We start from the raw sequence: 55,945 nt of genomic DNA on the forward strand, positions 1-55,945 counted from the left end.
CCCTTGTGGCGCACGAGGGCCTTGCCTGGGACGACATCGCCCGCGTGCGCTGCGAGGTCACCTCGCATATCGCCGCGAACCTGGCCTTTCCCCGGCCGCGGAGCGTCACGCAGGCGCAATTCTCGATGCCCTTCGCGCTCGCCTGCCTGCTGGTGCACGGCCGCTTCGCGGCGGACATGCTGACCGATGCGCGCCTTGCCGAGCCTGAACTCTCCGCGGCCATGGATCGCGTGGACATGGTCCCCGCCGACCTCTTCGCCGATGAGGCCGACGCGCGCGCCTATCCCGAGGCGACCCGCGTGGTGGTGACGCTGAGGGATGGGCGCAGCTTCACCCGCCAGCAGGACGCCTCCACCGGCAAGCCGGCCAATCCCGCCTCCTACGCCTTGCTGGACGCCAAATTCCTGCGCAACACTTCACCCACCCTCGGCACCGAGGGCGCGCAGCGCTTGCGGGATGTTCTGCGCGCTATCGACGCGTGGGACGACGTGCGAACCCTGCTCGCACGGGGGGCGCGGCCATGAAGGTCGCCATCCTCGGCTCCGGCGCCATCGGCCTTGCCAGTGCCGCCTTGCTTTCGGCCAACGGGCATTCCCCTTGCCTCTGGTCGCCGTCCGGCGCCGGTACGGCTTCTCTCGGGCCGGTCGCGACGGTGACCTCGACCGGCGCCCATGCGGGCACGTTCGAGGTGACCACTGCGCGGCGCATCGAAGAAGCGCTCGAGGGGGCCGAGGCCGTGCTGGTCGCCGTGGATGCCGGCGGCCATGGGGCGGTGATGGAGGCGGCCGCCCCAGTCCTTCAGTCCCACCAAGTGGTGATTGTCGGCGCCGCCCATGCCATGAGCGCGGTCCACCTGTCCGAGCTCCTTGCGGCACGGGGCGTAAGCCTGCCCATCGTGTCCTGGAACACAACCGCCGCCACCGCTCACAAGACCGGTCTGGCGGCCGTGGACATCCGCACGGTGCGCCCCCGCATCGAGGCATCGGTGATGCCGGCCGCGCTTGCGGCGCGTGGGCTTGCCCTCTGCCGGGCGCTGCTGCCGGCCCATTTCGAGGCGCGTGCGGACGCGTTGGCCATTGCGCTGTTGTCGAACTCCAATCCGGTGTTCCATGTGCCGGTGTGCCTGTTCAACATCACCCGCATCGCCCTGGCCGAGACCTGGGCTCCCTATGCGCAGACCACCGCGGAAGTGGGCGCGATGATGGAGGCGCTCGACGCCGAGCGTCTGGCCACAGCAGCCGCCTATGGCCATTCCATCCACAGCGTGAACGCCCATTTCCATCGCTCCTTCCGCATCCCGGAAGGTCCCATGAGCCAGATGTGCGGAGCGCTGGCGGCGGCGGGGCGCGGGCCGAAGGGGCCGACGCGGCTCGACCACCGCTATTTCACGCAGGACATTCCCTACGGCCTCTCCTTCACCGAGACGCTCGCCCGGCAAGCCGGCCTTGCCACGCCTGTCCACCGGGCGATGATCGACCTTGCTGATGTCGCGCTCCGGCGCGACCACCGGGCGGACAATGTTCTCACCGTGCGGATGGGCCTTCATGCGCTCGACCCCGCACAGATCCTCATCCTCGCCCGCGACGGCCATTTCGGTCCGCAGGATGCGGCAGATCCCAAGACCACGAGGACGGCATGACACCGCGGCAACGCATCCTGGCCTATCTGGAAAGCAACACCCGCAGCGCGTCACTGGTGCGCGTTTCGGTCTCCGTCCTGTTCGTGCTGCTGGTCTGGCAGGTTCTGACCACCACTATCGTCACCAACCGCCTCCTCCTTGTGCCCCCGGCGGAGGTGTTCGCGGCCCTGCTGGTACAGGTGCGCACCGGTGCCGTGTGGACAAATGGGTGGGCCACATGCCTGGCCGTCGGCACCTCCTTCCCCATCGCCGTGCTGATCGGGGTCGCAGGTGGCCTTGCCCTGTCCTCCAGCCGTCTTCTGTCGCTCATGACGGGGCCGATGCTGACCGCGCTCTATTCGGTGCCGATCGTGGCCCTGGCGCCGCTTTTCGTGGCGTGGCTCGGCCTTGGCTTTGCCTCCAAGTTCGTGCTGGTGGTGCTGATCGCGGTGTTCCCGGTGCTTGTGACCACCGAGGTGGGCCTTCGCTCCACCGACAAGAACCTGGTGGACGCCGCCCGCTCCTTCGATGCCAGCCCATGGCAGATCTTCACAACCGTGACCTTCCCCTTCGCCCTGCCCTTCATCGTCAGCGGCATCCGCGTGGCATGGGCCCGCGCCTTGGTGGGCATCGTGGTGGCGGAATTCTTCGGCTCGTTCGCGGGCTTCGGCTACGCGATCCTCGCCGCAGGCCAGACATTCGATACGGCGACCCTGCTCGCCTATGTGATGCTGCTCGGCATCATGGGGCTGATTGGCAGCCTGTTCTTCGAGGCGGTGGAGCGCCGCCTTGCCCCCTGGCGTCAGGAGTGAGGACCGCGCCATGCCCCCACTCAACGCCACTCTCCAGGGAGCCAGCGCCATGGCACAGGATGTCAGCCTTTCCATCGAGGGCATCAACAAGACCTTCCATCGGTCCGGCAAGCCGAGCGTGGAAGCACTGCGCGGCATCGACCTTCAGGTGAAGGAGGGGGAGTTCGTCTCCATCGTAGGCGCCAGCGGCAGCGGCAAGTCCACCTTGCTGCGCATCATCGACGGACTGATGCCGGCCAGTTCCGGCACGGTTAAGGTGGAGGGCACGGCGGTGACACGGCCGGGCCGCGACCGCGCCATGGTGTTCCAGCAGGATTCGCTCCTGCCTTGGAAGACCGTCATCGATAACGTGGCCTACGGCCTTTCCATTGCCGGCATGAAGCGGCGGGAGCGGGAGGAGATCGCCCAGCGCTTCATCGACCTTGCCGGGCTGAAGGGGTTCGAACACCATTTTCCCCACCAGCTCTCCGGCGGCATGCGCCAACGGGTGAATGTGGCCCGGGCCTTGGCGGTCAGCCCCAAGCTTCTGCTTCTGGACGAGCCCTTCGCGGCACTGGATGCGCAGACACGCGAAGTCATGCAGTCCGAACTCCTGAAGATCTGGAGCGCGCAGAAAAAGACGGTGGTGCTCATCACCCACCAGATCGACGAGGCCGTGTTCCTGTCCGACCGGGTGATCGTGTTCAGCGCTCGCCCGGGTCAGATCCGCGCGCAGATCCCCATCGACCTGCCCCGCCCCCGCGACCTGGAGGTGAAGCGCTCTCTGGCCTTCGTCAATCTGGTGGACGAGATCTGGCGGCTGATCGAGCACGAGGTGCGGCTGGGCATGACCCTTGCGGAGAGCTGACGCGCCGCCGGCCGCCGGTCAATGGGGGTCAGTGATGGCGGGCCCCGGTTCATTGTTGCCTCCACTGTGTCGGCGCGCGAAATCGACGAACGCCTTGAACGCGGCCGTCGGATTGCGCCGGCTCGGATAGTAGAGGCACAAGGGCGCCAGAGTGGGCGTCCAATCTTCGAGCACGGGCACAAGGCGGCCGGCCGCGATGTCGTCTCGCACGTCAGATTCCATCGCGAGGGTCAGGCCGAAAGAGGCCAGGGCCGCGGTGCGTGCGAGGCTCGCTTCGTCGAGGGTGATGGCGCCTTCAACCTCCATCTGGACCGACTGGCCATCCTTCTCGAACGGCCACCGGTAGATCGCGCCATCGGGAAGCCGGACACGCAGACACGCGTGCCCGGCGAGATCCTGGGGGATTACGGGCGTGCCGCGCGCTTTCAGATAGCCCGGCGAGGCCACCACGACATTTCGCCGAGCCACCCCGAGGGGGAGCGCGATCATGTCCACTGGAACAAGGTCACAGCGTCGAACGCCGAGGTCGAAGCCGCCCGCGACGATGTCCACAAGCCTGCCTTCCGTGACGATGTCGATGCGAACCTCAGGGTACCTTCGGAGGAATGGGAGAACGAGCCAGGGAAAAATCTCCCGGGCAGCCGTGGGAAAAGCGTTGATGCGCAGTGTTCCCGAAGGTGTGGCCTGTTGGGAGCGCGCATCCTCCATCGCCTCGTGAATGTCCCGCACCGCGGGGGCGACTTTCGCAATGAACCTCTGGCCTGCCTCGGTCAATGAGACGCTTCGTGTGGTCCGGTTGAAAAGCCGTACACCGAGGGCGCGCTCCAGCTTTCCAACCGCATTGCTGAGGGCCGTCGTTGAAATCCCGAGCTCAACCGCTGCCGAGCGGAACTTGCCCCGGCGGGCGACCATGAGAACGGCATCCAACTCCGTTAGGCCATTCTGCACCATTGTCCCCATTTTCGTGATGAATCATCCCGAATTGTCCTGATTAACGTGCCGGTCGTCCAGACCTAACTTGCCTGGCAAGCGCACTTGCAGCCGCCACGGCTGCCATCGCAGCAAGCAGGACGAGAACAATGCCGCTCGAGCTTCCAACCCCTATCGCCGCATATGTGGCTGCGAACATGCGCCTGGACCTTCAGGGCATGCTCTCAACCTTCGCAGCCCATGCTGTCCTGCGTGACAACGACGCCGTCATTCGGGGACACGCGGAGCTCAGGCACTTCTTCGACGAAGCCGTCATCGCGGCGAGGGCGATCTTCACGCCGGACACCGTGTGGCATGAGGGGGGCCAGGTGGTCATCGAGGGCCTCGCCCATGGGGACTTCAAGGGCAGTCCGATCCGCTTCACCTACCGCTTCACGCTCGAAAATGAAGCCATTACGGCCCTGGAGATCACGGCATGACCATCAAGACCGATCCGACCGAGTTCGCGGGAAAGCGCGTGCTCATCAGCGGCGGCACCAAGGGTCTCGGCCGCGCGACTGTCGACCGCTTCCTGGCCGGCGGGGCGCGTGTGATCACATCGGCCCGCGGAATGCTGGAGCCCATCGATGGCGTCACCTTCATCCAGGCGGACCTGACGACGGCCGAAGGCGGGGAAGCCCTGTCCAAGGCGGCGTTTGAGCACCTGGGCGGCGTCGACATTCTGGCCCATGTGCTCGGCGGCTCGTCCACGCCCGGCGGTGGCTTCGCCGCCCTGACCGATGATCACTGGCTGTCCGAACTGAACCTGAACCTGCTGGCGACGGTGCGTCTCGATCGCCTCCTCATTCCGCAAATGATCGAGCGAGGCGCCGGGGCGGTGGTGCACGTCACCTCCATCCAGTCGGTCCTGCCCCTGCCCGAGGCGACCACAGCCTACGCCGCTGCCAAGGCTGCGCTGCGGACCTACAGCAAGTCCATCTCCAAGGAACTGGGGACCAAAGGCGTGCGCGTCAATGTGGTGTCCCCCGGCTGGATCATGACCGAGGGGACCGATGTCTTTCTCCAGCGCATCCAAGCCGCCCGCGGTGGCACCATCGAGGATGCGCGCCAACTCGTGCTGGCCGGCCTTGGCGGCATTTCCATAGGTCGCGGCGCTGAACCCCACGAGGTTGCCGACCTCATCGCCTATCTGGCCTCCGATCGCGCCGCCTCGATCCATGGCGCCGAGTTTGTGATCGATGGCGGCACGGTCCCAACCGTCTGACGGCGGCGCGGGGGGCCACGGTTGGCCGAGGGGCCAGACGTGGACAGGACCGTGCCTATCGCCCGATGCTCTCGTTGGCGACGTTTCACCCACGATCGACCATCCGCTCCTCATGCGATTCAGGCGGTACCGCTGATGCCCTCGACGGCCCGCAGGCGGGTGATGGCAAAATCCGTGAAGGCTCGGATCACCGGCCGCATATAGCGGACCGATGGATAGGCCATGAACGCTTCAGTTGACCGGATGCTGTAGTCGGGCAGCACCCGGACCAGACGTCCCGCTGCGAGAGCATCGGCCACAAGAGGATATTGGACCGGCCCGACGCCGCGTCCCTCACACAAGGAGGCGACCAGGACCTGCGCATTGTTCGTCCGCAGGATCGGGCTCACGGTCACGCTGAGTTCGCCGTCCGCGTGCTGGAGGCTGAGACTATTTGAAGGCGCGGGAATGGCGCTCGCGATGACCACATTCACCTCGGCGAGCCGTCGGGGATCGTCCAGTCCTCCGATCTTGTCCAAATAGGAGGGAGCAGCCACGAGAAAGCGTCGAATGAAGCCAATCCGACGCACGATGATATTCCGCGCCTCAGGCCGCCCATAGCGCGCGGCCAGATCGAAGTCCTCATGCACCAGGTCGATCACCCGATCCTCCAGCACGAGTTCCATGCTGACCCCGGGATGGCTGGCCTGAAAGTCGTTCACGATGGGGTGGATGTGCTTTGAACCGATGCAACTTGGAACATGCAGGCGAACGCGCCCCTCAATGGTTCCGGCCTCCCGGCGCGAATCCTCCAGTGCGGCATCGATCGCGCCGAGTGCAGGCTGTGCGACCTCATAGAGCCTCTGGCCCTGCGGCGTGGTCCGAACGAGCCGAGCCGAGCGTTCCAGCAGCCGCTGGCCCATATGCGCTTCCAGATTGCGCAAATGCTTGCTGACGGCGGGCTGGGACACTGCGAGATCGCGCGCCGCGGCGGTCATGGACCCGCGTTCCACTGTGCGGACAAAGGCCCGAAGAGCCAGCGTGAGGTCCATCTATTCCACTCGGTTATGCCTGATATCACCTCATAGCCAATAGACGAGGCGAATGCGAGGCGCTTGTTTCCGCGGGTCCAATCCCGAACAGGTTCGCTTCCATGCCTCTGACCCGTCGCGCCGTTCTCATCGCAGCTCCGGCCCTCCTGTCCGGCTGCGTCACCCGGCCAGCGGTCGAGGAGACCATGCCCTCTCCCATGGTCGATGCCACGCACAGGGCTATGTATGCGGCTCTCGAGGGCGAGCCATTTCCCGTTCCGGCCGTCGACCTGACCGAGCTGGACCCGCGCTTCCTGCGGCAGATCGTGGTGTATCCAACTGAACACCTGCCCGGAACGGTCGTTGTCGATCCAGTGCAACGCTATGCATATCTTGTTGGCGAGAACGGGCGCGCCCTGCGCTACGGCGTTGGAGTCGGCAAGCAAGAAGCCTTCAATTTCCGGGGCGCGGCGCTGGTGGGGCGCAAGGCGCAGTGGCCGCGCTGGACACCCACGGCGAACATGATCAACCGCGAGCCGGACCGCTACGGGCGCTTCGCCGGGGGCCTTCCGGGCGGACCAGAGAACCCATTGGGCCCGCGAGCGCTCTATCTGTATCGGGACGGGGCCGACACGCTCTACCGGCTGCATGGAACCATAGAGCCCTGGACGATTGGCACCATGGTCTCCTCCGGCTGCGTCAGGCTGATCAACCAGGATATCGTTGACCTCTATCGCCGCGTCCCGATGGGCTCCAGGGTCGTGGTGCTCCCGGCATGAGCTGGCCGCTCAGCCGGGTTGGGGACAAAACTGTGTCTGTGTCGCCGATCTCCTTGGCCTGCTGTTCATCCACCGACCTTGAGAGCATGTGCCAGGTATCCGCGCCAATGCCCAACCTTCAGCCGCGCCGCGTCCGCCGCCAGGCAGCTGGCGTCACGCCGGCAAACCGGCGGAACACGCGGGTGAAATGGGCTTGGTCGGCAAAGCCGGCCGCAACCGCAATCTCCGGCAAGGTAAGGTCGGTATCCGCCATCATGGCCTCCACCCGCCGCATCCGCGCCCGCATGTGCCATTGATAGGGCGGCACCCCCGTCGCCGCCTTGAAGGCATGGCTGAAATAGGACTGGGACAGATCGGTCAAGGCCGCCAATTCCTGGAGCCTTATGTTGCGCAGGCAGTTTTCCTCGATATAGCCGGTGACCCGCCGGACCTGCCGGGCCGAGAGGGCCGAGCGGCGCACCGGCTCCTCAGTGCGGGCAAGCTTCATCAGGTCGATGAACAGCGCCAGCACCAGCCCGTCGCCATAAAGGTCATGATGAGCCTCAGGCGCGAGGCATTCCTCGGCGATGAGGCGCGCGATCGCATAAAGCCGCTCATCCATGAAGGCGAGCCGTGGGGTCGCCAGACGCTCGGCATCGAGCCGTGTGCCAAGGCGCTCGGAGAGTGTGTCGACATCGAAGTGCAGGTCCAGATGGCGCAGCTTTCCATCGGCCTCGATCCGCGACCAGAGCGGCATCTCCGCCGGCACATAGCTCATATGGAGCGGCGTCCGCGCGCCCTCCACGGCGCCCGACCGCGTCGAGAGCTGGACACCGGCATGTCCCTGCCCGCCCTCCAGCACGACAAACAGGCGGGCATCCTGCGAAACGTAATAGCCACCTCCGCCCCGTGCGCAGTCCACATGCCAGACATCCGCCACCACACCGTTCCACTGGCGCCAGCGCAGGTCATCCAGCACGCGGATGCCTTCGGTCGCCGATACCATGCGGGGGTGGAAGGTCATGGGCTGCGCAGTCTCTCCTTGCCCCTGAGCCGAAAGTGGCAAGCAGCAAGTTTTGAATCATTTTGAAGTGTAGCGAGAATGCGGATTCGCCGATGCACTTCTGCTATGCCGGGCATTATCGCGACAAAATTCGTCAAAGTGCAACAGGAAGGGACAATCCGAGCGTAGAGCGCGTTGCTAAGAGACGCATAAGCGTGAGTTTCCAAACGGAACACTCAGTTTTGAATTGTTCTTAACTGGCATATTCGGCATCGGGGTTCAGGAATGACTGGAATATCTGGCATGCGACTTCACACTTTGCTATTGGGCGGTGTGGCGGCTGGAACGGTCCTCTCCACAGCAGGCGCCCATGCCCAGCAGGCGAACGCAATCAATCTCGAGCAGATCAACGTGGAAACCGCCGCCGAGTCGCCCACCGGTCCCGTGGAGGGCTATGTGGCGCGCCAGACGCTGACCGGCACCAAGACCGACACGCCTATCATTGAGGTGCCGCAATCCATTTCCGTGGTGACGCGCGACCAGATGGATGCCCGCGCGGTGCAAAATGTGGGACAGGCGCTGGAATATACCCCCGGCGTGCTCGGCCAGCCTTTTGGCGTCGATCCGCGCTTCGACTCGCCGATCATCCGCGGCTTCTCGGCCGCCAACAGCCAGTATCTCAACGGCCTGAAGCTCACCCGCGACCAGGGCTCGGTTTCCATCGAACAATATGGCCTGGAGCGCATCGATGTGCTGCGCGGGCCGGCCTCGGTGCTCTACGGACAGGGCAATCCGGGCGGCCTCATCGACATGATCAGCAAGCGGCCAACCTTCACCACGTTCGGCGAAGTCCAGGGCGAGATCGGCACCTTCGAGCGCTATAGCGGCGCCTTTGATTTGGGTGGCATGTGGGGCCAGGATTTCGCCTACCGCTTCACCGGCCTCGCGCGCCAGTCGGGCACGCAGACCGATTATGTGGACGACAACCGCCTGTTCTTCGCGCCGGCCATCACCTGGAAGCCCACCGACGACACTTCCTTCACGGTGCTCGCCAATGTCCAGTACGACCAGTCGGGAACGCCTGTCGGCCTGCCTGTGCAGTACACCGTCACGCCGATCAAGAACCTGCTGTCGACCAGCCTGTTTCTGGGCGATCCCTCCTATGACAGCTCGAACCGGACCATGGCCAGCATCGGCTACGAGTTCCAGCACAAGCTCAACAGCAACTGGCAGGTGCGCCAGAACGCCCGGTACCTCTGGCTCAATTGGGATTACAACAGCCTCTATTATAGCGGCCTTGATACCTCCAATCCGGCTGTCGCCCAGCGCGGCTCCTCGCTCAACGAGGAGAACCAGAACACCATCACCATCGACACCCAGGTCCAGGGCCATTTCCAGACCGGCCCGCTCGGCCACAAGGTTCTGTTCGGCCTCGATTACCGGCGCTATCACGAGAACGACTTCACCGAGTTCGGCCTCGCGCCCTCCATCAACCTGCTCTATCCCGTCTACAACCAATATGTCTCGGCCACGCCTTGGTACCTGTCCCAGGTCAATGGCACCGTCAGCCAGACCGGGCTCTATGCGCAGGACCAGGTCAGCCTCGGCAATTGGCGCCTGACCGCCGGAATTCGGCACGATTGGGCGACCACCGTCTCCACGACCACCACCAATTACGGCTTCACCGATCAGGACCAGGACGATTCCGCCACCACCGGGCGCATCGGCCTGACCTATCTGTTCGACAATGGCATCGCGCCTTATGTCAGCTACTCGACCTCGTTCGAGCCGGTCATCGGCAACATGCCGGCCAACCTTGGCGGCGGTGCGTTCCAGCCTTCCACCGGCGAGCAGGTTGAACTTGGCGTGAAGTACCAGCCCTTGGGTTGGAACGGCTTCATCACGGCCGCCATCTACGATCTCAAGCAGAAGAACGTGCTGTCGTCCGAACTGATCGACGGCGTCAGCTACGAGACGCAGCTGGGCGAAGTGGAGGTCAAAGGCCTTGAACTCTCCGCCACCGCCACGCTGGCTGAAGGCCTCAACCTGATCGCAAGCTATACGTACATGAATGCCGAGATCACTCAGGGCGAATATGCCGGGAACCGGCCCGCCAATGTGCCGGAGAACATGGCTAACCTCTGGCTGGACTACACGTTCAGGACCGGCGCTTGGACCGGCTTCGGCTTTGGCGGCGGCGTGCGTTATGTGGGCTCGCGCTTCGCACTGGACGACAATTCCATCGCGCTGGACGCCAACACCTTGTTCGATGCCGCGATCCACTACCAAAAGGGGCCGTTCAAGGCCCAGATCAACATCAACAACATCGCCAACGAGACCTATGTGGCGAGCTGCGGGTTCTTCGGCTGCTATTATGGCGACGGCCGGACCGTGGTGGCGCAGATCACCTACAAATGGTAGCCGCACCACCCCATAGCCCCCTCTGGGAGGCCGCCGGACTCGCCTTCCGGGCCGGCGGACGGGACATTCTCCACCCGCTGGACCTCAGCCTGGCGGCGGGGCAAGTGCATGGGCTGCTCGGCCCCAACGGCTCGGGTAAGAGCACGCTGATGAAACTGCTGGCCCGCCAGCAGGTGGCCAGCGCAGGCGAGGTGCGCTTCGAGGGGCGCCCGCTGTCCGCCTGGAGCGGGCGGGCTTTTGCCCGCAAGGTGGCCTACATGCCGCAATTCACTCCGGCGGCGGAAGGCATGTCCGTGCGTGAGCTGGTCGCGCTCGGCCGCTATCCCTGGCACGGCGCGCTGGGCCGGTTCGGGGCCGGAGATGCTGCGGCGGTGGAGGCGGCGCTGCGGCGCACCGATCTTCTCCCTTTCTCGGATCGCCTGGTGGACAGCCTCTCCGGCGGGGAGCGGCAGCGGGCGTGGCTCGCCCTCATGCTGGCGCAGGGCACGCGCTGCCTGCTGCTGGACGAGCCGACCTCCGCGCTCGACATCGCCCACCAGATCGAGGTGCTCGCCATCGTCCGCGATCTCGCGCGGTCGGGGACCGACATGTCGGTTGTGGTGGTCCTGCACGATATCAACCTTGCGGTGCGGACCTGCGACACGCTGGTGGCCTTGAAGGGCGGACGGCTGATCGCCAAGGGCTCCCCCCGGGACATCATGGAGCCCGAGACGCTGCGGGACATTTATGGCCTGCCGATTGGCGTCATGCCCCATCCCGTCACCGGCGAACCGCTGGGATACGTGCTGTGAGCGCACTGACCCGCCGCGCGCTGCTCGCTGGCGTCCTTGCGGCGGCGGCCCGGCCTGCCCGCGCCGCCGCGCCGCGCTTCGCCGCCCTCGACTGGGCGCTGCTGGAGACCCTCCTGGCCATGGGCATCGTTCCGGTGGCGGCGGCGGAACTGGTCCTGTTCCGCGCCGTGGCCGTGGAGCCACCGGTGCCGGACGTCGTGCGGGACATCGGTCTGCGGGGGCTGCCGAGCTTCGAGGCGCTGCGGCTCGCCGATCCCGATCTCATCTTCAGCTCCGCCTTCTATGCCCTGTCGGAGCCGCAGCTGCGCCTGATCGCGCCGGTGGAGACCATCACCATCTATGAGCGCGGCGGCGCGCCGCTGGCACGGGCGCGGCAGGCGGCGCTCCGCCTCGCCGAGGCGTGCGGACGGCCCGCGGCGGGGTCCGGCCTTGTGGCCCGCACGGAAGAGGGTCTGGACGCCTGCCGGCGCGCGGTGGCGCCCCATGCGGGGCGCCCCCTGCTCGTCATCAACCTGGGCGATGCCCGCCATTTCCGCGTCTTCGGCCGCGACAGCATCTTCGGCGAGGTGCTGCACCGCCTCGGCCTTGCCAATGCCTGGACGGGCAACACGTCCTACTCGGCCTCCGCGCCGGTGGGACTGGAGGCGCTGGTGGCCTATCCGGAAGCGGGTTTGGTCGTCCTCCCCCCGGTCCCGCCCGACGCGCGGCGCGTGCTGCCCCAAAGCGCGCTCTGGCGGGCTTTGCCGAGCGTCCGGGACCGGCAGGTGCGGGTGTTGGCGCCGGTCAATCCGTTTGGCGGCCTGCCAACAGCGGATCGCTTCGCCCGCCTGCTGGCGGCCAACCTTGCCGCGCCAGAGGGAGCGGGCCTTGGTTGACATGAGCCTTCCGGTCGCGCGCTCGCCGCGCCATGGTGCGCCCGTCTGGGCGGGCCTGTGCGCTCTGGCGCTGGGTCTCTTCCTCACCACCCTCTTTCACCGTCCCGACTTGCCGGGGGACGCCGAAACGGCGCGCCGTCTCGCGGATGTTCTGCTCTGGCACAGCCTGCTTCCCCGTGCCGCGACCGCGCTGCTGGCGGGTGCGGCGCTGGGCCTGTCGGGCGCGCTGCTCCAGCGGGTGCTCCGCAACCCCATCGCCGACCCCTCCACCCTCGGCATCGCTTCCGGTGCCCAGCTTGCCCTCACCTTGTCCCTCGGCTTCGCGCCCGGCCTGCTGGGTTGGTCGCGGGAAGGCGTCGCCTTTGCCGGTGGGATGGTCGCCGTCTCGCTGGTGCTCGCCATGAGCCTGATGCGGCGGCTCGATCCCGTCACCGTGGTCATTTCCGGCATGACGGTTTCGCTGATGGCGGCGGCCGCCGCCTCGGCCATCGTCCTGGCACGCGGCGAATATGTCCTTTCGGTCTTCATCTGGGGCGCGGGGTCGCTGCATCAGCAAAACTGGTCAGGCGCCATCTCCATCGGCACCAGCCTCCTGGCGGGGTGCGCCCTGGCCGCCCTATTGGCGCGGCCGCTCGCCGTGCTCAGCCTCGACGATGCGGGGGCGCGCAGCCTTGGCGTCGCGCTGCTCGCCGTGCGGGTTTCGGTGATCGCGGTCGCCGTGTGGCTTGCTGGAATCGTGATCTCCCAGGTGGGGATCATCGGCTTCGTGGGCCTCGCCGCCCCCGCCTTCGCGCGGATCTCGGGCGCGCGCACGCCGGCTCAGATGCTGCTACGCGCGCCGTCGATCGGGGCCCTGCTACTCTCCATCGCGGATGGGCTGGTGCAGGTACTGGGCGGCGCGTCGGGCGACGCCATCCCCACTGGCGCGGCGGTGGGGCTCATCGGTGGTCCAGTCCTGCTCTGGCTGCTGCCGCGCGTGACGGCCACCACGCCGCCCGCCCCGACATATGGCACGGGTCAGCGCCGCCTCGCCCGTCCCGGCCCCGCTTTGCTCCTCCTCGTTGCGGGCACAGCGGGGCTCGGGGGTCTATCCCTCGCTTTCGGCAGCGACGGGCACGGCTGGTTTCTCGCCACCGGCGCCCTGTTCGGTGACCTGTTCCCCTTCCGTGCGCCGCGCATCGTCGCCGCCACAATGGCGGGCGGTCTGCTGGGCGCCGCCGGCGCGCTCCTTCAGCGTCTGACCGGCAATCCCCTGGCCGGCCCGGAAGTGCTGGGCGTGAGCGCGGGCGGTGGCGCGGGCATGGCGCTCGCGCTGCTGCTTCTGGATGCCCCCGGCATCGGCCTGCTCATGGCGGCGAACGCGGCGGGAGCGCTTGCGGCACTCCTGTTCATCCTCGCCCTCGCGGCCTGGACCGGATTTGGACCGGAGCGGATGCTGCTCGCCGGGGTGGCGCTCGGCTGCATGTGCCTTGCCTTCCTTTCGGCCGTGTTCGCCAGCGGCGGCTGGAGCACATTCGTGCTCCTCGCCTGGCTTGCCGGCAGCACGGACCGGGTGGGCATGACCGAGGCGATCATCCTGACGCTCGGTGGCATGGCGCTGCTGGCGCCGCTGCCGCTGCTGGCCCGGTGGCTGGACATCCTGCCGCTGGGCGGACCGACCAGCCGCGCCTTGGGCGTGCCGCTCACCGCGAGCCGGCTCGTGCTGTCGCTGCTCGCGGCGTTGATGACCGCGCTTGCCAGCTTCTTCGTCGGCCCGCTCAGCCTTGCGGGCCTGCTGGCGCCGCATCTGGCGCGGCTTCTGGGTTTCGTGCGGCCGCTCCCGTTTCTGGGGGCCTCGGTGCTGCTCGGCGCGATCCTGCTCATCCTCGCCGACTGGCTGGGGCGCAACGTCGCCTTTCCCTACCAGATCCCGGTGGGCTTTTTTGCCGCCCTGATCGGCGGGCCGTATCTCATCTTCCTTCTCCAGCGCGGAGGCACACGCCATGGGTAAGTCCCTGATGGCCAGCGCGCAGGTGCCCCTGCCCGATCCGCTCGCCACCATCCGCGCCCTCCAGTTCCATTTTGCGGCCCACGCGACCGTGCGAACCATGGGTGAAGGGGCGGTGGTGGAGGCGCCCCAGTTCGGCCGACTCACGCTGCGCGCGCAGGGCTCGAATTTCGTCGCGGAGTGCGAGAGCCCGGACGCCGCCGCGCTCGCCTTTCTCAAGATGGTGACGGCAGAGGGCTTCGTCCGAACCGCTCCGCGCGGCTGTGCCACCCTGGCGTGGAGCGGCGACGGCGCCGATGGGAGGTTGCCCTTCTTCCGAGCCATGGAGGTTGTGGCGAGCCATTCCGTGACGCCGCGCATGCGTCGCGTGATCCTGCGGGGCGATGCGGCGCACTTCTCAGGGCCGGGCCTGCATGTGCGCGTCCTGATCCCGCCGCGCGGGCGCATTCCGGTCTGGCCGCACGCAGGGGCGGACGGTCGCATGGTCTTTCCGGAGGGCGCGGACGCGTTGGTGCCGCGCGTGTATACGGTGCGGGCTGTGGACGCGGCGGCGGGTACCATCGCCATCGACGCCGTGCTCCACGAGGGCGACTGCCCCGGCGCCACCTGGGCACGGGAGGCGGCACCGGGCGATGCGGTTGGCCTGCTCGGCCCCGGTGGCGCCCGGCCCGAACCGGGGGCCTGGAACCTGTTCGCCGGCGATGAGACCGCCTTGCCGGCCATCTCCCGCTTGCTGGAAACCCTGCCGGCGCAGAGCGTGGCGGTGGTGCGCCTTGAGGTTACGGACGCAAGCGAGCAGCAGCCGCTCGCCACGCCTGCCCGGCTCGACCTGCGCTATCTCACCCGTGACGGCCGCCCGGCGGGGCACGCGGGCCTGCTGCCGGTGGCCGTTCGTGGCCTTGCCTTTCCGGCGGACCTGACCACCGCCCGCGCCTTTGTCGGCTGCGAGCAGGCCGAGGCCCGGGAGATCCGCCGCTTCCTCACCAAGGAGGCCGGCTTCGACAAGGCGCACCGCATGGTCGCCGCCTATTGGCGCCTCGGCCATGTGGGCGTGGACATCGGGGACTGAGACAGCGTAGCAACAGACATGACCATCCTGAAGCAGTTCGCCGCCTATTACGCGCCGTACCGGGGCCTGTTCCTGCTGGATTTTTCCTGCGCCATCCTCTCAGGCCTGCTCGAGCTGGGCTTTCCCATGGCAGTCGCGCTCTTCGTCGACCACCTTCTGCCCGCGCAGGACTGGGGGCTTATCGTTGCCGCCGCCATCGGCCTGCTCGCCATCTACCTGCTCAATACCGGGTTGATGGCCATCGTTACCTATTGGGGGCACATGCTCGGCATCAACATCGAGACCGAGATGCGCCGGCGCGCCTTCGACCATGTGCAGAAGCTGTCCTTCTCGTTCTTTGACAACCACAAGACCGGTCACCTGGTCGCCAAACTGACGAAAAATCTCGAAGAGGTGGGCGAGGTCGCCCATCACGGGCCGGAGGATGTGTTCCTGGCGGTGATGACCTTCATCGGCGCCTTCGCTTTGATGCTGACGGTCAATGTGCACCTGGCTCTGGTCACCGGCGCCATCGTGCCAATCGTGGCGTGGGCCACCACCCATTATGGGCGGGAGATGACGGACAATTTCCGCACCCTGTTCGGCCGGGTCGGCGCCTTCAATGCGCGGATCGAGGAGAATGTGGGCGGCATCCGCGTGGTGCAGGCTTTCGCCAACGAGGACCATGAGCGCCAGTTGTTCGCCGCCGATAACGGCCTCTACCGCACCACCAAGCTCGCCGCCTACAAGCTCATGGCCGGCAATCTGGCGCTGAGCTATCTGGGCATGCGCCTCACCCAGGTGGTCGTGATGCTGGCGGGCACCTGGTTCGTTATCCGGGGTGATCTCAGCAATGGCGGCTTTGTCAGCTTCCTGCTGCTGGTGGGCGTATTCTTCCGCCCCCTGGAGAAGATCGCCGCCGTGGTGGAGATCTACCCCAAGGGCATAGCGGGCTTTCGCTCCTATCTGGATTTCCTCGCCACCCGCCCTGACGTGGCGGACCGGCCCGGCGCGCGCCCGCTGGGTCCGGTGCGGGGCGAAATCCGCTACGAGGATGTGAGCTTCGGCTACACGCCCGGAAAGAGCGTCCTGAACCATCTCAGCGTCCACATCCAAGCGGGAGAGACGGTTGCTTTCGTCGGCCCCTCGGGCGCGGGCAAGACCACGCTCTGCTCGCTGCTGCCGCGCTTTTACGAGCCCACCTCCGGGCGCATCACAATCGATGGCGCCGACGTGCGCGACGTGACCCTCGCCTCGCTCCGCCGCAGCATCGGCATCGTGCAGCAGGATGTGTTCCTGTTCGCCGGCACCATTCGCGAGAACATCGCCTACGGCCGGCTCGACGCCGACGAGGCGGACATTCGCGAGGCCGCCCGCAAGGCGCGGCTGGACGAGATGATCGCAAGCCTCCCCGCCGGGCTCGACACAATCATCGGCGAGCGGGGTGTGAAGCTGTCCGGCGGCCAGAAGCAGCGCCTCGCCATTGCCCGCATGTTCCTGAAGGATCCCCCCATCCTGATCCTCGACGAGGCCACCTCCGCTCTCGACAGCGAGACGGAGTTCGAGATCCAGAAGGCGCTGGCCGCGCTCTCCGAAGGGCGTACCACGCTGGTGATCGCCCACCGCCTCTCCACGGTGCGCAATGCCGACCGCATCATCGTCGTGACGCGAGAGGGCGTCGCCGAACAGGGCGCCCACCGCGAGTTGATAGCGGCGGGCGGCCTCTATTCCCGGCTTGTGCAGACGCAGTTCGCGGTCTGAACGCGGCCAGCAGGCACGAGCGAGCAGTCCGAGCGGATCCACGCGCAAGCGCCCAGCCATGGGTGGGGCAACGCCGAGTGGGTCGACAAGGCGCTGAACGTATCGCGGGCCTCTCCTGCGTGCCGCACGCGGACATGCAGGAGGACCACAGGCAGTGCAATGCTACGCCGCCTCTTCCCGCGCCTCCAGCCAGAGAGCGCGGTCCATTCCCCCTGGCACGAGGACCGGCGGTGCTTTGATCCTACCCAGACGGTTCGATGGGACGGCGCACCTCAGCTGACCGGATGCGCCGCCCTGGCCGGCGTTCAGGCGGCGGGGCGCGGCCCGATTGTCTCGCCGTGTGTCACGCGCTCGGGTGCGCCATGGACCATGGTGTAGGCATAATCGATGCCCATGCCATAGGCGCCGGAATGCTCCTTGGCGATGGCGACGACGGCGTCATAGGTGTCCTTCCGGGCCCAGTCGCGCTGCCATTCAAGCAGCACCTGCTGCCAGGTCACGGGCACGCAGCCCGCCTGCACCATCCGGTCCATCGCATATTTATGCGCATCCACAGAGGTGCCGCCGGAAGCGTCGGCGACCATGTAGATCTCATAGCCGCCTTCCAGCATCGCGCAGAGCGCGAAGGTGGTGTTGCAGACCTCCGTCCAGAGGCCGGCGACCACCACCTTCTTCCGACCATTGGCGGCGAGGGCGTCCCGCACGTTCTGGTCGTCCCAGGAGTTCATCGAGGTACGCTCGAGGATCTTGTTCTCCGGGAAGACGGCCAGGAGTTCGGGATAGGTGTGACCGGAAAAGCCCTTGGTTTCGACCGTCGTGATCGTGGTCGGGATGTTGAACACCTTCGCCGCCTTGGCGAGGCCGACCACGTTGTTCTTCAGCACCTGGCGATCGATCGACTGAACGCCGAAGGCCATTTGCGGCTGCTGGTCGATGAAGATGATCTGGCTGTTCTGGGGGGTCAGGACTTCAAGATGGGACATGCTGCTTTCCTCTTGGGTTTTAATGTGATCGCCGCCCGGCCTTTGGCGGTGGCGCCACCTGAGTCATGGGTGGCGCAGGCCCCGGCGGGTGAGATGCCGGTGGGTGAGATGCCCGGTCGGGCGAGAGCCCGCGCGGCAGACCTCGTGTCCGCCGATGCTCGGGACGGATTGCGGCGTCGGTGGGCGCAGCGCCTTGAGCCGATCGAACGGTCCTCTCACGGCACAGCCTCCTCTTCCCCGGCCCCCGCCGGCTTCGGTGGCTCGACATGAAGGAAATGACGCACCACCGGGCCTTCCGCGCCGATGTGAAAGCGCCGCACGCTGTCCTGAAGATCGGCATCGGCCTTGGAGACGCGGCGGTGCTGGCGCATATGCTCGGCCCAGGAGGACACCAGGAACCACTCGACCAATTTATCGGGGTCGGCGGCATCTTCGGTAACGCCCCAGGCATAAGCGCCGTCGCGCCGTCGCTCGGTCGAGAGCGCATGGATCGCCCGCAGGAATGCCCCGCGATCGGGCTGCGGCACGCGATACTCGATCAGGATCAGCACGGGGCCGCGGTCGTGCTCGATCTCGCTCGCCGTCAGGGGCTCGGGCCAATGGTTGGACGGTGCGAGGTCGGCCTCGCCCGCCGGCAGCTTGACGCGATGCATGACAAAGCCGGCAAGGAGCAAGGCGCCGGCGCTGATCAGCAGCGTGCCCCGCAGCCCCGCGGCCTCTGCGATGGCGCCCCAGCCGAGGCTGCCCGCCGTCATCGCGCCGTTGAAGACGGTGAGATAGACCGCCAAGGCCCGTCCGCGCACCCAATTGGGAAGAATGGCCTGGGCGACGCCATTGAGCGTGGTCAAGGCGACGATCCAGGCCGCGCCGAGGAACAGCAGGAAGAGGACCGCGACGGTTTGTGGCGGCGCCAAGGTCAAGGCCGCCATCACGGCCGCGGTCACCACCGCCGAGAGCAGCAGCAGCCCATCGGCATCAAGCCGGGCACGCAGTCGGGGCAGCAGCACCGCCCCGCCGATGGCGCCGGCGCCCACCGCGCCGAGGAGGATACCGTAGAAGCCCGCGCCGCCGCCCAAAAGGTTGCGCGCCACCAGCGGCAGCAGTGCCCAGACGGCGCTGGCACAGGCGAAGAAGATGGCAGCGCGCAACAGCACCACGTGCAACTCGCGGCTCGCCCGCGCATAGCGCAGTCCCGCGCGGAAGGCCCCGGCAAAGCGCTCGCTCAAGGCATCGTCCGCGCCCGCGGCGCGGCGCCACCAGAGCAGCGCCCCGATCACGACCACATAGCTCAGAACGTCGGCGCCGTAAGTGAGCCCGGCGCCCAAGCCGGCCAGGATGAGGCCACCCAGGGCCGGTCCAATGGCGCGCGCGATGTTGATGCCGAGCGAGTTGAGCGCGACCGCGTTCTTCAGGTCGGGCTTCTCGACCAGTTCAGGCACGATCGCCTGCCAGGTGGGTCCCATCAGGGCCCCGCCGATCCCCCCGAGAAAGGTCAACGCCACGAGCGCGCTCACGTTGAGCATCCCGGAAAGCGAAAGCGCCATCAAGCCGAGGCTGACGCAGCCGAGCAGGAGCTGGATCGCGATGAGGAACCGGCGCCGGTCGAGGATGTCGGCGAGCACGCCGGCGGGGATCGCCAGCAGGAAGACCGGCAGCGTCGCCGCCGCCTGCACCAGCGCCACGGCCGCCGGTGCCCCTGACAGGTCCGTCACCAGCCAGGCGCTGGCCACATCGCGCATGAAGGAGCCGATATTGCCGATGATGGTCGCCGCCCAGAGGACGGCGAAAACCTTCTGCCGGAGCGGGGCGAACCCCGATGCCGGAGCCGGCGGGATGCTGGTGCTCATCGCGAGGCCCTTTCCCTGCGGGCGCGATCATCCAGCGCCACGAGCAGGAAGCCGCCCGTCAGCCCGAGATGCTCGAAGAAGGCGTTGGCCGCCATGGTCCGGCCCTGTCCCGCCGGCATTTCCCAGAAGCGCAATGCGACGAAGGTCGCGGCGAGCGTGAAGGCCGCAAGCGCCAGCGCGGCGAGGCCCCGCCAGCGGCCGATCAGGATCAGCGCGCACATGGCAAGTTCGAAGACGATGACGCCGATGGCGAAAAGCGGCGCCGGCCTCAGGCCGAAATGCTCCATCTCGGCAAGGGCGCCGGGAAAATCGAGGAGCTTTGTGATCGGCCCCTGAATGTAGGCCGCGCAGAGCAGCAGCACCGCGCACCAGCGCAGCATGCCGATGCGCGAGACGGCATGAGCGGTCCCCGACATCTCAGACCGCCCAGCAGGCGCAGCCCAGCGCACCCCAGAAGCTCTTCAGATCCGAGATCGGCAGCTTGCGTGACCAGGCGCCGGCATGATCGTGACCATGGACATTGCAGGCGCTGGCGCACCCACATTGGGCCATCGCCATGCGGCGCAGGGAGTTCTTGCCGGCCCCGTCCGGCTCGCCCCAGGCGGCATAGCCCTTGAAGGTGCGGACCGGCGACCAGTCCGGCATGGCCGGCGGGGGGGCGCTCTCGTCAAGGCCGGCGAAGCCACCGGCGCCATAGACGATTTTCCCGCCCACGATCGTCATCTCTGCGGTGATGTGCGAGATCTCGTCCTCGGCGCAGGCGAAGAAGTCGCGGTCGGGCACGATCAGATCGGCGAGCTGGCCGGCGACGATGCGGCCCTTCTTGCCCTCCTCGTTGGAGAACCAGGTGACGTTCTCGGTCCACATCCTGAGCGCCGTCTCACGGTCGAGGCAGTTGCGCTGCGGCGTGATCCGCAGCCCTCCGACGGTCCGGCCCGTGATCAGCCAGGCGAGCGAGACCCAGGGATTGTAGGAGGCGACGCGTGTCGCATCCGTACCGGCCGAGGTCTTGATGCCCTTTTCGAGCATCCGCGCCACCGGCGGCGTCGCCTCGGCTGCACCAAGGCCGTAGCGTTCGACGAAGTACTCGCCTTGATAGGCCATGCGGTGCTGGACGGCGACGCCGCCGCCGAGGGCCGCGATGCGGTCGATGGACCGTTCCGAAATCGTCTCGGCATGGTCGAAGAACCAGTTCAGCCCCTTGAGCGGGATGTCCTGGTCGACCTTTTCGAACACGTCGAGCGCCCGCGAGATCGTCTCGTCATAGGTCGCGTGCAGGCGCCAGGGCCAGCGGTTCTCGGCCAGGATGCGCACGACGCCTTCCAGGTCGCCTTCCATCTCGGGGGGCATGTCGGGGCGCGGCTCGCGGAAATCCTCGAAATCGGCCGCCGAGAACACCAGCATCTCGCCGGCCCCGTTGTGGCGGAAGTAGTCGTCGCCCTGCTTGTACTTCGAGGTCTTCGTCCAGTTGAGGAAGTCGTCCTTCTCCTGCTTCGGTTTCTGCGTGAACAGGTTGTAGGCGAGGCGGATGGTCAGCAGATTTTCGTCGGCGAGCTTTTGGATGACGGCATAATCATCAGGATAGTTCTGGAAGCCGCCGCCGGCATCGATTGCACCGGTTACGCCGAGTCGATTGAGCTCGCGCATGAAATGCCGGGTCGAATTCAACTGGTAGTCGAAGGGCAGCTTCGGCCCCTTGGCCAAAGTGGCGTAGAGGATGCCAGCGTTCGGCCGCGCCAGCAGGAGGCCGGTCGGATTGCCATTGGCGTCGCGGGTGATCTCGCCGCCGGGCGGGTTTGGCGTATCCTTCGTATAGCCCACCGCCCGCAAGGCGGCACCGTTCAGGAGCGCCCGGTCGTAGAGATGCAGGATGAAGACCGGCGTGTCGGGCGCGACCGCGTTCAGCTCCTCGATCGTCGGCAGCCGCTTCTCGGCGAATTGGTGCTCCGTGAAGCCGCCGACGACGCGCACCCATTGCGGCGGCGGCGTCACCGCGACCTGGCGCTTCAGCATCGACATGGCGTCGGCGAGGGAGCGTACCCCGTCCCAACGCAGCTCCATGTTGAAGTTCAGACCGCCGCGAATGATGTGCAGATGGTTGTCGATGAGCCCGGGCAGCACGCGCTTGCCCTTCAGGTCGACGATTTTCGTGTCGGGGCCGGCATGTGCCATCACCTCGGCTTCGCGGCCGACGGCGAGAAAGCGCCCCGCGCGGATCGCAACAGCGCTGGCCGTGGGATTGGTGCGGTCGAGCGTGGTGATCAGCCCGCTGTGAAGGATCAGGTCGGCGGACATCGCGTTTCCTCCGGATGCCGAGAATTGGTTTGGTGACAAGGTCGGGGGTGGAAGCCGGGCGCGGCGAGCCCGCCCGGCCCGCTGCGTCGGGCCGGTATCAGCCTTTGTCGCCCTCGTCCGTGGCGGACCCCTGGTGCGTCCCGGCCGGAAGATGCCCGAAGACATGGGGCTTCACCTGGCGCTGCCAGGACTGCGAGGCCGGGGCCTTGGCCCATAGGCCCTTCACCAGCGGCGGCAATTGCTCGCCGACGAGAATGCCGAACAGTCCCACCAGAGCGATCACCGGCGGGGCCGGCGACCGGACATTGATGAGGCTATAGATCACGCCGACCAGCAGGCCGGCGCCGAGCGACATCAGGTAGATCTTCATGATACCACCGGATTGAGGGCCGAATTTGCACCGCCGGCGATGCTTGCGACCGCGTCCTTGATCACACCGGCCACGGCATCCGGCTGGGAAAGCAGAGCCATGTGGCTGGCAGAGAGCTCCGTCGTGCGGGCCGACATCCGCGCCGCCAAGGCGCGCTGGAGCGCTACATCGACCGCGCGATCATCGCGAGAAACCACATACCAGTTCGGACGGCTTTTCCATGCCGCGCTGGTGATCTTGTCGCCGAAGGTGGTCGCGCCCAAAGGCGGCGCTATTGCCGCCAGAACCCGTGCCTCATCGGCCGGCAGGTCCTGCGCCACGTTTTCGATCCAGCTTTCGACGCTCATGCGCAGGCGGCCCGTGCCATCGTCCGAGATGCCCGACAGCCCCGGAGGCGCCGGATATGCACCGACCTGATCCCCGGTCGACTGGCCGACATCGGGAGCGAAAGCTGCCACATAGACGAGGGCTGCAACTTTCGGGTCGTTTCCCGCCTCGGTGATGACCGTACCGCCCCAGCTATGGCCGACGAGAACCACCGGGCCGGCAACTCCGGCAAGCGTGGCGCGCGTGGCAGCGACATCGTCGGCAAGCGAACTGGTCGGATTCTGCACGGCGACGACGTCGATCCCATCCGCGATGAGACGCGCGATGACGCTCCGCCAGCTCGAGCCATCGGCCCACGCTCCATGGACGAACACGACGGTGACGGGGTGCGTGGATTGGGTCGTCATGGCCAAAGCCCCTCTTCCAACGATTCCGAGAGGAAGGCCGGTCCCGGATGAAGCGGGGCCGGCCCCTGCGTTTCGTTCAGCCCTGGATGAAGGCGAGAAGATCGGCGTTCAGGACGTCGGCATTCACGGTCAGCATGCCGTGGCTGAAGCCGGGATAGGTCTTGAGCGTGCCGTTGCGCAGCAGCTTGACCGAGGCGCGTGCCGACGCATCGATCGGCACGATCTGGTCATCCTCGCCGTGGAGCACGAGGGTGGGAACGCCGATGGACTTCAGGTCTTCCGTCTGGTCCGTCTCGGAGAAGGCCTTGATGCCCTCGTAATGGGCGACGGCGCTGCCCATCATGCCCTGCCGCCACCAGTTCTGCACGACGCCCGGAAAGGTCTTGGCGCCCTCGCGATTGAAGCCGTAGAAGGGCCCGGCCGGCACGTCGAGAAAGAACTGCGCGCGGTTGTCCGCCGTGGCCTTGCGGAAGCTGTCGAACACCTCCAGCGGCAAGCCGCCCGGATTGGCTTCGGTCTTCAGCATCAGGGGCGGCACGGCGCTGACGAGCACGGCCTTGGCGACCCGGCCGGCAGGCTCGCCATGCTTGGCCACATAGCGGGCGACCTCGCCGCCTCCGGTCGAATGGCCGATATGGACTGCATTGCGCAGGTCGAGCGCCTCGACCACGGCGAAGGCGTCGGCCGCGTAATGATCCATGTCGTGGCCCTGCCAGACATGGGCGGAGCGGCCATGGCCCCGGCGGTCATGCGCGACAACGCGATAGCCCTTGCCGAGGAAAAACAAGATCTGCGCGTCCCAGTCATCGGAGGACAATGGCCATCCGTGATGAAACATGATGGGCTGCGCGTCCTTCGCGCCGAAATCCTTGTAGAAAATCTCGACGCCGTCCACAGTCTTGACGAATGGCATGATGAGCCCTTCCATTCTGAAGCTTTTGGGATGCGAATTGAGTCGCCGGGAGGGATATCCGGGCGCTAGAATGGCTATTGACAGCACGCAAGCATGCTGAAACTCCGGCTATCGAAGTTCCTATTAGCTTCCAGAGCCCGTATGTGCTTGAAACAACGTGTCTCAGACATCTTAGCGAGCCCGCCATGCAGAAGCCATTAGTTACCTCGCAGATACCGGGCCCGGACGAGGGCGAGACCGAGGCTGTGCACCCCGGTGGCCCGGCCGCCTGCGCCGCTGACGGGTTCCTGAAATTTTTCGCGCAGGAATGGACGAGCCATATCGTCCTCGCGCTCGCGCGGCATGGCGCGTTGCGCTTTGGCGCCCTGCGCCGGCATCTGCCACCAGGTCTTTCGGCCCGGGTTCTGTCGGCGCGGCTTAAGGCGTTGGAAGCCGGAGGCTATGTGGAGCGCCGCGACCTCAGCGGGCGCGTGCTGCATGTGGAATACTCCCTGACGGCCTCGGGTCTGGCGGTCGACGCCGCTCTCACCAGAAGCGAGAGCCTGATGTCGGCCGGCCGCCCCCCAATTGGCCAAAAGGAGAAGTCCGGGTCTTGAACGATCGTCCCGGCCTTTTGCCTTATCGTACAGCCCCAGTTTGCCCCGGCCTCAGGCCCCGCGACGCCAGGCGCCGGGCGAAATCCCCGTCCGGGCAGAAAAAGCCCGGCTGAAATGGCTTTGATCGGCGAAGCCGCATCGCGCCCCGATTTCAGCCAGGGGCAGGTCGCTGCCTTCCAGGAGCTTCTTGGCGGTCTCGACGCGCAGCGAAGTCAGCCACTGCATGGGGGTGGTTCCGGTCGTCGCGCGGAAGCCGCGCATGAAGGCACTCCGGGACATGCCGCATGCCGCCGCGACGTCACCGACCAGGATATCCCCGTCGAGATGGCTGGCGAGCAGCTCCTTGGCGCGCGCCTCCTGCCTGTGTGACAGAAGCGGCTTATGGCGTGGCGGTGGAACGGTGCCGAAGCGGCCGACCAGATGGGCCTGCATGGCGAGCACCATCTGGTCCACGAACAGGGTCGAGACGAGGCTGGCCTCCGACAGGCTCGGCAGGAGCGCCGCCGCCAGATGGGGCAGCACCGGATCGGTCTCCGCCTGCAGGCGCGGCAGGGCAGAAAGCGTTCGCGCCTCCGGCCACTCGTCCACGGGATTGTCGTAGGGAATTTCGACGAGCAGAAAGTCGAAGGCTGTCTGCAGGTCCGCTTTGTAGGGCTCGCTGAAGTGGCGCAGATAGATCTGGCCCGGTTGGAAGGTGAAGAGTTTCTCGCGGCCATCCACAATGATCGCGCGCCGGTGATGCCCAGACAGGGAAACACCGATCAACGCCCCTTGCGCGCTCTCGGCCGTGGCGACCCGGCCAAGTGGCTGCTGGCACGTCTTGCGCATCACCACCGCTTGGCCGGCCTGAAGCCGTTCGTTGCGGGCAAGAACGGTCATGTCGCAGCCGAGGCTGTCGAGCGAGGCTTGGTGGCGCGGCACATCGCTTTGGGCGGACATGAACCTGATTTGCGCCGCAGCCCGGTCTGCTTGTCAATTGAATTTCACGGCACCGGCGTGAACAGCATCAGGTCCGCTGAAAGCGTCCACCGGACCATTTGCGCGAAAAAGCAGAACCGGTGTGCCGGTCAACAGCGACATGAAGCGCGTAAAAAGCAGCCGCCCTGGGATCAGACCATTCTCGATCCGTCGATAGGCTCACTGCCCGCCGCAAGCTCAGCTTCCCCGATATGTTGTGTAGGATCCCGGGGAGAGAAGCAGGGGCACGTGGAAGTGCTCCTCCGGGTTCCAGACGGTGAAGGCCACCTGCACCTTGCCCAGATAGCTTCGGGCCGGCGTGGAATAGCCGTGGCGGGCGAAGTAGGTGGACGTGTCGTAGCGCCATTCATAGGTGCCGGCGGCGAGGTGGCCGCCTTCCAGCAGGGTCCCGTCGCAAGCGCCGTTATCGTTGGTGACGAAGGACAGGATGCGAGTCATGTCCCCGTTGTTTTCCCTCCGCCACAGCTCCACGCCGAGGCCCCCCGCGGGGGCGGCCCGCACCGTGTCGAGCACGTGAGTCGACACGCCGCCGGTCGGTGCCGCCTGCACGCGGTCCAGCAGGCGCATCCAGGAAATGGCTGCCACCTCCGCCAGCGCCTCCGCGCGCTCCGCATCCGGGCTCGCGGCGAGGCGTCGTTCGAAGGTGGCAAACAATGTCGCCAGAGAGGCCTTTCGCACAGCCAGGATAAAGGGAAAGCCGAACCGCGCCTCATAGGCGCCGTTCAGCTTGTCGAGCTGCGCACTCAAGGCGTCGTCGAGGCCGTGAAGGCCGATGGCCGTCTGCTCGGCTGTAGATTCCGCCGTCGTGCCGCGCCGCAGGGTCTCGGCGGAAAGACGCGGGTGTCCGCTCAGGAAGCGGGCCAGACGGTCTGCCGACAGGGCGGCGATCTCCCCCATCATCACCTTGTGCAGCGCCGTGAGACTGGCAAAGGGCCGGTTTACCGCAGCCGCCGCGGCCACCCACGGCGCGTTCTCGAACACCGGGCCGAGGCATGCGCAGAACTCCCCCGCCGGCATGGCGTTCAGGGCGTCAAGGCTGATGAGGTCGCTCGGCACAGTCCTCTCCCGGATCATTTCATGAAGCGTGAAAAGCCGGCGAGCCGCTCCATCGCCACCATCAGCAGAACGGTCGCGATGATGATGACCCCGCAGGCGGACGCGGCGCGGCTGTCCAACTGGTTCTGGATGATGTCCCACAGATAGATGGGCAGGACCTGGGTGCGCGCATCCTGGAGGAAGAGCGAGACCGGCACATTGTCGAAGGACGCCATGAAGGCGATGAAGGCCCCGGAGGCCACCCCCCGGCTGATGAGGGGAAGTGTCACCGTGCGGAAGGTGTGAAGCCCGGACGCCCCGAGGCTGCGGGAGGCATCGATCAGCGCCGGGTCCAGTTGCATCAGGCTCGCCAGCGTGGTGCGCAGCACAAACGGCACGCACACGATGATGTGGCCGATGGCGAGCGTCAGGATGGAAGGCCGCATGCCCAGCATGGAAAACAGCATCAGGGCGGCAAATCCGAAGGCGAGCGCCGGCAGGATGAGCGGAGACATGAACACGGTCTCCAGCACCCGCGCCATGGCCCCGGTGCTGCGGACGATGGCCAAGGCCGCCGCCACCCCGAGAACGACGCAGACCGTCACGCTGATGGCCGCCACTTTCAGGCTGACCCACAGCGCCGCCTGCAACTCGTTGGCGGCCAGCAGGGCCACGTACCAGCGGAACGAATAGCTGGTGGGAGGAAAATGCAGCGCCTCCTCGCCCGTGAAGGACAGGATGAGGATAACCAGCGTCGGTCCCGCCAGAACGATGACGCAGATGAGGGCGATCAGACCGAACAGGGCGTTGAAGGAGAGGGTTTGCCAGTCGCGCACCATGATCGCCTCCTAGCCGTAGAGCCGGGCCGCACGGCTGCGCGAGAGCGCGACCAGCATGGCAACGATGAGAAGGACGGACGCCATGAAGATCACCGAGACGGCCGCGGCGAAGGGCCAGTTCTGCAGGTCCATGGCCTGCTGGAAGATCAACATGGGCATGTAGAGGAGCCGCGAGCCGCCAATGAGCGACTGGGTCACGAAGGCGGTGACGCAGGCCGTATAGGTCAGGATGGTGCCGGCGATGATCCCCGGCAAGGACAGGGGCAAGGTGACTTTGAAGAAAGTCCGCCAGGCGCCGGCTCCAAGCGCCTGCGAGGCGCTTTCAAGATTTGGGTCCATGCGCTGAAGCGTGGTGATGAGCGGGAGCACCATCAGCGGCATCTGCACCTGCGCCAGCACGATGACCACACCGGTCTCGCTGAACAGGAGGCGCAGCGGTTGGGCGGAAAGCCCGAGCGCCAGGATCGCCTCGTTGACGATGCCATGGCGCCCCAGGATCACGATCCAGGCAAAGGTGCGAACCACCACGCTGGTGACGATGGGCAGCACGATCAGGAAGATGAGCGCCGCCTGCCACCGGGCCGGCACCCGCGTGCATAGCCAGGCCAGCGGATAGCCGAAGACGAGGCAGAGCCCCGTCGCCTTCACGCCCACCAGAAGCGTGTCGCGCAGCACGGCAAGGTTCAGGCTGTCGCCCAGGAAGGCGGAATACTGCCCGATGCCCAGCGCACCGGTCATCTGCCGGTCCGCCTGGAAGCTGATGGAAACCAAGAGGCCGAGGGGGGCGATGAAGAACAGTGCGAACATGGCCGCCAGCGGCACCGCGAGCGCCCAGTCTCTGGAAGGGGAGAACGCGGTGCCGGACACGGTCAGACCCTGATGTCGCGGTTGAACTGCTGGGTCCACGCCGCGCGGTTCTGGTTCACCACTTTCCAGTCGAAGAACACCATCTTGTCGAGGTCCGCCGGGCTCTTCGCGATCTTCTCGGCCACCAGCCCTCCATAGGGCACCTTGCTGCTGGTGGGGATGACATTCCACGGAGACTTCTGCATCTCACTTTGCACTTCGGGCGAGATCTGGCTGTCCACATAGGCATAAGCGAGGTCCGGCTTCAGGGCTCCGGCGACCACGTGCATGGTGGTCTTCCAGGCTGGGGTGCCGGTATTGACGCGGACGAATTCGATCGGCACGCCTTTGGCTTTGAGTTCCTCGGCGAAGTTGAAGTTCTGCACGCCGATGTCGATCTCACCCTGCTGAAACAGTGCGCCATGGGCGCCGAAATTTGCGGAGACGGCGGCAAGGTTGGGCAGCAGCGTCTTCAGCTTCTTGAAACCCGGCTCCATGTTCGCCTCGGTGCCGCCGGCAAGGCGGTTGATGTCGAGCAGGAAGGCAAGGCCCAGGGTGGAGGCGAGCGAGGTGATACCGACGCGCCCCTTGAACTCCGGCTTCCACAGGTCGTCCCAGGAGGTGGGCGGCGTCTTCACCGTCTTGGGATTATAGGCGATGCCGATGGCCTGCATGGTGATGGCCGGGCCGTAGGCGCCCTGGAACTGCGGGTTCAGGGCGGCGAAGTTGGGCGACTTTGCCGGGTCGTACTTGGCGATCAGACCGGCATCGATCGCCTCCAGCGCCGGCCCCTCATCCAGCATCGCCACGTCGAAGGGGGGCTGGTTCCCCTTGGCTGCGGTGAGCTTGGCGATCTGCTCGGTGGCCAGCATGGGGGACTGCACCACGCTGGCGCCGGTGCGCTTGGTGAAATAAGGCGCGAGAATCTGCTTCTGCACATTGGCCCAGGTGCCGCCGAAGGTGGCTGCCACCAGTTCGTCTGCGGCAAAGGCGCCGCGCGGCAGCATGGCGAGCCCGGCTGCGGCGGAAGCGGAGGCGAGGAAGCCCCGGCGGGACATCTCGAAGGTCATGGTCAGTTCCCCTTTTTCTGGGTGTCGGCTGGAAGATCCGCAAACAGGCCGCTGATGCGGTTGGGCTTGAGATGGAGGAACACGGCGCCCGTGAGCGGACCCTCGTCGTCCCGCTCCTGAACCACCTTCACGGCGGTCCCATCCGCAAGTACCGCCTCGTAGATCAAGGAGGGCCCGATGGGCATGACGGCCGTGACGCGCGCGGCGAGCGCGCCATTCCCGCCTTGAGCACTCACGCGCAGCCCTTCCGGACGCAGCGCCACCAGGACGCGGGAGCCGACGGCAAGCTGCGTCGGACGGCCGGTTTCGATGAGGCTTCCCTCCGCCAGCCGCACCGCCGCGCCGTTGGGGCCGAGGGCAGCGATCTCCCCGGGAATGAGGTTGGCGGTGCCGACGAAGGTGTTGACGAACAGTGAGGCCGGGCGGTCATAGATATCGGAAGGGCTGGCGAACTGCTCCAGATTGCCGCGCGAGAGAACGGCGATCCGGTCGGACATGCCAAGCGCCTCCTCCTGGTCGTGGGTCACCATCACAGTGGTGATGCCGGACTGGCGCTGCAGGCGCTTGATCTCGATCTGCATGTCGAGGCGCAGATTCTTGTCGAGGGCGCTGAACGGTTCGTCCAGCAGGAGGATCTTGGGGCGGATGGCGAGGCAGCGGGCCAGCGCCACGCGCTGCTGCTGGCCGCCCGACAATTCACGGGGGAGCCGATCCCGGAAGGCGGCCATCTGAACCACGTCGAGCATCTCGGCAACGACGGCAGCCACTTCCGCCTTTGGCCATCCCGCCGCCACTGGGCCATAGGCGATGTTCTGCGCCACGCTCATGTGCGGGAAGAGCGCGTAGTTCTGGAAGACGATGCCGATGCGCCGTTGGTTGGTGGGCAGGTTTGAGATGGACACGCCATCCACCAGCACATCCCCGGCGGTCTGCCGAAGGAAGCCGGCGATGATCTTCAGCAGCGTGGTCTTGCCGCAACCGGAGGGGCCGAGCAGCGACACCAACTCGCCGGGTCGGATATCCAGATCGATGGCATTGGCCGCCACCACGGCGCCGAAGGCATGGGAAATGCCGCGAAGGGTCAAGGCATGCCCGGCGGATTGGCTCATAGTCCCGGCCTCGTGAGCGCCTGATTGAGGATCAGCCTCTGGATCAGTGATGGCGCGTATCCATTTCGCGCATCCGGAGTGTTATCCCCCGAGGCATTGCCGTCCATCGCAGATTTGATACTTTTCCATACGCAAAATGCGCATGGAGACGACAGTGCCGGCCTCCCTCGTTCCCGCCGCCCTGCGCTATGCCGAGCAGGTCGCCCGCTCCGGCTCCATCCAGCGCGCCGCGAAGGACCTGAACGTCGCCGCCTCTGCCATCAACCGGCAGGTGCTCCAGCTGGAGGAAACGCTGGGCGTTCCGCTGTTCGAGCGCGTGTCCAAGGGTATGCGCCTCACGCCGGCGGGGGATGCGATCGTGACCTTGGCGCGCCGGTGGATGGCCGATGAGCGCCGCGCCGCCGCCGAACTGCGCCAGCTCCAGGGCATCAATCAGGGCCATGTGCGGGTGGTGGCCATGGACAGCCACGTGAACGGCATCCTGCCTGCCCTGATCGCGCATCTGGACGTCCGCCATCCCCGCATTTCGCTCGACGTGGAAGTGGCCAGCACCGATGCCGCCGTGGCGGCCCTCACGGCGGGCGAAGCGGACATCGCCGCCGTCTTCAACCTGTCGCCGCGGCGCGACATTCACGTCATGTGGTCGGCCGAGCTGCCCTTCGGTTGCGTGATCGCGCCCGATCATCCCCTGGCGCGCCGACCGTCCCTCAGCCTCCAGGAGGTGGTGGCACACCCAATCGTGCTCCAGAGCCGCGCGCTGATGATCCGGCGCTATCTGGAGGCGCGCCACGGCTGGCTGTTCACGCAGGACCGAAAGACCGTGGAGACCAATTCGCTCCAGCTCGTGAAGATCCTGGCCCGCGAGAAGGGCTATGTGGCCTTCACCTCGGAATTGGACGCCGCCCCGGAGTTGATTGAAGGAACGCTGGTCTTCCGCCCCGTACGCGACAAGGGCGCGGAGCCCCAGATGGTGAGCATTGCCATGGACGGCCGCAAGCCCCTGACGCGAGTGGGGCGCATCGTGGCAGAGGCGCTGGAGACGCTGATCACCGGCGTGATCGCGGACGTGCGCTGCGCCGCCGCCGCATCAGCAAGCCTTGCGAACGAAAGACTGGTCAGGCCATCCGGCCCTTCCTCCCCCTGATCCATCGATCGCTGCACCGGCTCGCGTTCTTTGCGAGAGGCTGGCGCCGAAATCAGGTCGGCGGCCAGACGTCTCGCCGCAGCCTGGCTTTTCCGCCTGTGACCAGCATGGTTTGTTGTCGCCGCCATAGTGCATGCGTCCACCGTGATGATCGCGTATGCGGTCAACCTTCGCTGCAACCTTCCACGCTAGGCGGAACCTGTCACTGGCCCGCCACGCAAAAGTCGCTCAGCCGAACTCACCGCTCGATCGAAGCTTAGGCAACGTCAGGCGCCATTGCCCCAGCCGCAGCCTTAACGCTGACACCGAACCGGGATTGAAAGGATTTTCGCTGCGCTTTTGGAGACGCTCTGCGAAACAAAATCCAGGAATTTCAACACTTTTGGCAGGGTATGGAAAAGCCTGCAACAGGCAAATGGCGGGCCGCGTCCGATAGTGATGATCACTACGTTTTCGCTATAGCACTATGAAATCGCTCGCCGCCCCATGTTGCGCGCGAGATCGAACGAATTGCGCAGCGTGTGGCTTTGATTGTATGGGGACCACCTCAAGTCGGACGACGCGAAATTCAACATGACTTTCGTATTTTCGATATGGCATTTCGCGTTCGCGGTTGCTGGCGTGCGAGGGTACGTGCTTTCCCATGCAGCCATGACTTTTCAAACCGCGACGCAATGCATGTTCGGACGCAGCGCGGCTTCGGCGATCGCGGCCGCGTCAGCGGCATCATTCTTCTGCCGCTTCACAAAGGGCTTCACGTAGATCGGCGGAACCAGCCGCACGTGGCGTCCAAGGCCTTGAGCGACGCGGCCCCAATAATGGCTCGTTGCGCAGGCCTCCATCGCCACGATGCAAGGCGGCTGCGCGCTCAACAGTTGGATCAGCTTCGCGCGGGACACCGTCCGGTTGAACAGAACCGCCCCGCCCCGATCCGTGCCGCAGACCTGGAAACTCCGCTTGGCCAGGTCGATCGCAAGGACATGAACATCTGGCATGTGCCCCTCCCTTGAAAGCGCCACCACGGCGCTGCCCGGACACAATACGAGCCCGCAGGAGGGGGCATCCACCCCATCAGTTCACGCCCTCCAGGCTCGGAACATCCCCTGTAACCTTACGTAAAAAAGGTGAGCCAGGACACCCACTTACCCATACATGTTATCGGCAGTGATGAGGACGGCATCCGATGCAGGATGCCGTCCTCTTTGTCTGGGGGATGGCTCAGAAATTGACCCGCAGATTGCCCTTGAGCGTGTTGCTCTGCGCATCGGAGCCGAGCACGCCGTCATAGGCGAAGCCGGCGCTGACCGCGTCGTTGAAGGCATAGCTGAGGCCCACATTGAGCGCCAGCGCATCGCGGGCGATGGGCGTGCCGGAGACCAGGAACGGGGTGGAGCCGTTCAGCCACATCACCGACGTCGTGTCCACGTCGCCGAAGGCATGCTGCCAGCCCAGCTTGAGGCTGGGGGTGAAGAGGCCGTTGCCCACCACCATGTCGGTGCTTAGCCGCGCGCCCAGGGTGGTAAGCGTGGTGCTCATGGACTGCGCCGAGCCTGAGAGTGCGGCGGCGCCGCCGGTTTCGGAGAAGGCGTCGAAGTTCTGGTTCACATAGGCCACCGCCGCGAACGGCGACACCTGAGCCGGTCCGAAAGCGAACGGACGCGAGACTTCGCCGAACACCTGGGCGGTGTTGCCGTTGTAGCTGCTACCCAGGCCGTTGGAGAAGGTGCCGAAGGCGACGTTGCGAGACGCCATAGAGCGCCAGGTCGGTGTGGCTGTTGTCGGCCTTGGAGTTGAGGCTGTCCACATGGCCATCGGACTGGCCGAAGCCGGCGGCGATGCCGAGGCGGGTGGTGTCGAACACCTTGACGTCGGCACCGGCGATGAAGCCGCTCTGGGTCCAGCCCAGGGAGGCGAGGCCGTCGCCGGAGGCATTGCCCCAGCCGCCGTAGCCGGTGGCCCACACGGCGACGTTCAGGCTCGACGAGAGCTTGGCGGTGGCCTTGTCGGGCTTGGGCCCGGTGGCGTCGTCCAGGCGCTCGTTGATGGCGGCGCGCACCTGGCGGGCGTCATCGAAGGTCTGGGCGGCGGTGGAGGCATAGACCTCGCCGGTCATCTGGCTGAGGGCGGCGGCCAATGCCGTCGGGGCCAGGCTGTAGAGGCTGTTGAACAGCCCGGCATTGGCTCCGGTCAGAGCAATGCCGGCCACCGGGCGAATGCTGTCCACCGCGCTGCCGAGCGCGCTGGCATTGGCGGTGGTGGCCAGGCCGTTGGCCGCCAGGTTGCCGTACCACAGCGGGGTGACCACCAGCGCCAGGCTGGTGGGGCCGTAGAGGGCATCGAAGCGGGTGGAGGCGGGCAGGCCGCTCGCCGGCTGGGCCAGGCCGGCGAAGGAGCCGGAGAGGCCGGCGCTGCTCTGGATCACCGTGAAGCTGGTGCCCAGCGGCGGGGTGTAGCTGTTGGTTGCGCTGCCGGTGATGCCGCGCAGGGTGGGCGCCAGGGTTCCGGCCACGGTGACTGTGCCGTTGGTGCCGGTGGTGACGAGGCGGGAATAATTGCCCGCGCCGGTTCCGGTGCCGGTGCCGTCGATGTCGGTCTGGAAGGTGGAGGTGCTGGCGAGCGTCACCGGCCCGTTGACGGTGAGGGTGCCGGGCGAGTTGCCCGGCGCCAGCCGCCCGGCCACCACCAGCGGGCCGGAGAGGGTGCCGGAGCCGCGCAGGGTGCCCGAGGTGCCGATGGCCAGCGTCGAGGAGAAGGCGCCGTTCACCGACAGCAGGCCGCCGGTGACGGTGGTGAGGCCGGTATAGGAGTTGTTGCCGGTGAGGGTGAGGGTGCCGGCACCGGCCTTGGTGAGGCTGGTGCGGCTGGCGCCATCGACGATCTGTCCGGCATAGCTGGCGGAGCTGCCGTCTGTGCCTACCGTGAGCTGGCCATTGCCAATAACGGCGGTGGCTGTGGTGCCGGTGAGCGATCCGACCGTCAGGGCGGTGCCGCCGAGATCGATGGCGCCGTTATTGCTTAGGCGGGTGATGCCTGTGGTGCTGCCGGTGAGGGCGACGGCTGCGCCGGAGGCATTGCTCACCGTTCCGGCGAGCACGCCGGCGGCCTGGACAAAGCCGGTATTGCTGAGCCCGCCGGCAATGGTGCCGGTGGTGATCAGGGTGCCGGCATTGGTGACGCCGCCGGCCAGGGTTCCTGCGTTGGTGAGGGTGGTTCCTGCCAAGGTGACGACCGGGGCGATGAGGCTCGCGGTTTCGGTAAGCTGGAGGCCGCCGCCGGCGAGGGTCGCCTGGCCGGTGAAGCTGTGGGTGGCGGTGAAAACCAGGGTTCCTGCCCCGAGCTTGGCGAGGCCGCCGGTGCCGGAAAGGGACTGGTTCAGGGTGAAGGTATTGTCCAGGCTGGCAATATCGAAGCCGCCGCCGCCGTTGCCCCAGGTGATGGCCCGGCCGGTGGTGGTGAAGCTGGTGCCGGTGACCTGGAGGATGCCGCCGTCAAAGGTAAGGCCCCCCGCCGCCGCGCCGAGGTTGGCGTCACGGGCCACCGACAGAATACCCCCAGCGAATGTGGTGCCGCCGGAATAGCTATTGGTTCCGGTGAGCGTGAGAATGCCGTCTCCGGCCTTAATCAGGCTGCCGCGGGTAGGGACATCGGCGAAAGCCGCGACGCGCGTGGTCTCCACCTGAATCTCGGTCTGCCACTCGGGGGTGAGTGTCGGATCATGGGCGGCCTTGCGGGCTGCCCATGCGGCCGCCGCTGCGTCATTCTCCTGCTTGCGCTGGATGAGGGCGTCCTCGGAGATGTTGTTGGACCAGGTATCGCGGGTGCCGGCCGGGAGGTTCGCGGCGACTGAGCCAAGAAATTGCCCTGGGCCATTCATGGCCTTATTGAGATCGATCACGCCCCAACCCCAGACGGCGTTGGGAGCATTGGGATTGGCATCCGCCACGCCGGCGACCACGTTGCGGTGATAGGCCGTGGTGAGCAGGACATCGCGGGCCTGCTGGTTGGTCATATAGGGAAATCGCTCCATGATCAGGGCCAGCGCGCCAGTGGCATGGGGCGCGGCCATGGAGGTGCCGTTCACTGTTGTGTAGCCGGTCTGCTTGTTTGGATTGATAGCCCATTCACCGAGATTCCATCGAGCGCCTGGCGCATAGGTAGGAACCGTACTGTTGATAGCGCTGCCTGGTGCGACAACGTACCAATATTTGGCGACGCCGGCTCGATTTGAATAGCTCGCGAGGACAAGATCTCCGGGATTTAGGCCGCCATTGCCCCCCTTAGCAGCTGCGCCTACGGCAAGCCAATTGCTCTCAAGATCCGGTCTGAAATAAGGTAGCGAAGATCTAACGTTTGGGTTGCTGTATCCGGTGTTTCCCGCCGCAAATACCTGAATAATATTGTATTGTTTTGTGGTCTCGGAAAGCGCGTCGACGTAGCTGAGCTTGCCAGAAAATTTAGAATAAGCTGTGCGTAAGCCTTGGATGGTGTTGTAATTGTCTCCAGTAGGCGGGCTGCCCCAAGAGGAATTAATCACACGTGCGCCGGCCGCCGCTAGGCTACCATAAGCGTTTTTGAAGTAGGCATAATCAACGTTCGTTCCGTATCGTGCCGAGTCGTTCGTTTGTGTGTTGGTGACGTAGACATTGGCATTGAACGCCACGCCTTGCATGCCGACGCCGTCTCGGGAGGCCCCGATCGTCCCTGTGACGTGTGTCCCGTGTGGATCGTTGTAGATGGGGCTGTACGTTCCCGGAGCGGTATAAGAATCACCCGCCTTGAAGAAGCTTGGTTGTGGCGACTGATTCTGCGGCTTTCCGGACCCGTCCATAAAATAGAAGCCGTCCGATCCGAAGGTCCCGGTGATGGTGAGCGGCTTGACGCGGCCATCGGCGAATTCCGGGTGGGCACTATAGACACCTGAATCAACAACACCCACCGTCACACCCAGGCCGGTGTAGCCCGCCGCATAGGCGTTGGCGGCGTGCATGGCTTCCAAGCCCCAATCGGCCTTGTATTCCGGCGTGCGCCAACTCGCGGGATCGGCGGTGGACAGACTCTGCGCCAAGGCGTTATGCGACACCGACGCGCCGAGCGCGGCCAGCCCTAGGGTCCAGACTCATAACCAGTAGCTGACGGTTGCCGCGATGCTGACTGCTGCAAGGAAGTTGATGGCGAGGCGGTCATATCGTGTGGCGATGCGCCGGAAGTCTTTCAGGCGGCAGAACATGCGCTCGATGGCGTTTCGGTCGCGGTAGAGCACGGGAGAGAAGCAGTTCTTCCAGAGCCTGTTGGAGCGGGGCGGAATGTTCGGCATGGCGCCCATGCCCTCGACCTGTCGGCGGATCGCATCGCTATCGTAGCCCTTGTCACCATGGAGGATGCGGGCACTGGACATCTGGCGCAGCAGAACCGCTCCAGCGGTGCAATCTGCGACCTGTCCGCCGGTCAGCAGGAATGCGACCGGTCGGCAGTGGCGGTCTGTCAGCGCATGGATTTTGGTCGTGCGCCCGCCCCGCGAGCGGCCGATCGCCTGACTGCTCTCCCCCCTTTTCCACCAGAAGCGGAGCGATGAGCTTTGACCGCAGAACTGTCGATCAGCACCTGGGCGGGAGGACCTCCTGCGCTGGCGAGAGCATGGAAGAGGTCTGTCCAGATCCCCTTGGCAGCCCATCGGACAAAGCGGTTGTAGAGCGTCTTGCGCGGCCCATATTCGGGCGGCGCGTCGATCCATCGGCCGCCCGATTTCAGGACATGCACGATGCCGCTGATCACCCGCCGGTCATCGACACGCGGCTTGCCGCGCGTGTCCCTGGGCAGATACGGCTCAAGCCGCGCAAACTGCGCATCCGTGAGCCAGAAACGGTCTCCGCTCATCATCAGATCCTCCACGGACTGATGAATCACAACATGCTGCGAAGGCCAATTATTTTATGGGTCCGAGCCCTAGGCCGGTGTGCCGCAGCAGCGAGGCGATAGATGTCCGCCGGCCCCTGCGATCCGTTGGGATTGATCGAACAAGCCTTTTCACGCGCATTCCACTCACCGCTTGATAGGAAACAGGATCGGCCATCCGTGACGGAGTGGACCGAATGCTCGAAATTCAGGTCAGCTTGCCGGTCACCCGCGACTTGGGCGTGGGAGGGTCTATGATGGCAGAAAGGGGACGCGACGATTGCCTTCGGCGCCAGACATGGCACATCAGTCGCGCAGGAATCTTGATGCGCACACGTGCAGCCAATCGCTCTCTTGGGTGCTTTTTTGTTGAGCTATCGCTCAGTTTGAGTGCTGGTGCCAGGGATGTGAAAGCCCTGGTCGGCGGCTGCCGGTAACATGGCATCGCCTGTCGCTCGCCGCTGGTGGAGAGCGAGCGCAGCCCAGCATGTCAGGCATTGTATCTCTATCCCTTTGTCACTCATTGGCTCGGAGAGCCATCGAGCATGGCGGCAATGGAAAAATTCGTCACCTAATTAGTCTAGGTTACGGTTCATAAAATCTGCTTGTCCAGAAAATTTAAGCAACTTTCAGAAACTATCTCTGGATATATTGGGTTGCGGTCGGATCGATATTATAATCAATTGGTGTAAGGCCTCGACACCTCACGCTAGGCCGTGTGGACGGATTGCGGTGGGTTTAGGCAGAGGGGATTCCCTTCTGCCCCTTTCGGTGATTCATAGCGGGTCGGCTTTTGGCGAGATCGACCATGCTGACGCGGATGACGGACGAGGATTGGGCGCTGGCGCTGGAGGTGTTCCGCGCCTGCCGTTCACGGCGCGGCGACAAGGGTCGCGACGATCGCAAGTTCCTCGAAGCCATGCACTATTTCACTGTGCACAACATCACCTGGCGGGCACTGCCTGCCGAGTTCGGCGCGTGGAATAGCGTCTGGAAACGGTTCTGGCGGCTACGTCAGGCCGGCGTGTTCGAGCTTTACTTCGAAACCCTGGCCTCGCTGAGCCGCACGGCCCATCTGGTCCAGATGTTCGATTCCACCGTGGTGCGCGCCCACGTCTCCGCCGCCGGAGCAAAAGGGGGCAGGACGGCCAAGCCCTCGGCCGTTCGCGCGGCGGCTTCTCCACCAAGATCCACCTCAAGAGCGACTTCGACGGCCTGCCGATCGCCTTCCACCTGACCGGCGGGGAAGCCGGCGACAGTCCGCTCTTCAAGCTGCTGCTGGATCTGGGTCCCGATGTCACGCCGCGCGCGGCGCTCGCCGACAAGGGCTATGACGCCAAGGCCAACCGGGCCATCGCCCGGGCGCGCGGCATCGCGTCCGCCATCCCTTTCAAATCCAACGCGAAGGAGCGCCCAGCCTTCTTCCCGAAGGCGCTTTACAGGGGGCGCGCCCGCATCGAGCAGTGCTTCGGAAAGCTCAAGCGCTTCAAGCGCGTCGCCCTGCGCTGCGAGAAGACCGAATGCGGCTTCGCCGCCATCGTCGCTCTCGCCTTCAGCTTCATCCTCATCCTCATCCTCATCCTCATCCTCATCCTCATCCTCATCAAAATCCGTCCACACAACCTAATATGGCGCAGTGGCACTCCACAAACCGATTACACATGAATTGCGCAAGATGGTCAATTAATTTCCAATTCGGTGCCAATTATAAACGATAAGATATAGTATTATTATATGAAGATCTGGCCATTAATATGGCAGCGATCGGCAGTGTGTCGTGGAACTTATAGTCTATCGTGGTCAGGTATATGTTTTTTTCTCCACCGCCGCCGCGCAGAACTTGAAGTCCGGCACGCGGGTGGTGGGATCCAGTCGGTTCACCGTCAGTTCGTTCGCAGCCGCCTCGAAGAAGGACATGGCCATCCACACGACGCCCGGCCGCACCGCCCGATCGGGCATAGCGGCGAGATGCACCATCCCGCGGCGCGTGCGTACCTCCACTTCCCCTCCGACGGTCACGCCCAGCCGGGCGAGGTCGTCAGGATGCATGTGGGCCTGCGGCTCCGGGCTCAGGGCCTCCAGCACCGGCGAGCGGCGGGTCATGGTGCCCGTGTGCCAGTGTTCGCGCAGGCGGCCGGTCATCAGGATGAAGGGATAGTCGGCGTCCGTCATCTCGTCCGCACCACTCGCGTCGAGAGGCACGATGGCGGCCTTGGCCCCGCGGGGAAAATCATCGCCGAACAGGCTCTCGCCGGCGCCGGCTGGGCGCAAGGGGTAGCGCGCATGGTCGTCTTGGACCATCATCCGCCAGCTGAAGCCGGCAAGGGTGGGCAGTTCCTGCGCCATGTCCTCGAACAGGCTCTCCACAGTCAGATTTGCCCACGATAGGCCGAGGCGCGCGCCGATGTCGCGAATGATGCGCCAGTCCGGTCGCGCGCCGCCGGGCAGGGGCAGCGCCGGTGCGATGCGTTGCACCAGTCGGTCGGTATTGGTCACGGTACCCGCCCGCTCCGCCAGCGCCGCTGCGGGCAGGATCACATCGGCGAAGGCCGCGGTCTCGGTGGGGAAGATATCCTGCACCACCAGATGCTCCAGGCAGGCCAGCCCGGCGCGGGTGACGGCGAGGTCCGGGTTGGCCATGGCCGGGTTGCCACCCACCACATAGAGCCCGCGCACCGCCCCTCGACGGGCCGCATCGAACATTTCCACCACCGTGTGACCTGCCTGCGCAAGCGGCCGGTAGCCGGGGAGATAGTTGGGCAACAGGCCGGCGTCGCAGGAGCCCTGCACGTTGTTCTGCCCGCGCAGGGGATGGAGGCCCGCGCCGGGACGACCCACCTGCCCGCACACGAGAGCGAGGGCGATGACGGCCCGGATGTTGTCCGCGCCGAAGGCGTGCTGCGAGGCACCCATGCCCCAGAAGGTCATGGCCGCGCGCGTCCCGGCGAACAGGCGGGCGGCGGCCACGATGTCCTGCGCCGGAACGCCCGTGAGGCCGGCCGCCATCTCCGGCGTGAAAGGTGCGACCCGCGCGCGCAGCGCCTCGAAGCCCTCCAGCCGCCCAGAGACGAAATCCCGGTCGTGGAGCCCCTCCTCAATCACCACGCGCGTCATGGCGGAGAGCAGGGCCACATCCGTCCCCGGGGCCGTCCTGAGGTGATGGGTGGCGAACCGCGACAGGGCCTGAATGCCGGGATCCACCAGGATGAGCTTCGTCCCACGCCGAAAGGCATTCTTCATGAAGGAGGCGGCCACCGGATGGTTGCTGTCCGGGTTGCTGCCCACCATCAGCACCACCTCGGCGCAGGCGATCTCCTCGATGGGGGCGGTCACGGCGGCGAAGCCGGTGGCCTCCGCCAGCGGCGGCACCGAGGCGCACAAGCGTGTGCAGTGGTCAACATGGGGGGTGCCCAAGCCCATGCGTGCGAGTTTCTGCAGGAGATAGGCATCTTCGTTCGAACCCTTTGCCGACCCTAGCACCGCCAGAGATCCGGGGCCGTGCGCCGCGCGCAACCGGGCGAAGCCACGAGCGGCGGTGTCCAGCGCCTCGTCCCAGTCAACGGGACGGAACAGGTCCAGCACCGCGGCGCCGCGCAGGGCGAGGGCCGGATCCTTGGGCGCATCCGCCCGGCGCACCAGGGGCACGGTGAGGCGATCCGGATGCCTCAGGTAGGAAAAGCCGAAGCGGCCCTTGACACACAACCGACCGCGGTTCGCCGGGCCGTCGGCACCTTCCGCCCACGCCACCTCGTCGTCGACCATATGCAGGGTGACCCGGCAGCCGACGCTGCAGAAGGGGCAGACCGTTTCGCCCTTGGCCGTCACCGCGGTCCGTCCACCGGCCCGCTCCAGCGCCTTGGGCGCCAGCGCGCCGGTGGGGCAGAGCTGGGCGCATTCCCCGCAGGAGGCGCAGTTGCTCTCCCCCATGGCCATCCCGGCATCGAATGTCACGTGGATGCCGTCGCCTCGCCCGGCGAGGGCGATGACCCCATTCACCTGCACGTCACGGCATCCCGCCCGGCACTTGCCGCAGCGGATGCACGCCTCCGGGTCGAGGACAATGGCGGGGTGGCTGGCATCCGCGGGACGGCCTGCCGCCCGGTGGCCGAAGCGATCGGGATCGGCTCCGGTGCGCGCGACGAGATCGAGGAACGGCGTGTCGGGGTGGCGCGCCTTCGCCGCGGCGCTCATCTCGGAGGCGAGCAGGCTGACCGCGAGCCGCCGCACCCGCGCGGCGCGCGGCGTGTCGGTGCGCACGGCGAGTCCGGTCCGGACCCTGTGGCGGCAGGCAGGAACCAACTCGGCTTCGCCCTCCACCTCCACCAGGCAGGTGCGACAGCTGCCCATGGGCGCGAAGCCATCGCGCGTAGAAGCGCACAGGTGAGGTAGGTCGAGTCCGGCGGCGGTGGCCGCCTGCAGCAGGCTCTGCCCGTCCTGCGCGGCAACGGGCTGGCCGTCGATGGTGAAGTTGATGAGGCTCATGCGCTAACACCGCGGCCGGGGATGGACAGCCGCCCGAGGAAGCGGCCCGCATTGCGCCCGAGCGCGCACAGGGAGGCTTCGCCCATGACCGCTGCGAGGTCTTCGAGAAGATGCTGATCCAGCGGGCCCGGCGCAGCCAGGGCGCGCGAGGCGTGCGCGGTGCCGATGCGGCAGGGCCCACACTGGCCACAGCTCTCCCGTGCCAGATAGGCCGCCATGCGGGCGGCAATGGCGCGCGGCTCGTCTGTCGCGCCGAACACGATCGCCCCGCCCGTGCCGAGGCGCAGCCCTTCGTCCAGCAGATCGGCAAGCGGCCTGTAGCAGTCTGCGGCGCTCACCAGCGCCCCCGCCGATCCGCCGATCACCATGCCGCCGAGGGCATGGCCGTCCTGCATTCCACCGGCGATCTCCACCAGGTCGGCGAGGCGCAACAGACCGCGCATCGGCTTCGGCCCCGGTGCGCACACCCGGCCCGAGACGCTGAACAGCCGAACCTCGGGATCCAGGAGGGCCGAGGCAGGCGAGCCCAGCGTGCCGCCCCACGCTGCAGTGACGCGATAGAAGGTCTCCACGTTGTGCAGCAAGGTGGGCCGGCCGAGATAGCCGCAGGCGGTGGGAAAGGGCGGGCGCTCGACAGGGCGGGCCGGGCGTCCCTCGAGGCTCGCGATGAGCGCCGTTTCCTCGCCGCAGATGAAAGCACCACCGCTGCGCCGCAGCTCCAGGGCGAGGCCCTCCGCGAGGCCGGCCCCCGCCACCTCCATCAGCGCTTGACGCAGGATGGCGTGGATGGGGACGTAGTCGTCGCGCACGTAGAGGAACACCTGGTCCGCGCCTATCACCCGCGCGGCCACCAGGGCCGCCTCGATCACGCCGTGCGGGTCGTTCTCCAGGATGAAGCGGTCCTTGAAGATGGCAAGCTCGCCCTCGTCGCCGTTCACGATGACCACCGGCGTGCCGCCGGCAGCGATCACCTGCCGCCACTTCTCCGCCACCGGGAAGCCGACGCCCGCCCGCCCCACCGCCTGGTGCACCGACAGCCGCTCCAACATCTGCGCCGCCGCGCCGGGATCGGCCATGATGCGGCCGAGCTGCCCGTAGCCCCCTGCCGCCCGGTAGGCCGCGAAGGAGCGCGGAACGGGTTCGGGGCGGGGCCCGTCACAACGGTTGCGGCACACTCCGGCGCCGAGCGCGCCGTGCAGCAGGCCGCACACCAGATCGCCGCAGCCGTCGGCGGCATAGGGCGTGGTGGCGGCGTAGTTCACCGCCGGAAATGCGGTGGCCACCTCGTATGCCTCGGAGGGGAACAGGCGCAGGCGCTCGGCCAGCGCCAGAAGCCCGGCCTGAGAGATGCCGATCCCGCCCTTGGCGTCGCGGACCTCCAGCAGGATTTCCAGAAGCCGGCCGCGATCATCGCCGCGGGCAAGCACGGTGGCGATCGCGGCCCATTCTGCGGTGTCAGCGGGCGTCGCGGTCTCAGGAACGGGCGGCACGATACAGGTCCTCCCGCAGGCCGGGGGTGAAGGCGGCCGCCGGGCCGTCGAAGAACAGGCGCCCCTGGCGCAGGGCGATGATGCGGTCGGCGTAGCGCACGGCGAGATCCACCTGATGCAGGCTGCACAACACCGAGAAGCCGCGCTCCCGCGCCGCCCGCTGCAGGATCTGCAGCACGTTCTCGGAGGATTCCGGATCGAGGCTGGATATGGGCTCGTCGGCGAGGATCAGTTCCGCCTGCTGGGCGAAGGCGCGGGCGATGGCGACCCGCTGCTGCTGCCCGCCGGAAAGACGCTCCGCGCGCTGATAGGCTTGGTCCATGAGGCCCACGCTGTCGAGGCAGGCGAGCGCCAATTGCCGGTCCCGCGCGCGGAAGCGGCGCAGCAGCACCCGCCACAGGGGCGTCGTCGCGAGCCGGGCCGCCAGCACGTTGTCGATGGCGCTGAAGCGCTTTACCAGATTGAACTGCTGAAACACGAACCCCACCTCCCGGCGCAGCGCCTCAAGGGCAGCGGGCTTCAGGGCAGTCACCTCGGTGCCGCGGATGGTGACGCTTCCGGCATCCGGCTCCACCAGGCGGGTCAGGCAGCGGAACAGGGTGGACTTGCCGCACCCGGAGGGGCCGAGCAGCACCACGAACTGGCCGGCAGGCACGGTGCAGGAGACGCGATCCAGCACCACGCGACCGTCGAACGCCTTGCTCAGGTCGCGCACGACGATTGCGGCACCCTCCTCCTCGCCCAGGGAACGGTCGTGCGGCAGATGCGCAGGGGCGATGCTCTTCATCGGTCAACTCCCATGGGCCGCTCAGGCGCGGCTTTCGCCTTCGAAAAGGCGCGTCGGCGTGCCGGCGCGGGTGGCGGCGGTCTCGGGGCTCAGCACGAGACGGCGCAAGTGGGCGCTCAGGGTGTCGATGGCGATCACCATGGCGAGGATGACGCCCAGCACGGTGGCCAACTTAGGAAAGTCGAGCAGGTCGATGGAGTCCTTCAGCGTCTGGCCGATGCCGCCGGCACCGACGATGCCCAGCACCGTGGAGGCGCGCACGTTGAACTCCCAGATGTAGAGGGTGACGGCGACGATGTTCGGCCACACGTCCGGCAGGAGGGCGTAGCGGAACGCGCGCACCGGGCCGGCACCGGTGAGCTCCAACGCCTCCACCGGGCCGCGATCGGCCGGCTCGATCACCTCAGTGAGCAGCTTGCCGAGGGCGCCCACCATGTTGAACATGACGGCCAGCACGCCAGTGAAAGGGCCGAACCCCACCGCCGCCACGAAGATGAGGGCGAATACCAGGATCTCGGTGCCGCGCAGCACCCCGAACACCGCCCGCACCAAACGATAGACCAGAAGATTCGGCGTGGTGTTGCGCGCGGCAAGCGGCACCAGTGGGATGCACACGAGAAGGGCGCCGATGGTGCCCACCGTGGCCATGGCGAGGGTCTGGAATGCGTCGCGCAGCACCCGGTCGATATCCCGTACGTCCGGCGGAAACATCTGCTGGAACCAGGAGGCGATCTTCGGCAGCCCGTCCACGAGCTTCGCCAGGTCCACCTTCGCCGCCGCGAAGCACATCCCGAGGAACAGGGTCACGGCGAGGAAGACGAGCCCCCGCCGCAGATTGTGCCACGTTAGTAGCGACCGGGCCGGCTCGACGTAGCGTGTCTCCTCGAAGCTTGCGATGGTCATGGACGGTCTCCCCTGGCTCGGCGCGCTATGAAACGGACGCCCGGCTTCATGCCGGGCGCGACGTGGCCGGTGCCCGAAGGCACCGGCCCGCGCGGATCAGGACTTCAGCTTGCCGGTGACGCGGCCGGCTTCCTCTATGATGCCGTAATCGGCATGGGTGGCTGGCACGAAGCCGTTGTAGCCGCTGCCCATGAGCGCCTGCGCCTTGTCCTCCGGGAGGGAGACGAGAATGTCGCGGATCTTCGTCTTCAACGCCGGGTCGAAGCCCTTGGGCACACAGATTGCGTCATTGGGCAGTTCCTGGGAGGTCCAGTAGACGACCACCTTGGCCGGATCCATCTCGCCGGCCTCGATCATGCCGTTGCGGCCGCGGTCCATGTCGGAACCGAGGTCGATGAGGCCCTGCTGGATCATGGACACGTTGTTGCCGAAGGTGGCCCCCTCGCGCAGTTGGAAGAAGTCGCGCGGATCGATGCCGCTCTTCACCAGGAAGGCGTAGGGGATGAGCCAGCCGGAGGTGTTGCCCTGGTCGCTTAGGGACAGCTTCATGCCCCTGGCATCCTTTGGAAACTCCTTGATGGGGAGATCCGGCCGCCCCTCGATGATGGCGTGGTAGAACGGCTTGCCGCGATACTTGGCGGTGGCGATCACCTCGGTGCCGGCGTGCTGGTTGGCCAGCACGTAGCCCCACGGGCCGAGCCAGCCCACATCCACGTGGCCGTTGCTCATGGCCACCGAGATGGCAGCCCAGCTCTCCGGGCTGACCAACTCGTAGGTGGCGCCGAGTTCGCCCGCCAGATAGCGGAACACCGGTTCAAATTCCTTGATGGTGATGGCGGGAGTTGGCCGCAGGGGGGCGATGGCGAAGCGCAGGTGGAGCTTGCCGTCGCGCATCTGCTGGCCGTGCGCGGCACCGGAAACGAGGGGAAGCGAGAGCGCGGAGGCGGCAAGCGCCCCGAAGCGACGACGCGTGATCATGTCGACCTCATGGGTTTATGGCGTGCGCGCCGAGACGGCCCGCCGGCGGGGCTGCCGCACGATGCAACTCCGTGGGCGCCTTCTTGGCGGCAGATAGATTACATATCTCAATGAAAAATAGACAACAATTGCATTTCATTTTGATGACGCTGGCGGCGAAGAGGGCGCGCGGATGCGATTTTATCCATATGTTTCCGACACAATATGAATGAGCTCACCAACGTGCGGGAAATGCCAATTAAATATGAAGTTGCAACATACATTCGTTTAATGCATACATTCCGGTGCAAGGGATGGAGCGGCTGTGGCCGCACAAGGGCGGGGGCATGCGCATGCTGAATCTGTCTCAGGTTCAGACCTTTCTGGCGGTCATCGATGAGGGCGGCATCCAGTCGGCAGCGGAGCGCCTTGCCTGCTCGCAGCCGGCCGTCTCGCAGCAGTTGCGCAAGCTCGAGGAGTTCGTCGGCGTGCCCCTCGTGGTGCGCAACCGCAGCCGCGCGGTCCCCACCCGTGACGGCGAGTTGTTCCTGCCGAAGGCCCGCTCCCTCATAGCCAGCGCCGACCGTGCCCGCGCCGTCGTCTCCGATCGCCGCCTGGTGGTGCATGCCAGCGGCAACGTAGGAGTCTATCTTGCGCCGCGCCTCATCGCCGTGTTCGAGCGCGACCTGGATCGGCCCGGCACGGTGGACCTCGTCATCACCACCAACCGCCATGCGGTGGACGCCCTCATCGCCGGCGAGGCGGACATCGCTCTCACCGAATGGAGCGAGGACCACCCGGCCGTGGAATGGCAGGGCTGGCGCCGAGAGAAGTTGGTGGTGATTGCCGGCCCCGACCATCCGCTCGCGAAGGAGCGCTGCATTCCGCGCCAGGCACTGCTCGACCATCCCATCATCGGCGGCGAGCCCGGCACCGGCACCGGCCGGGCGCTCGCCGGCATGTTCGGGCCCGATGCTGGGCGCCTGCGCGTGGCACGCCAACTCGGCAGCACCGCCGCCGTGAAGGAGGCGGTCAAGACCGGGCTCGGCCTTTCCGTGGTGTTCGCCTATTCCGTGGCCGAGGAGGTGAAGGCCGGCACGCTCACCATGCTGGAACTGGAGGAGGCCGACATCTTCAAGACCTTGTTCATCGGCCTCGGCCGCGAAAGCCCGCAATCCTCCATGGCCCGGCGCTTCGCCACCTTCTGCCTCGCCTCCGCTTGATCCCACTCCTGCCGCAAGAGACATCCATGGCTCGCAAGACCCTCGTCACCAACTGGGTCCACCCCGAGGTGCTAGATCTGCTTTCCACCCGCGGTGCGGTAGAGGCCAACACCACCCGCGAGCCGTGGCCGCGCGCGGAACTCCTGCGCCGCGCGCGCGACGCCGACGCCATCCTGGCCTTCATGACGGACCACGTGGATGGCGCCTTCCTCGAAGCCTGCCCGGATCTGAAGGTCGTCGCCTGCGCCCTGAAGGGAGCAGACAATTTCGACATGGAGGCGTGCCGGGCGCGCGGCGTCGACGTGACCATCGTGCCCGACCTGCTCACCGCGCCCACCGCAGAACTCGCCGTCGGCCTCATGATCGCCCTCGGCCGCAATCTGCTCGCCGGCGACCGGCTGATCCGCCAGCACCCGTTCGCCGGCTGGCGGCCGGTACTCTACGGCATGGGGCTCGATGGGGCGGAGGTGGGCATCGTGGGCATGGGTGCCGTGGGCCAGGCCATCGCCCACCGCGTGCGGCCATTCCGCTGCCGCATCTCCTATTGCGACGCGCACCCGCTTTCTCCCGCCGCGGAGGATGCGCAGGGGCTCCTGCGGCGCGATCTGGCAGAGTTGCTGGCACGCAGTGACTATCTGGTGTTGGCGCTGCCATTGAACGCGGAGTCGCGCCACCTGATCGATGCGGCGGCGATCGCGGCCATGAAGCCGGGCGCGCTCCTCATCAACCCCGCCCGCGGATCGCTGGTGGACGAGGCGGCGGTCGCCAACGCCCTAGAGGCGAACCATCTCGGCGGGTATGCGGCCGACGTGTTCGAGACGGAGGACTGGGCCCGGCCTGATCGGCCCGCCGGCGTCGAGCCGCGACTGCTCTCTCATGCCCGCACGGTTCTGACCCCCCACATTGGCTCGGCGGTCGACAGCGTGCGGCGGGACATCGCCCTCGCCGCCGCTCGCAACATCCTGCGCCATCTGGACGGATTGCAGCGGGAGCCACCTTCGCACGATCGCTCTGCCGCCTGACACGGCCCGTCGGTGGCCATCAAGCAATACCAGCGCGACAGCAGCCTTCAAAGCATCATCATGACCAATGCGGAAATTGCGATCGCATCTTCAATCACCTCTTCAGCCGGGCCTTGCGCGAGGTGCGCGAAACCTCGAGCCCGTGATGTGCGTCGCCGTTGCGCGGCGTTGCCGCGCGATGACGGGTGGCGCTGCGATATGTGATGTCTCCGCGCCGCCCGCCATCGGTCATACCCTGCCATGCCGATCCTGCGCGGTGATGGGATTCATGCCGTAGCTTCATGCTCGAACGCCTGCTTTCCCTTGTCGGCCCAGAGCGCCAACGCCTTGTCGCGTTCATCGCTTTGGAGCTTGTCGGCCGCCCAGAGCAGGGCGCCGTAGATGATGGCGCGATCATCGCAGGTCAGGTCCACGATCCCGGCTTTGACGACGAGACCGCCGAGTTCGATCAGATGCCGCGTGCGTTGGCGGCGTTCGACCTGCCAGGTTCGCATATCATGCCGCGCTCGTGCTGCCTGATGCCGGTTGCGCACCGTCCGGTTGCGGTTGAGCGCCGCCCGCGTCGCGGTCAGATGCCGATGCAGATCGCCGCGCCCGGCTTTGAAAGAACGCGGCCCCGCGCTTGGCCCACGCCTCCCTCTTTCCGGCGTCCTTGGTTTCGGCCAGCACGATCAGCGCGCCCGCCAGTTCGTCGACGGTGAGCGCGTCGGCTCCGGTCAAGATCACCAGTTCGCCGAGTTGCTGCACCTTGCGCGTTTTAAGTTCCCGCGCCTTGTCCTCCAGCGCCTTCAGTTCAGCGCCATAGTCCCGTGGTTTCCGCATCGTCGTCTCCATAAGCAATGGATGGAGCGATGATAGTTTCGTGTCGGCCGGAATGCTGTAAGGTTGCCGGGACGGCCTGGAACGGCGCGGACCGTCCCGAGAAATTCATTTCGAGGGCGCGCTTATACGTCGTTCCGACGTGCGCTTGGGAGCAGTATCTGGTCGGTCGCCATGGCGATCTACCATTTCTCCGTTCAGGTCATCGGACGCGCGGCGGGCCGCAGCGTGGTGGCTGCCGCCGCCTACCGCTCGGCCTCGCGGTTGCGCGACGACCGGCTGGGCCGCGATCAGGACTTTTCCGCCAAGCGCGGCGTCGTCCATTCCGAGGTCATGCTGCCGGAGAACGCACCGGAGGAATGGAACGACCGCGAAAAGCTTTGGAACGATGTCGAGGCGTTCGAGAAAAGGAAGGACGCCCAGCTTTGCCGCGAGGTGGAGTTCGCCCTTCCGCGTGAGATGACGGAGCGCCAAGGCGTCGAACTGGCCCGCGATTTTGCCCAAGCCGAATTTGTCGATCAGGGCATGATCGCCGATGTGAACGTGCATTGGGATATCGGCGAAGACGGAATGCCGAAACCCCATGCCCATGTCATGCTGACCATGCGCAGCGTGGACGACAACGGGTTCGGCCAGAAGGTGCGGGAGTGGAACCGCACCGAGCTGGTCGAACGTTGGCGCGAACGCTGGGCCGATCACGTCAACGAGCGTCTTGCCGAACTCGACATCGACGCGCGGATCGACCACCGCAGCCTTGAGGCGCAGGGCATCGGTCTTGAGCCGCAGACCAAGATCGGCGCACCGGCGCAGCGCATCGAGGCTACCGGGATCGAGGCCGACCGCGCCGAGGATCACCGGCGCATCGCCCGCGAGAACGGCGCGCGCATCATCCAGAACCCGAACATCGCCCTGGACGCGATCACCCAGCAGCAATCGACCTTTACACGGCGCGACATGGCGATGTTCGCGCACCGGCACAGCGATGGCATCGACCAGTTCAACGAGGTCATGGGCGCGATGCGCGGCGCGCCCGATCTTGTCGAACTCGGCAAGGACGATGTTGGGCAGGACCGCTTCACCAGCCGCGGCATGATCGAGGCCGAACAGCGCCTGCATCGCGCCACCGCGATGATGGCCGAGCGCGAACGCCATGAGGTGAATGACAGGGGCCGAGAAGCCGCGTTGGCGCGCGCGGCGGATCGCGGGCTGACCCTTTCCGGCGAGCAGACCGAGGCGCTGGCGCATGTCACGGACGGGCGCGACCTTGGGATTGTCGTCGGCTATGCCGGGACGGGGAAGAGCGCGATGCTGGGTGTGGCGCGCGAAGCCTGGGAAGCGGCGGGCTATGAGGTTCGCGGCGCGGCGCTCTCCGGCATCGCCGCCGAGAGTCTGGAAGGCGGATCGGGCATCGCCTCGCGCACCATCGCCAGCCTGGAGCATCGCTGGTCGCAGGGCCGCGACATGCTCACCAGCCGCGACGTGCTTGTCATCGACGAGGCCGGGATGGTCGGCACGCGGCAGTTGGAGCGCGTGCTGTCCCATGCCGCCGAGGCCGGCGCGAAGGTGGTGCTGGTCGGCGATCCGGAACAGCTTCAATCCATCGAGGCGGGCGCGGCGTTCCGCTCGATCCACGAACGCCACGGCGGCGCGGAGATCAGCGAGGTTCGCCGCCAGCATGAGGACTGGCAGCGTGAGGCGACCCGCGACCTCGCCAGCGGCCGGACGGGCGAAGCCCTGAACGCCTACCGCGCCCGCGACATGGTGCATGAGGCTGGAACGCGGGAAGAAGCGCGGCGTGACCTGATCGACCGCTGGGACCGTGACCGGCAGGCCAGCCCAGACGCAACCCGTATCATCCTCACCCACACCAATGCTGACGTGCGGGAATTGAACGAGGCGGCCCGCGAACGGGTGCGCGATGCAGGCGAGCTTGGCGCGGATGTGCATATCGCCGCCGAACGCGGCGTGCGGAATTTCGCCACCGGCGACCGCATTATGTTCCTGCAAAACGAGCGCAGCCTTGGCGTGAAGAACGGCACGCTCGGCACCATTGAGCAGGTCAGCGGGCAGAGCATGACCGTCCGCGCCGACGATGGGCGCAATGTCACGTTCGACCTGAAGGGCTACAACAAGATCGACCACGGCTATGCCGCCACGATCCACAAGGCGCAGGGCATGACCGTGGACCGCGCCCATGTGCTGGCGACGCCCGGCATGGACCGCCATGGCAGCTATGTCGCCCTGTCAAGACACCGCGACGGCATGGACCTGCATTACGGCCACGACGACTTCGCCAGCCGGGACCGGCTTATCAACACCCTGTCGCGCGACCGCGCCAAGGACATGGCAGCGGATTACCAGCGGATCGACCCGGCCCAGGATTACGCCGAGCGGCGCGGCATCACCTTCCGCGAGCACGTCGAGCGTGTTGTGGAGATCGCCCGCCGAGTTCCCGAGAAGGTGCGCGGCATCTTCGACGACTTGCGCCTGCCCGCCGCAGACGGACAGGGGCCGGAAAGGAAGGTGGAGGAAGACCCGGAGGCGGCGTTACGCCGGGCGCGTGGGCGGGCGCTCGTCCGTCATGCCCGCGCCGTCGATGCGATCTTCGCGGCGCAGGATCAGGGCGGCGAGGCCAGACCTGATCAGGTCAGGGAATTGCAGGAGGCGCGCCAGCGGTTCGAGGAGGTGCGCCCCCACGGCTCGCATGACGCCGAAGCGGCCTACAAGAAAAACCCGCAGCTTGCGGCGGAGGCGGCGTCAGGTGACGCCCGGCGCGCGATCCACGCCCTGCAACTGGAAACCGAGTTGCGCACCGATCCCGGCCTGCGAGCCGACCGTTTCGTGGAGCGCTGGCAGAAACTCCACCGGGCCAGCGACCAACGCTATGCGGCGGGCGACTATGCAGGTCACAGGGCGGCGCGGGCGGCGATGGGGAACATGGCGCAGAGCCTCGAACGCGACCCGCAGATGGAATCCCTGCTCGCCAACCGCAAACGCGAACTCGGCATCTCATTCGATTCGGGAATGGGCGTCGCCCGTGACCTCACCCTCACGTTCGGGCTTGGCCGGGGCCGGGGTCTCGGGCTGTAAACCGTCCTATTTACCGCCCCCTCTGCGCCACGGCCCTACGACGGCTAAATCCCTATTGCACAACAATAAACCCTTGCCTTTGCCTCTCCTGGCAGTCCCACGAAAAGCCAGCAGGAGGCAGCCCAGCCATGCGCCAGCCAGATCGTATCATCCGCATGAACACCGTCCGCGACCGCACCGGCCTGTCCCGGTCCACCATCTACCGCAAGATCGCCGAGGGTACGTTCCCGCCCCAGATCAAGATCAGCATCAACGGCGCGGGCTGGCGGGAATCCGACATCGACCGTTGGGTCGCCAACCCCGTGGCGTGGCGGCCCGGAAGCGGGCGCGGCCGCGATGGCGTCTGATCGCGGAGCGCGCTCCCGCGCCCGGCGCGTCAGGCCGCCCACAGCGTCGGAGCAGCTTGAGGCGCTGCTGGGATACCATGTTCCCATGGGCCGACCGCCCAAACACGACCTGTCCATCTGGACCGTCACCGACGATTGGCCGCGCCCCGTTCCGGTCACAGAGGCTGAGATCGAGGTGTTCGAGCAATGGTTCGGCGACCTGTTCGATGAACTATTCTGTTCCGGCGGCTGATGCTTCAGGCGTCGAAATCGACGTTGAAATCTGCCCTCCGACAGACTACTTGTAGTCACAAGTGTCTACATATGTGAGGGCGCAACATGCTGACCATCAACCTCAGAGACGCCAAGGCTGGATTTTCGAGCCTGGTCGATGAAGCCGTCAAAGGAGAAATCGTGACCATCACCCGTCATGGCAAACCCGTTGCGGCCCTGGTCTCGGTTGAGGCGGCGGAGATCGCGCGCAAAGCGCTCGAACGTAAACGGGCGGGCCTTGTCAGTTATCTCAGGACGTTCCCAGGCGGAGAGTTCCCGCGCAACCGCAAACCATCGCGGGATGTCGAGCTTTGAGCGGCTTCCTTCTCGACACCAACGTCGTCTCCATGCTCGCGCCGTCGAAGGCGGAAGCATCCACTGACTTCCTCACCTGGCTGGACCGTATGGACGCCGATGGTCGGCTATTTCTGTCGGTCGTTTCTATCCACGAGATCGAGAAGGGAATCGCGCTCCTCGACCACAAGGGGGCGACGACGAAAGCCGCGAGCCTGCAAGCATGGCTCAGTGGTCTCGTCTCCACATACGATGACAAGATCATTGGCTTCGACGCGCAGGCCGCCGCAATCGGCGGGCGGCTGGAGGCGAAGGCGCTTGCGGCCGGTCACGACCCCGGAATGGCCGATGCCGTGATTGCCGGTATCGCCGCAGCGCATGAACTCGTCATCGTCACCCGAAACACGAAGCATTTCCTTCCGTTCGGCGTCGCCGTGTTGTCGCCTGACGAGGCGGCTGCACAAGGAGGCCCGGCATGACCGCTTCCACAATCCCTCTGCGTGCCGCCCTTTATCTTCGGGTTTCGACGGCGCGGCAGGCCGAGCATGACGTTTCCATCCCCGACCAGAAGCGGCAGGGCGAAGCCTACTGCGCCTCACGCGGCTATCAGCTTGTCGAAACCTATGTGGAGCCAGGCGCATCCGCCACCAACGACCGCCGCCCCGAGTTCCAGCGCATGATCGAGGCGGGGACCAGCAAGCCCGCGCCATTCGATGTCGTCGTAGTCCATTCGTTCAGCCGCTTCTTCCGCGATCACTTCGAACTGGAGTTCTATGTCCGCAAGCTGGCGAAGAACGGCGTCAAGCTGGTTTCGATCACTCAGGAAATGGGGGACGACCCCATGCACGTCATGATGCGCCAGATCATGGCTTTGTTCGATGAATACCAGTCGAAGGAAAACGCCAAGCACGTCATGCGCGCCTTAAAGGAGAACGCCCGGCAAGGCTTCTGGAACGGCGCGCTCCCACCTATCGGCTACCGGGTTGTCGCCGCCGAGCAGCGCGGGGCCAAGGTCAAGAAGAAGCTCGAAATCGATCCGCTGCACGCCGACACGGTACGGCTGATCTATCGGCTTGCGCTGGAAGGTGACGGCACCACCGGCCAGATGGGCGTCAAGAACATCGTCTCCTATCTCAACAGCCGCCGCATCTTCACCCGCGACGGCGGGCGCTGGGGCATCGGTCAGGTTCACCGCATCCTGACCCGTCGCACCTATATGGGCGAGCATGAGTTCAACAAGCGCAGCAAGACCAAGGAACTGAAACCCGTCAGCGAGATCGTCACGGTTCCGGTGCCGCCGATCATCGACCGCGAGACGTTCGACACCGTGCAGGCGCTCTTGAAGGCCCGCAACCCCAAGCTCATCCCTTCCGCCGTTATCAGCGGCCCGACCATGCTCACCGGCCTGATCCACTGCGCCAAGTGCGGCGGCGCCATGACCATCCGCACCGGCAAGGGCGGGCGTTATCGTTACTATGCCTGCTCCATGAAGGCGCGGCAGGGACCGACCGCCTGCGAGGGCATGGCTGTGCCGATGGACAAGCTGGACAATCTTGTCGCCGATCACCTTGAAAGCCAGCTTCTCCAGCCCGAGCGGTTGGAAGCCATCCTCGCCAGTGTTCTCGACCGCAGGCAGGAGCAATCCCAGCGCCGCCGCGAGCACATCGCCGAACTGAACAAGCGTGCTACCGAATCGGAACTGCGCCTGAAACGCCTCTACGATGCCATTGAGGCGGGCGTGGCCGACATCGACGATCCGGCGCTCAAGGACCGCATCGACGGCCTCAAGGCCATCCGCGATCAGGCCAAGGCCGACGCCGAGCGCGCCCAGGCCATGCTCGACAGCTCCGGCTCCAAGGCCGTCACCCCGCAAATGGTCCGCACCTTCGCCAAGACAGCCCGCCAGCGCATCCGCCTCGAAGGCGGCGGCTACCGCCGCGACCACCTGCGCGCGCTAGCCCAGCGTGTCGAGGTCGCGGACGGCGAGGTTCGGATCATGGGATCGAAGACCCAGCTGCTTCAGGCGCTGGTGTCGGGCGGCGGCGTAAGCGCAGTGCCCACTCAGGGACTGAAGTGGCGGAGACGGAGGGATTCGAACCCTCGAGACCCTTTTGGGGTCTGCTCATTTAGCAAACGAGTGCCTTCAGCCTCTCGGCCACGTCTCCTTAGCGCCTCCTATGCCGAAGGCGGGCGCGGTTGGCAAGAAGGGGGGCGCGCATTCCCCCGGAAATCAGGTGCCGGCGTAGGATTTTTCCTCCACGATGGCCGAGCCGACCAGCAGGTTGATCTCCTTTTTGAGCGCGGCGCGCCGGTCATTGGTCTGGTAGACCGCCCGGGCAAGGGCGACGAAGCGAGCATCGAAGCGCTGTTCGACTTCCAGCAGACGAAGCTCGTCCTCCACCTCCCAGAGGGTCTCGTTCACGGTGCGCAGGTCCGCGGTGAGAACATCCAGGCCTTCGAGGCGGTGGCGGGTCCGCAAAGCGTCGAGCTCGGCAAGTTCGCG

Annotated in this window: 50 protein-coding genes, 1 tRNA gene and 3 pseudogenes (2 of these 54 cut by a window edge); 25 read left to right on the forward strand and 29 right to left on the reverse strand. The window is 66.2% G+C overall.

The features are described from left to right. The 4 genes in view from PV781_RS01030 to PV781_RS01045 are tightly spaced (at most 10 nt apart) and all read left to right on the forward strand, a layout consistent with a single transcriptional unit that may run on beyond the window. On the forward strand, positions 1-524 hold the 3' portion of the coding sequence (locus PV781_RS01030) for an MmgE/PrpD family protein (RefSeq protein WP_274773786.1). It extends 913 nt beyond the left edge of the window; the window shows 524 of its 1,437 coding nt (coding positions 914-1,437); the start codon falls outside the window, past its left edge; it ends in the stop codon at positions 522-524. After that, positions 521-1,639 (forward strand): NAD/NADP-dependent octopine/nopaline dehydrogenase family protein, encoded by a 1,119-nt coding sequence (locus tag PV781_RS01035; protein WP_274773787.1) that lies wholly within the window; start codon positions 521-523, stop codon positions 1,637-1,639. Before PV781_RS01030 ends, PV781_RS01035 begins: the two co-directional genes overlap by 4 nt. Next, the gene (locus PV781_RS01040; RefSeq protein ID WP_274773788.1) at positions 1,636-2,430 is read left to right on the forward strand and encodes an ABC transporter permease; all 795 of its coding nucleotides are present in this window, start codon (positions 1,636-1,638) and stop codon (positions 2,428-2,430) included. Before PV781_RS01035 ends, PV781_RS01040 begins: the two co-directional genes overlap by 4 nt. A 10-nt stretch (positions 2,431-2,440) precedes the next feature. Then, positions 2,441-3,277 carry an ABC transporter ATP-binding protein gene (locus PV781_RS01045; RefSeq protein ID WP_274773789.1) on the forward strand — a complete coding sequence of 279 codons (837 nt, stop codon included), beginning with the start codon at positions 2,441-2,443 and terminating at the stop codon, positions 3,275-3,277. An 18-nt stretch (positions 3,278-3,295) separates the two neighbouring features. On the opposite strand, the gene PV781_RS01050 is transcribed toward PV781_RS01045, so the two are convergent. Then, complete coding sequence (locus tag PV781_RS01050) at positions 3,296-4,228, reverse strand: LysR family transcriptional regulator (RefSeq protein WP_274773790.1); 933 nt, start codon at positions 4,226-4,228, stop codon at positions 3,296-3,298. Between the two features lie 128 nt (positions 4,229-4,356). Between PV781_RS01050 and PV781_RS01055 the strand changes: the two genes are divergently transcribed. Both PV781_RS01055 and PV781_RS01060 read left to right on the forward strand, forming a co-directional pair. Beyond that, positions 4,357-4,686 (forward strand): nuclear transport factor 2 family protein, encoded by a 330-nt coding sequence (locus PV781_RS01055; RefSeq protein ID WP_274773791.1) that lies wholly within the window; start codon positions 4,357-4,359, stop codon positions 4,684-4,686. Next, positions 4,683-5,471, forward strand: coding sequence for an SDR family oxidoreductase (locus PV781_RS01060; RefSeq protein ID WP_274773792.1), 789 nt, complete (start codon positions 4,683-4,685; stop codon positions 5,469-5,471). Before PV781_RS01055 ends, PV781_RS01060 begins: the two co-directional genes overlap by 4 nt. Before the next feature lie 119 nt (positions 5,472-5,590). Here the strand turns inward: PV781_RS01060 and PV781_RS01065 are convergent, their stop codons facing one another. Beyond that, positions 5,591-6,502, reverse strand: a complete 912-nt coding sequence (locus PV781_RS01065; protein WP_274773793.1) for a LysR family transcriptional regulator — start codon at positions 6,500-6,502, stop codon at positions 5,591-5,593. A gap of 101 nt (positions 6,503-6,603) precedes the next feature. Here PV781_RS01065 and PV781_RS01070 point away from each other — a divergent pair, with 101 nt between their 5' ends. Beyond that, on the forward strand, positions 6,604-7,260 hold the full coding sequence (locus PV781_RS01070) for a L,D-transpeptidase (protein WP_274773794.1): 657 nt from the start codon (positions 6,604-6,606) through the stop codon (positions 7,258-7,260). Positions 7,261-7,378: 118 nt separating this feature from the next. Here PV781_RS01070 and PV781_RS01075 read toward each other — a convergent pair whose 3' ends face one another. Next, positions 7,379-8,263, reverse strand: coding sequence for a helix-turn-helix transcriptional regulator (locus PV781_RS01075; RefSeq protein ID WP_274773795.1), 885 nt, complete (start codon positions 8,261-8,263; stop codon positions 7,379-7,381). Between the two features lie 282 nt (positions 8,264-8,545). Here PV781_RS01075 and PV781_RS01080 point away from each other — a divergent pair, with 282 nt between their 5' ends. Genes PV781_RS01080 through PV781_RS01105 form a run of 6 tightly spaced genes read left to right on the forward strand, consistent with a single transcriptional unit; the run spans position 8,546 to position 17,125 of the window. After that, on the forward strand, positions 8,546-10,663 hold the full coding sequence (locus PV781_RS01080) for a TonB-dependent siderophore receptor (RefSeq protein ID WP_274773796.1): 2,118 nt from the start codon (positions 8,546-8,548) through the stop codon (positions 10,661-10,663). Beyond that, positions 10,657-11,454: an ATP-binding cassette domain-containing protein gene (locus PV781_RS01085; RefSeq protein ID WP_274773797.1), complete on the forward strand. Its 798-nt coding sequence runs from the start codon at positions 10,657-10,659 to the stop codon at positions 11,452-11,454. The genes PV781_RS01080 and PV781_RS01085 overlap by 7 nt, the downstream gene beginning before the upstream one ends. Further along, a complete protein-coding gene (locus PV781_RS01090; RefSeq protein WP_274773798.1) occupies positions 11,451-12,329 on the forward strand; it encodes an ABC transporter substrate-binding protein in 879 nt (292 codons plus the stop codon). The genes PV781_RS01085 and PV781_RS01090 overlap by 4 nt, the downstream gene beginning before the upstream one ends. A gap of 1 nt (position 12,330) precedes the next feature. Continuing rightward, positions 12,331-14,319, forward strand: a complete 1,989-nt coding sequence (fhuB, locus tag PV781_RS01095; RefSeq protein WP_274773799.1) for a Fe(3+)-hydroxamate ABC transporter permease FhuB — start codon at positions 12,331-12,333, stop codon at positions 14,317-14,319. Continuing rightward, complete coding sequence (locus tag PV781_RS01100; protein WP_274773800.1) at positions 14,312-15,385, forward strand: siderophore-interacting protein; 1,074 nt, start codon at positions 14,312-14,314, stop codon at positions 15,383-15,385. Before fhuB ends, PV781_RS01100 begins: the two co-directional genes overlap by 8 nt. A gap of 24 nt (positions 15,386-15,409) precedes the next feature. Next, positions 15,410-17,125 (forward strand): ABC transporter ATP-binding protein, encoded by a 1,716-nt coding sequence (locus PV781_RS01105; protein ID WP_274774146.1) that lies wholly within the window; start codon positions 15,410-15,412, stop codon positions 17,123-17,125. 305 nt (positions 17,126-17,430) lie between these two features. Here the strand turns inward: PV781_RS01105 and PV781_RS01110 are convergent, their stop codons facing one another. From PV781_RS01110 to PV781_RS01140, 7 genes are all read right to left on the reverse strand, one after another. Continuing rightward, positions 17,431-18,108 carry a hydrolase gene (locus PV781_RS01110; RefSeq protein WP_274773801.1) on the reverse strand — a complete coding sequence of 226 codons (678 nt, stop codon included), beginning with the start codon at positions 18,106-18,108 and terminating at the stop codon, positions 17,431-17,433. Between the two features lie 215 nt (positions 18,109-18,323). Beyond that, positions 18,324-19,955: an MFS transporter gene (locus PV781_RS01115; RefSeq protein ID WP_274773802.1), complete on the reverse strand. Its 1,632-nt coding sequence runs from the start codon at positions 19,953-19,955 to the stop codon at positions 18,324-18,326. Next, positions 19,952-20,371, reverse strand: coding sequence for a DoxX family protein (locus PV781_RS01120; protein ID WP_274773803.1), 420 nt, complete (start codon positions 20,369-20,371; stop codon positions 19,952-19,954). Before PV781_RS01120 ends, PV781_RS01115 begins: the two co-directional genes overlap by 4 nt. 1 nt (position 20,372) lies before the next feature. Then, positions 20,373-22,250, reverse strand: coding sequence for an amidohydrolase (locus tag PV781_RS01125; protein WP_274773804.1), 1,878 nt, complete (start codon positions 22,248-22,250; stop codon positions 20,373-20,375). Between the two features lie 97 nt (positions 22,251-22,347). After that, positions 22,348-22,620: a XapX domain-containing protein gene (locus PV781_RS01130; RefSeq protein WP_274773805.1), complete on the reverse strand. Its 273-nt coding sequence runs from the start codon at positions 22,618-22,620 to the stop codon at positions 22,348-22,350. Then, positions 22,617-23,354: an alpha/beta fold hydrolase gene (locus PV781_RS01135; RefSeq protein WP_274773806.1), complete on the reverse strand. Its 738-nt coding sequence runs from the start codon at positions 23,352-23,354 to the stop codon at positions 22,617-22,619. Before PV781_RS01135 ends, PV781_RS01130 begins: the two co-directional genes overlap by 4 nt. A gap of 76 nt (positions 23,355-23,430) precedes the next feature. After that, on the reverse strand, positions 23,431-24,267 hold the full coding sequence (locus PV781_RS01140) for an alpha/beta fold hydrolase (protein WP_274773807.1): 837 nt from the start codon (positions 24,265-24,267) through the stop codon (positions 23,431-23,433). A 185-nt stretch (positions 24,268-24,452) separates the two neighbouring features. Between PV781_RS01140 and PV781_RS01145 the strand changes: the two genes are divergently transcribed. Next, positions 24,453-24,863 (forward strand): winged helix-turn-helix transcriptional regulator, encoded by a 411-nt coding sequence (locus tag PV781_RS01145; RefSeq protein WP_274773808.1) that lies wholly within the window; start codon positions 24,453-24,455, stop codon positions 24,861-24,863. A 51-nt stretch (positions 24,864-24,914) separates the two neighbouring features. On the opposite strand, the gene PV781_RS01150 is transcribed toward PV781_RS01145, so the two are convergent. The 6 genes from PV781_RS01150 to PV781_RS01175 all read right to left on the reverse strand — a co-directional run bounded on the left by PV781_RS01150 (position 24,915) and on the right by PV781_RS01175 (position 30,740). Next, positions 24,915-25,802 carry an AraC family transcriptional regulator gene (locus PV781_RS01150; RefSeq protein ID WP_274773809.1) on the reverse strand — a complete coding sequence of 296 codons (888 nt, stop codon included), beginning with the start codon at positions 25,800-25,802 and terminating at the stop codon, positions 24,915-24,917. A gap of 216 nt (positions 25,803-26,018) precedes the next feature. Beyond that, complete coding sequence (gene uraD, locus PV781_RS01155; RefSeq protein ID WP_274773810.1) at positions 26,019-26,897, reverse strand: 2-oxo-4-hydroxy-4-carboxy-5-ureidoimidazoline decarboxylase; 879 nt, start codon at positions 26,895-26,897, stop codon at positions 26,019-26,021. Positions 26,898-26,911: 14 nt separating this feature from the next. Then, positions 26,912-27,715 (reverse strand): ABC transporter permease, encoded by an 804-nt coding sequence (locus PV781_RS01160; protein WP_274773811.1) that lies wholly within the window; start codon positions 27,713-27,715, stop codon positions 26,912-26,914. A 9-nt stretch (positions 27,716-27,724) separates the two neighbouring features. After that, positions 27,725-28,522 (reverse strand): ABC transporter permease, encoded by a 798-nt coding sequence (locus tag PV781_RS01165; protein ID WP_274774147.1) that lies wholly within the window; start codon positions 28,520-28,522, stop codon positions 27,725-27,727. Between the two features lie 62 nt (positions 28,523-28,584). After that, entirely contained in the window at positions 28,585-29,631 is a 1,047-nt protein-coding gene (locus PV781_RS01170; protein WP_274773812.1) for an ABC transporter substrate-binding protein, read from the reverse strand. A 2-nt stretch (positions 29,632-29,633) separates the two neighbouring features. Beyond that, a complete protein-coding gene (locus PV781_RS01175) occupies positions 29,634-30,740 on the reverse strand; it encodes an ABC transporter ATP-binding protein (RefSeq protein ID WP_274773813.1) in 1,107 nt (368 codons plus the stop codon). A gap of 154 nt (positions 30,741-30,894) precedes the next feature. Between PV781_RS01175 and PV781_RS01180 the strand changes: the two genes are divergently transcribed. Continuing rightward, on the forward strand, positions 30,895-31,884 hold the full coding sequence (locus PV781_RS01180) for a LysR family transcriptional regulator (protein WP_274773814.1): 990 nt from the start codon (positions 30,895-30,897) through the stop codon (positions 31,882-31,884). 662 nt (positions 31,885-32,546) lie between these two features. Here the strand turns inward: PV781_RS01180 and PV781_RS01185 are convergent. From PV781_RS01185 to PV781_RS01200, 4 genes and pseudogenes are all read right to left on the reverse strand, one after another. Beyond that, positions 32,547-32,879, reverse strand: a pseudogene (locus PV781_RS01185) (IS110 family transposase); the annotation flags it as partial. Positions 32,880-33,102: 223 nt separating this feature from the next. Then, positions 33,103-33,636: an autotransporter outer membrane beta-barrel domain-containing protein gene (locus PV781_RS01190; protein WP_063112050.1), complete on the reverse strand. Its 534-nt coding sequence runs from the start codon at positions 33,634-33,636 to the stop codon at positions 33,103-33,105. Continuing rightward, complete coding sequence (locus PV781_RS01195; RefSeq protein ID WP_082772844.1) at positions 33,587-36,871, reverse strand: S8 family serine peptidase; 3,285 nt, start codon at positions 36,869-36,871, stop codon at positions 33,587-33,589. The genes PV781_RS01190 and PV781_RS01195 overlap by 50 nt, the downstream gene beginning before the upstream one ends. A 129-nt stretch (positions 36,872-37,000) precedes the next feature. Continuing rightward, positions 37,001-37,758, reverse strand: a protein-coding gene (locus PV781_RS01200; protein WP_133866454.1) for an IS5 family transposase whose coding sequence is annotated in 2 segments (ribosomal slippage) — positions 37,001-37,422 and positions 37,422-37,758 — 759 coding nt in all. Because the reading frame shifts where the segments join, the coding sequence is not laid out codon by codon here. Positions 37,759-38,596: 838 nt separating this feature from the next. On the opposite strand from PV781_RS01200, the pseudogene PV781_RS24080 reads away from it, so the two are divergent. Together PV781_RS24080 and PV781_RS24085 are read left to right on the forward strand one after the other, a co-directional pair. Next, positions 38,597-38,797, forward strand: a pseudogene (locus PV781_RS24080) (transposase); the annotation flags it as partial. After that, entirely contained in the window at positions 38,779-39,441 is a 663-nt protein-coding gene (locus PV781_RS24085; RefSeq protein WP_425532347.1) for an IS5 family transposase, read from the forward strand. The pseudogene PV781_RS24080 and the gene PV781_RS24085, both read left to right, overlap by 19 nt. 135 nt (positions 39,442-39,576) lie before the next feature. Here the strand turns inward: PV781_RS24085 and PV781_RS01210 are convergent, their stop codons facing one another. The 5 genes from PV781_RS01210 to PV781_RS01230 form a co-directional block, all read right to left on the reverse strand. Next, a complete protein-coding gene (locus PV781_RS01210) occupies positions 39,577-42,258 on the reverse strand; it encodes a molybdopterin-dependent oxidoreductase (protein ID WP_063112045.1) in 2,682 nt (893 codons plus the stop codon). Next, positions 42,255-43,748: an NADH-ubiquinone oxidoreductase-F iron-sulfur binding region domain-containing protein gene (locus PV781_RS01215; protein ID WP_063112044.1), complete on the reverse strand. Its 1,494-nt coding sequence runs from the start codon at positions 43,746-43,748 to the stop codon at positions 42,255-42,257. The genes PV781_RS01210 and PV781_RS01215 overlap by 4 nt, the downstream gene beginning before the upstream one ends. Then, positions 43,732-44,535, reverse strand: a complete 804-nt coding sequence (gene phnC, locus PV781_RS01220) for a phosphonate ABC transporter ATP-binding protein (RefSeq protein ID WP_082772846.1) — start codon at positions 44,533-44,535, stop codon at positions 43,732-43,734. Before phnC ends, PV781_RS01215 begins: the two co-directional genes overlap by 17 nt. 21 nt (positions 44,536-44,556) lie before the next feature. Then, entirely contained in the window at positions 44,557-45,438 is an 882-nt protein-coding gene (gene phnE, locus PV781_RS01225) for a phosphonate ABC transporter, permease protein PhnE (protein ID WP_063112043.1), read from the reverse strand. Between the two features lie 96 nt (positions 45,439-45,534). Next, positions 45,535-46,416 carry a phosphate/phosphite/phosphonate ABC transporter substrate-binding protein gene (locus tag PV781_RS01230; RefSeq protein WP_082772847.1) on the reverse strand — a complete coding sequence of 294 codons (882 nt, stop codon included), beginning with the start codon at positions 46,414-46,416 and terminating at the stop codon, positions 45,535-45,537. Between the two features lie 332 nt (positions 46,417-46,748). Between PV781_RS01230 and PV781_RS01235 the strand changes: the two genes are divergently transcribed. Beyond that, complete coding sequence (locus PV781_RS01235) at positions 46,749-47,618, forward strand: LysR family transcriptional regulator (protein WP_238247690.1); 870 nt, start codon at positions 46,749-46,751, stop codon at positions 47,616-47,618. Between the two features lie 26 nt (positions 47,619-47,644). After that, a complete protein-coding gene (locus PV781_RS01240) occupies positions 47,645-48,640 on the forward strand; it encodes a phosphonate dehydrogenase (protein WP_063112041.1) in 996 nt (331 codons plus the stop codon). A 266-nt stretch (positions 48,641-48,906) separates the two neighbouring features. Here the strand turns inward: PV781_RS01240 and PV781_RS01245 are convergent, their stop codons facing one another. Together PV781_RS01245 and PV781_RS01250 are read right to left on the reverse strand one after the other, a co-directional pair. Next, entirely contained in the window at positions 48,907-49,134 is a 228-nt protein-coding gene (locus PV781_RS01245; RefSeq protein WP_063112040.1) for a conjugal transfer protein TraD, read from the reverse strand. A 1-nt stretch (position 49,135) separates the two neighbouring features. Continuing rightward, positions 49,136-49,462, reverse strand: coding sequence for a conjugal transfer protein TraD (locus tag PV781_RS01250; protein ID WP_197430434.1), 327 nt, complete (start codon positions 49,460-49,462; stop codon positions 49,136-49,138). Positions 49,463-49,633: 171 nt separating this feature from the next. Here PV781_RS01250 and traA point away from each other — a divergent pair, with 171 nt between their 5' ends. The 6 genes and pseudogenes from traA to PV781_RS01280 form a co-directional block, all read left to right on the forward strand. Beyond that, the gene (traA, locus tag PV781_RS01255; protein ID WP_063112038.1) at positions 49,634-52,549 is read left to right on the forward strand and encodes a Ti-type conjugative transfer relaxase TraA; all 2,916 of its coding nucleotides are present in this window, start codon (positions 49,634-49,636) and stop codon (positions 52,547-52,549) included. Between the two features lie 128 nt (positions 52,550-52,677). After that, complete coding sequence (locus PV781_RS01260; RefSeq protein WP_063112037.1) at positions 52,678-52,896, forward strand: helix-turn-helix transcriptional regulator; 219 nt, start codon at positions 52,678-52,680, stop codon at positions 52,894-52,896. Between the two features lie 85 nt (positions 52,897-52,981). Further along, positions 52,982-53,128 (forward strand): hypothetical protein, encoded by a 147-nt coding sequence (locus PV781_RS01265; protein ID WP_229644492.1) that lies wholly within the window; start codon positions 52,982-52,984, stop codon positions 53,126-53,128. Between the two features lie 86 nt (positions 53,129-53,214). Further along, entirely contained in the window at positions 53,215-53,463 is a 249-nt protein-coding gene (locus PV781_RS01270) for a type II toxin-antitoxin system Phd/YefM family antitoxin (RefSeq protein ID WP_082772848.1), read from the forward strand. Next, positions 53,460-53,921: a type II toxin-antitoxin system VapC family toxin gene (locus PV781_RS01275; protein WP_063112035.1), complete on the forward strand. Its 462-nt coding sequence runs from the start codon at positions 53,460-53,462 to the stop codon at positions 53,919-53,921. The genes PV781_RS01270 and PV781_RS01275 overlap by 4 nt, the downstream gene beginning before the upstream one ends. Then, positions 53,918-55,546 (forward strand): annotated as a pseudogene (locus PV781_RS01280) (recombinase family protein); the annotation flags it as partial. The gene PV781_RS01275 and the pseudogene PV781_RS01280, both read left to right, overlap by 4 nt. Here the strand turns inward: PV781_RS01280 and PV781_RS01285 are convergent. Together PV781_RS01285 and PV781_RS01290 are read right to left on the reverse strand one after the other, a co-directional pair. After that, positions 55,517-55,607 (reverse strand) — tRNA-Ser (locus tag PV781_RS01285). The pseudogene PV781_RS01280 and the gene PV781_RS01285 overlap by 30 nt on opposite strands. A gap of 65 nt (positions 55,608-55,672) precedes the next feature. After that, positions 55,673-55,945, reverse strand: the 3' portion of a protein-coding gene (locus PV781_RS01290) for a DUF6165 family protein (RefSeq protein WP_274773815.1). The gene runs 138 nt beyond the window's last position; 273 of the gene's 411 nt are visible here — the last part of the coding sequence; the start codon falls outside the window, past its right edge; its stop codon occupies positions 55,673-55,675.

Source organism: Aquabacter sediminis (genome assembly GCF_028863665.1).
In the GTDB taxonomy this organism is placed as follows: Bacteria; Pseudomonadota; Alphaproteobacteria; order Rhizobiales; family Xanthobacteraceae; genus L1I39.

What these genes read in the sequence shown, in the direction of transcription:
- PV781_RS01035 (WP_274773787.1), top strand. Translation starts at nt 521, where the DNA reads ATGAAGGTCGCCATCCTCGGCTCCGGCGCCATCGGCCTTGCCAGTGCC.
- PV781_RS01040 (WP_274773788.1), top strand. Translation starts at nt 1,636, where the DNA reads ATGACACCGCGGCAACGCATCCTGGCCTATCTGGAAAGCAACACCCGC.
- PV781_RS01045 (WP_274773789.1), top strand. Translation starts at nt 2,441, where the DNA reads ATGCCCCCACTCAACGCCACTCTCCAGGGAGCCAGCGCCATGGCACAG.
- PV781_RS01050 (WP_274773790.1), bottom strand. Translation starts at nt 4,228, where the DNA reads ATGGTGCAGAATGGCCTAACGGAGTTGGATGCCGTTCTCATGGTCGCC.
- PV781_RS01055 (WP_274773791.1), top strand. Translation starts at nt 4,357, where the DNA reads ATGCCGCTCGAGCTTCCAACCCCTATCGCCGCATATGTGGCTGCGAAC.
- PV781_RS01060 (WP_274773792.1), top strand. Translation starts at nt 4,683, where the DNA reads ATGACCATCAAGACCGATCCGACCGAGTTCGCGGGAAAGCGCGTGCTC.
- PV781_RS01065 (WP_274773793.1), bottom strand. Translation starts at nt 6,502, where the DNA reads ATGGACCTCACGCTGGCTCTTCGGGCCTTTGTCCGCACAGTGGAACGC.
- PV781_RS01070 (WP_274773794.1), top strand. Translation starts at nt 6,604, where the DNA reads ATGCCTCTGACCCGTCGCGCCGTTCTCATCGCAGCTCCGGCCCTCCTG.
- PV781_RS01075 (WP_274773795.1), bottom strand. Translation starts at nt 8,263, where the DNA reads ATGACCTTCCACCCCCGCATGGTATCGGCGACCGAAGGCATCCGCGTG.
- PV781_RS01080 (WP_274773796.1), top strand. Translation starts at nt 8,546, where the DNA reads ATGCGACTTCACACTTTGCTATTGGGCGGTGTGGCGGCTGGAACGGTC.
- PV781_RS01085 (WP_274773797.1), top strand. Translation starts at nt 10,657, where the DNA reads ATGGTAGCCGCACCACCCCATAGCCCCCTCTGGGAGGCCGCCGGACTC.
- fhuB (WP_274773799.1), top strand. Translation starts at nt 12,331, where the DNA reads ATGAGCCTTCCGGTCGCGCGCTCGCCGCGCCATGGTGCGCCCGTCTGG.
- PV781_RS01100 (WP_274773800.1), top strand. Translation starts at nt 14,312, where the DNA reads ATGGGTAAGTCCCTGATGGCCAGCGCGCAGGTGCCCCTGCCCGATCCG.
- PV781_RS01110 (WP_274773801.1), bottom strand. Translation starts at nt 18,108, where the DNA reads ATGTCCCATCTTGAAGTCCTGACCCCCCAGAACAGCCAGATCATCTTC.
- PV781_RS01115 (WP_274773802.1), bottom strand. Translation starts at nt 19,955, where the DNA reads ATGAGCACCAGCATCCCGCCGGCTCCGGCATCGGGGTTCGCCCCGCTC.
- PV781_RS01120 (WP_274773803.1), bottom strand. Translation starts at nt 20,371, where the DNA reads ATGTCGGGGACCGCTCATGCCGTCTCGCGCATCGGCATGCTGCGCTGG.
- PV781_RS01125 (WP_274773804.1), bottom strand. Translation starts at nt 22,250, where the DNA reads ATGTCCGCCGACCTGATCCTTCACAGCGGGCTGATCACCACGCTCGAC.
- PV781_RS01130 (WP_274773805.1), bottom strand. Translation starts at nt 22,620, where the DNA reads ATGAAGATCTACCTGATGTCGCTCGGCGCCGGCCTGCTGGTCGGCGTG.
- PV781_RS01135 (WP_274773806.1), bottom strand. Translation starts at nt 23,354, where the DNA reads ATGACGACCCAATCCACGCACCCCGTCACCGTCGTGTTCGTCCATGGA.
- PV781_RS01140 (WP_274773807.1), bottom strand. Translation starts at nt 24,267, where the DNA reads ATGCCATTCGTCAAGACTGTGGACGGCGTCGAGATTTTCTACAAGGAT.
- PV781_RS01145 (WP_274773808.1), top strand. Translation starts at nt 24,453, where the DNA reads ATGCAGAAGCCATTAGTTACCTCGCAGATACCGGGCCCGGACGAGGGC.
- PV781_RS01150 (WP_274773809.1), bottom strand. Translation starts at nt 25,802, where the DNA reads ATGTCCGCCCAAAGCGATGTGCCGCGCCACCAAGCCTCGCTCGACAGC.
- PV781_RS01160 (WP_274773811.1), bottom strand. Translation starts at nt 27,715, where the DNA reads ATGGTGCGCGACTGGCAAACCCTCTCCTTCAACGCCCTGTTCGGTCTG.
- PV781_RS01165 (WP_274774147.1), bottom strand. Translation starts at nt 28,522, where the DNA reads ATGTTCGCACTGTTCTTCATCGCCCCCCTCGGCCTCTTGGTTTCCATC.
- PV781_RS01170 (WP_274773812.1), bottom strand. Translation starts at nt 29,631, where the DNA reads ATGACCTTCGAGATGTCCCGCCGGGGCTTCCTCGCCTCCGCTTCCGCC.
- PV781_RS01175 (WP_274773813.1), bottom strand. Translation starts at nt 30,740, where the DNA reads ATGAGCCAATCCGCCGGGCATGCCTTGACCCTTCGCGGCATTTCCCAT.
- PV781_RS01190 (WP_063112050.1), bottom strand. Translation starts at nt 33,636, where the DNA reads ATGGCGTCTCGCAACGTCGCCTTCGGCACCTTCTCCAACGGCCTGGGT.
- PV781_RS01195 (WP_082772844.1), bottom strand. Translation starts at nt 36,871, where the DNA reads ATGCACGCCGCCAACGCCTATGCGGCGGGCTACACCGGCCTGGGTGTG.
- PV781_RS01210 (WP_063112045.1), bottom strand. Translation starts at nt 42,258, where the DNA reads ATGAGCCTCATCAACTTCACCATCGACGGCCAGCCCGTTGCCGCGCAG.
- phnC (WP_082772846.1), bottom strand. Translation starts at nt 44,535, where the DNA reads ATGAAGAGCATCGCCCCTGCGCATCTGCCGCACGACCGTTCCCTGGGC.
- phnE (WP_063112043.1), bottom strand. Translation starts at nt 45,438, where the DNA reads ATGACCATCGCAAGCTTCGAGGAGACACGCTACGTCGAGCCGGCCCGG.
- PV781_RS01230 (WP_082772847.1), bottom strand. Translation starts at nt 46,416, where the DNA reads ATGATCACGCGTCGTCGCTTCGGGGCGCTTGCCGCCTCCGCGCTCTCG.
- PV781_RS01235 (WP_238247690.1), top strand. Translation starts at nt 46,749, where the DNA reads ATGCTGAATCTGTCTCAGGTTCAGACCTTTCTGGCGGTCATCGATGAG.
- PV781_RS01240 (WP_063112041.1), top strand. Translation starts at nt 47,645, where the DNA reads ATGGCTCGCAAGACCCTCGTCACCAACTGGGTCCACCCCGAGGTGCTA.
- PV781_RS01245 (WP_063112040.1), bottom strand. Translation starts at nt 49,134, where the DNA reads ATGCGAACCTGGCAGGTCGAACGCCGCCAACGCACGCGGCATCTGATC.
- PV781_RS01250 (WP_197430434.1), bottom strand. Translation starts at nt 49,462, where the DNA reads ATGCGGAAACCACGGGACTATGGCGCTGAACTGAAGGCGCTGGAGGAC.
- traA (WP_063112038.1), top strand. Translation starts at nt 49,634, where the DNA reads ATGGCGATCTACCATTTCTCCGTTCAGGTCATCGGACGCGCGGCGGGC.
- PV781_RS01260 (WP_063112037.1), top strand. Translation starts at nt 52,678, where the DNA reads ATGCGCCAGCCAGATCGTATCATCCGCATGAACACCGTCCGCGACCGC.
- PV781_RS01265 (WP_229644492.1), top strand. Translation starts at nt 52,982, where the DNA reads ATGGGCCGACCGCCCAAACACGACCTGTCCATCTGGACCGTCACCGAC.
- PV781_RS01270 (WP_082772848.1), top strand. Translation starts at nt 53,215, where the DNA reads ATGCTGACCATCAACCTCAGAGACGCCAAGGCTGGATTTTCGAGCCTG.